Raw genomic sequence first — 57,671 nt, 5'->3', positions numbered from 1 at the left:
GGCGGCGCGGCCCCAGTCGCCGCCCTCCGTCTGGGTCAGCACCTCCATGTTGTCCATCAGCGCGCCCATCCAGGGCGTCATCTTCTCTTCCTCGGTGCCGGGCAGGAAGCCGATGTCCTCGCCCACGGGCACCGTCACCCGGGTCATGATGATCTCGCGGTAGATGTTGCGGTCCAGCACTTGGGCCAGGCCCGCGGCGAGCGCCAGCAGCGTCTTGCCGGTGCCGGCGGTGCCGAGCAGGGTGACGAAGTCGAGCTCCGGATCCATGAGCATGTTGAGCGCAAAGTTCTGCTCGCGGTTGCGCGCCGAGATGCCCCAGACGTTGTGGCGCGGCACCCGGTAGTCGTCCACCAGCTCGATGATGGCCTCGGTCTCGCCGCGGCGCTTGCGCACCATGGCCTCGAAGGCATCGTCCTGCTCCATGTAGAGACATTGGCTCGGGTACCACTCCGCCACGTCCGGGCCCTGGATGCGGTAGTAGGTGCGGCCCTCTTCCTGCCAGGAGTCCACCTCCTTTGCGTGGTGCTCCCAGAAATCGTCGGCGAGCGCCGCCATGCCCGTGTAGAGCAGGTCGACGTCGTCCAGCACGCGGTCGTTGGAATAGTCCTCCGCCGGCAGGCCCAGCACCGCGGCCTTGATGCGCAGGTTGATGTCCTTGGAGACGATGACCACGGTGCGCTCGGCACGGCGCTGCTGCAGGGTCTGTGCCGTGGCCAGGATCTCGTTGTCCGCCGTGGTGCCGGGCAGCACGGTGTCGAAGTGCTGCGACAGGGGCTCGGTCTGGAAGAACAGCCGGCCCGCCGGCGGCTCGGTGACGCCGGAGCCGTATTCGCCGAATGGCTGGATGGGCAGCCCGGCATCGATCTCGTCCTTGTCCGCGTCCTGCATAAGCTGATCCAGGAAGCGGCTCACCTGGCGCACGTTGCGGGCGACCTCCGAGACGCCCTTCTTCGCCGCATCCAGCTCTTCCAGCACGACCATGGGCAGGAAGATGTCGTGCTCTTTGAAGCGGAAGATCGCCGTGGGGTCGTGCATCAGCACGTTGGTGTCCAGGACGAAGAGGCAGGGCTTGTCGTTCTCGCGCTTGATCATGGGCGGCGGCGGCCGCGCCTTGGCTGCGGCGGGGTTACGGGGCGGACGCCTGCTCGGCGTCGGCCCGGGGTGGGAGAGGGGGCCGGGTGTGCTGCCGGTTCGATGTGCGCGCGCTCAGCCGAGGGCGCGGACGGCGTCGAGCACTTCGTCCACGTGGCCCTTGACCTTGACGCCGCGCCACGCCTGGCGCAGCACGCCGGTCTCGTCGATGAGGAAGGTGCTGCGCTCGACGCCGAGGGATTCCTTGCCGTACATCTTTTTCAGCTTGATGACGTCGAATGCCTTGCACAGGGCCTCTTCCTTGTCCGAGAGCAGATCGAAGCCGAAGGACTGCTTCGCCTTGAAGTTCTCCTGCGCCTTGATGCCGTCGCGCGACGCGCCGACGATGACGGCGTTGTGCCGGCTGAATTCGTCCTGGGCCGCGGTGAAGTCGAGCCCCTCCTGCGTGCAGCCGGGGGTGCTGGCCTTGGGGTAGAAGTAGAGCACCACGCGCTGCCCGCGCAGGTCGCTGAGCTTCAGCGTCTTGTCGCCCGTGGCGGGGAGCTCGATGTCCGGGACGGTCTCGCCGATTGCGACTGTCATGGTTGGGGTTCCTCTTGCTTGGATCGCTCGGGTCGGGCCGTCCAATGTGGGTGCCCTGGGGCCGGAATGCTCGCATGGGCGGCCCGTCGGCGGAAGAAAAAGCCTTGCCAGCCGGTTGCTGCGCGCAACCGGCGCCGCGGCCGGCGGAGTGCGATCCCCGGGGCGTGGACGCGACGGCTGCTCCCCGGCGTCAGGACTTGAGCGGCTCCAGCACCGCGTCGAGATTGAGCCCGTCGCAGTAGTCCATGAACTCTTCGCGCAGGGTTGCGATATGGGTCGAGGCCGGGATGCCGACGGTCATGTGCACCGCGAACATGGGCGTGCCCGTGTGCGCGGCGGCATAGGTGTTGGTGGCCATGTCCTCGATGTTGATCTGCCGCTCAGCGAAGAATCCCGCCAGGTTGTTGACAATCCCCGGATGGTCCATGGCGATGACGTCCACGGCATAAGGCACCTTGTCGGTGCTGCGCTCGCGCTCGCCGGTGCGCTTGCAGGTGATGGTCATGCCCAGAGAGCGCTCCAGCTCGGGCAGGGCGTTCTCGACCTTGGCCAGGGTGTTCCACTTGCCTTCCACCAGCAGGATGGCCGCGAACTCGCCGCCCAGCACGGTCATGCGGCTGTCTTCAATGTTGCAGCCATGCTCGAGGATGGTCCGCGACAGGTCGTTGACCAGGCCCGGATGGTCCTCGCCCAGGGCGGAGATCACGAGGAAGGTCTTATGGGTACTCATGGTTTCCTGAATTCACATCGCGCATCGGCACGGCAATCAACGTCTCGGCGGCAGTGTATAGCATGGCGTTTTGCGTGGCCAAGGGAGGCGCCGGGGTCGCGGGGGGGCCCGCCGCCGTGACGCCAGCGTGACCATGGCCGCCTCTGCGCCGACGCCTTGTCTCGCCGCCGGCGCGCGCGCTAGTATCCGCGGATTATCGACCGACCCACTGGGCACCTATGTTTCTGCGCGGGAGCATCGTTGCGCTCATCACGCCGATGGACGCCGCAGGCGCCGTAGACGACGCCGCTTTGGCGCGTCTGATCGAGTTTCACGTGGCCTCCGGCACCGCGGGCATCGTCGCGGTGGGCACCACGGGCGAGTCGGCGACACTGGACGAGGATGAGCACTGCGCCGTCATTGCGCGCTGCGTGGCGCTCGCCGGCGGCCGGATTCCGGTGATCGCCGGCACGGGCGCCAATGCAACCGCCGAGGCCATCCGGCTCACCCGGTGTGCCGAGCAGGCGGGCGCGGACGCGGCCCTGCTGGTGACGCCCTATTACAACAAGCCGACCCAGGCGGGGCTCATTGCCCACCACCGCGCCGTGGCGGATGCCGTCGCCATGCCGCAGATCCTCTACAACGTGCCGGGCCGCACCGCCTGTGACCTGCTGCCGGAGACCACCGCCGAGCTGGCCCGGGCGGAGAACATCGTCGGCCTCAAGGACGCCACCGGCGACCTCACGCGCGTGCCGCGTCTGCGGGAGCTCTGCGGCCCGGACTTCGCCCTGTACAGCGGCGATGACGGCACGGGCTGCGAGTTCATGCTGCGCGGCGGCGACGGCGTGATCTCCGTCACCAGCAACGTGGCACCGGCGTTGATGCAACAGATGTGCGAGGCGTCCCTGAGCGGCGAGCGCGACACCGCGCTGGCCCTGAATGCCCGCCTGGACGGGCTGCATCGGGCGCTGTTCACGGAGTCGAATCCCATTCCGGTGAAGTGGGCGATGGCGGAGATGGGCCTGGCGCAGCGCGGTATTCGCCTGCCGCTCACCTGGCTCAGCGCCGAGCATCAGCCCGCGGTGCGCGCCGCCATGCAGCAGGTCGGCGCCGTCTGATGATGCGGGCTGCGCGAGGATCTGTGGCTGCCGCTCAGGCTTCCGCCAGCGCTGAGCCCATGGCTGCCCCAACTGCTGCCCCAACTGCTGCCCCAACTGGTGCCGATGTCTCATGTCGGGCGCCGTCCCCCTGTCACCCGGCGCCTTCAAGCCGTATCCCAGTCAGCCGAACGCCACTCAGCCGTGCCCCGGGCAGCGACACCTCGGAAAGCCGCAGCCCCGGACAGCAACGGGCGCTCCGCCGCCGCGCTTCAGCCGCCACGTCCGGGCCGCCGCTTCCCGGCAGCCGAGCGGGTCAACCCAGTATTACAGCAGCCATGACCAAGCCCATCATTCCATCGCTGGCCGTTGCTGCCGTGCTGCTGCTCGGCGGCTGCGGCGGCACCATGGAGCAGGTGCTGCCGGACCGCTCCCTGCAGTACAAGCAGCAGCGCGAGGCATCCGAGAATCTGGAGCTGCCCCCGGACCTTGCCGGCGCCACCTTCGACGACGCGCTGGACATCCCCGGCGTCACCGGCACCGCCACCTACTCCAGCTACGCGGGCGAGCGCGCTGCGCGCACCCGCATCGCCCAAAGCGGTGACGTGCTGCCGGAGGTGGAGGGCGTGTCGCTGCGCCGCTCCGGCGACCGCCGCTGGCTCGACATCGACGCACCGCCCGACGCCGTGTGGTCCGAGGTGGTGGACTTCTGGCGCCAGCAGGGCATCCTGCTGGTGGAGCAGAACCCGGCTACCGGCGTCATGAGGACGGACTGGCTGGAGAACCGCGCCGAGGTCCGCCAGGACTTCATCACCCGACAGGTCCGCAAGGTGCTGGACGGTCTCTACTCCACGTCCACCCGCGACCAGTACCGCGTGCGCATCGACGCCGGGCCGACCCGCGACTCCACCGAGGTCTACCTCAGCCACACCGGCATGGAAGAGCGGCTGGTGCGCAACACTGTCGGCGAGGGCGCGACCACGGTCTGGGAGCCGGCCGGCAACGACCCTGACAAAGAGGCCATCATGCTGCGCCGGCTGATGCTCTATCTGGGTGTGTCGGATCGAGACGCCGGTCGCATGCTCGCAAGCGGCGGCAGCGCCGTGCCCGCGGGTGCGGGTACGGCCGCGGCGGCGGGTGCCGGCGCGCGCCTGGTGGGCAGCGGTGACAACGCCGAGCTGGTGATCCCCGGCGAGTACCGTCAGGCCTGGCGCCGGACGGGTCTGGCGCTGGACCGCAGCGGCTTCGCGGTGGCGGACCGCAACCGCAGCGAGGGTGTCTTCTACGTCCGCTACGACGACCCGGGTCGGGATGCCGGCCGCAGGCGGGGCATCGTCGATCGTATGGCCTTCTGGCGCGGCAACGAGGACAGCGGCGTGGAGCAGTATCAGGTCCGTCTCGATGCCGGCGCGGATGAAACCCGGGTGCGGGTGCTCGACGCCGACGGTCGGCCCACCACCAGCGGCACCGGCGAGCGTATCCTGAGCCTGCTTCAGGACGAGCTGCGCTAGGCGCAGTTAGGCCGCAGATTCCCGGGCGCAAGCCCGATCCAGCAGGCGCACACTGGGGCGGGCAGATGCGCTTCGCGGTGCTCGGCAGCGGCAGCCGGGGCAATGCGACACTCATCGAATGCGATGGCACCAGGGTGCTGCTGGACTGCGGCTTTCCGCTGCGGGAGCTGGAGCAGAGGCTCGCTGCGGTGGATGTCCACCCGAGCGAGCTGAGCGCGGTCGTCGTCACCCACGAGCACGGCGACCACGTGGCCGGTGTGCCGCGACTCGCGGCGCGCTATGGGCTGGAAGTCTGGGCGTCACCCGGCACCTGGAAGGCCGCCTGCAAGGGGGCGGCCAAGCGCGCGGGCGCGGACACGCTGCCGCGTCTGCGGCTCTTTCCGAGCCATGCCCGGCGCCTGCGCATCGGGGCGCTGGCGCTGCGGCCGATTCCGGTGCCGCATGATGCGCGCGAGCCCTGTCAGTTCGTCTTCGAGGGCGATGGGCGCCGCTTCGGCGTGCTGACGGACGCGGGCACCGTGACGCCGCGCATGTGCGATGCCCTGCGCGAATGCGACGCCCTGATGCTGGAGGCCAACCACGACCCGGAGCTGCTGCGGCTTGGCCCCTATCCGCCGAGTCTCCAGCGGCGCGTCGGCGGCGCTTTCGGCCATCTCAGCAATGCCCAGGCGGCGGTCCTCTTGGACCGGGTTCTGCATCCTGGTCTGCGCAGGGTGCTGCTCTCGCACCTGAGCCAACAGAACAATCGGCCCGACCTGGCCTTGGCAGCGGTGCGTGCGGTGTGCAGCGATCTGGAGCCGGGCGTTGCGGATCAGGATCAAGGCAGCGGCTGGATCGATGTCTGAGCACGCATGTTGCCGGCGCGTCGGAACATTCACGCCCGCGGCTCGCCTATAATCCGGCCATCCATCGCCGTAGCCGGTGCGCGCATCGTGCGCTGCGCGTGTACGGCTTGTCGCAGGTTCACGCGGCGCACATGCTGGCCGCCGTCTTGGAGCCGATCCGGCTCACGGGGAATCATGATCGAGTCCATCCGGCCCCTCCGGGAGCAGCCCAAGCTCGCCCATCGCAGCCGACCCTGCTGCGCTGCCGGTTACGGCGCGGCGTCGATACCCGGGGCCTCCGCGGGCAATGTGGCCGGCGCCGGTCCGCGCGGCCGGCATCCGGCGGGCAGCGGCTGGGGGCTGCGCGTGGCTGTGCTCACGCTGCTGCTCAGCCTGTTCGCGGGCAGCGCAGGCGCGCAGCAGCAGGAACCGCTGCTGGGCGAGGCGGAGGGCGCGGAGGCCGCGGCGGAGTTCTATGAGAAGGCCCTCATCGCGCACAACAAGGGCGACGTGCGCTCCGCTTACATCTTCCTCAAGAACTCACTCAGGGAAGACCCCCTGCTGCTGCCGGCGCACCTGCTGCTCGGGCGCATCTACCTGGACATGGGGCAGGGCGAGCAGGCGGAGAAGCAGCTCCTCATCGCAGACGGTCTGGGCGCCCATCGCTCGCTCATCCAGAACTCCCTGGCCCGAGCCTATCTCATGCAGGGCCGGCCCCAGCAGTTGCTGGACGAGCTCTTTCCCGTCGGTACGGCACCGGAAGAGGATGCCGAGCTGCTGGCCCTGCGCGGCGAAGCACACCTCGCGCTGGAGCAGTACTTCGACGCCCAGCGCTCCTTCACCCAGGCCTGGGAGCTGAATCCGCGCTCGGCGGCGGCCATCCTGGGCCGCGTCCACGTCATGCTGCTCCAGGGCGAGCTGGAGAAGGCCATGGCCCTGGCCCGCGAGGCGGTGGCGGTGGCCCCCACGTCGCCCCGCGCCTGGTACCTCAAGGGGGTGCTCGCCGAGAGCATGGGTGACTACAGCGGCGCGCTCTCGGACCTGACCGAGGCGGCGGAGCTGCTGCCCGCGTATCTGCCGGCCCAGACGGGGCGGGTGAACCTGATGCTGCGCCTGGGCCGCCTGAGCGAGGCGGATGCTGTGGCGAGCGAGGTGCAGGAGATCTATCCCAACGACCCCCGCAGCCACTACCTGAAGGCGGTCGTGCAGACCAAGCTCGGCAACGAGCAGGCCGCGGAGGAGGCGCTGCAGGCCGGCTCCAACCTCATCGCCCGCTTCCCGCGCGAGCTGATCGAAGGGCATCGGCCGACGCTGCTGCTGGCGGGCATCATCGCCTTCACGCTCAAGCAGTGGGAGCAGGCCGAGGACTATCTCAGCATTTACCTCGCGGAGGACGGCGGCGCCACCGGCCCGCGGGTGCTCCTGGCGCGCATCGCACTGGAGCAGCGGGGCGAGCCGGAGCGTGCCATTCGCCTGCTGGAGTCGGCGGTGGAGCGTACCCCCGGCAATGTCCCGGCGCTGTCGTTGCTCGCCGAGGCGTACATGAAGACGGGCCAGCACCTGCAAGCGGCCCAACTGCTGCGCACCGCGCAGGAGCAGCGCAAAGGGGACATCATGCTGCGCACCCAGCAGGCGGTGAACGAGTTCGGCCTCGGCCGCCGGGACGACGCCATCGACGAGCTCTCGCAGGTCTTCAACACCCGCCCGGAGCTGAGCAACGCCGGCGCGACCCTCATCGTCATGCTGCTTCAGGAGCGCGACAACGAGGCCGCCCTGGCGGGTGCGCGCAAACTGTTGCTGCGGGTGCCGGACAATCTGTCCTACGTGAATCTGCTGGGTGCCGCCGCCTTCGCCAAGGGGGACATGGACACGGCGCGCTGGGCCTTCGAGCTGGCCCTGGCCATCGACCCGGCCTTTCATCCGGCGCGCACCAACCTCGCTGAGCTGCTGCTGCGTGCGGGCGATGTCGAGCTGGCCCGCGGCCACCTCCAGCGGGTGCTCGACACCGAGCCCGAGGAGGTCAATGCGCTGATGCTGCTGGCGCGCTCCCACGAGGCCGAGGGCGATCTCGGGCAGGCGCTGCGGCTTGCGGAGCGCGCGCTTGCAGCCGACCCGGCCGCGGTGCGCGTGGCCATCTACCAGACGGAGCTGCTGCTGCGCATGCGCGAGCCGGATAAGGCGGTGCGCGTGGCCGAGAGCGTCGAGGTGCGCAGCGACAACCCGGACGATGCCGATCTCTTGGCAACTCTGAGCCGCGCCTACATCGCCAGCGGGCGCCGGGCGACGGCGCAGGTGGTGCTGCGCCGGGGCTCCAGCCTGGCGGGGTACGATGCGCGCCGCCTGCTGAAGGTCGCCCTGCTGCAGCGTGACGCGGGCGACATCGAGGGCGCCCTGTGGTCCTTGCAGAAGGCCACGGAGGGGGAGCCGGATTACCTGCCCGCGCGGCTGCGCTTCGGCGAGCTGCTCATCGAGCACGGGCGCACCGACGAGGCGCTGGAGTTGGCGCGGGTGCTGCGACTGGACTATCCCGAGCGGCCCTATGCCGACCATCTCACCGGACTCGTCTTGAGCGCCCGGGGGGAGCATATCGCCGCCTTCGAGGCCTTCTCGCGGGCGTTGGATCGGACTGCGTCCCCGCTGCTGGCGCTGCGCGCCTATGAGGCCAAGCGCGACGGCGAGGGCATGACCGCCGGGGTGGAGTTTCTCCAGGCCTGGCACGACGCCAACCCAGGCGACGGTGTGGTCACGCAGACGCTTGCGGAAGGTTACTACGCGCTGGGGGATCATCAGCGCGCACTGGCGCTGTTCGAGCAGGCGCTGGCGCAGGCACCGGACAATCCGATGCTGCTGAACAACCTCGCCGTGATCTACAACGAGCTCGGCGACCCGCGGGCGCTGCCCTACGCGCGCCGCGCCCATGAGCTGATGCCCAATGCCGCGGAGACCGGTGATACCCTGGGCTGGGTGCTGGTGAGCCGGGGCGAGTTCGCCGAAGGGCTCAAATACCTGCGCGACGCCCAGACCCGTGCCGCCGGCGACCCAGGCATCAGCTATCACATCGCCGTGGCCCTGAAGGGCCTCGGGCGCACCGACGAGGCCATGGCCCAGCTGACGCGGCTGCTGCAGACCGCCCACGCCGGCTTTGCCGACCGCGACAAGGCCGCCCGGCTGTTGGAGGAGCTGCGCAACGTCCGTGCCGCGCAGAGCGGCTGAGCGCGGCCGTCGGGCCGCGTGAGCATGCCTTTCTCCGGTGGTGGTCTACAACGCCTCTGTGGGTGAGGCCGACCAGCTCGAACCGGCCGTGATCGAGCCGCTCCAAGCATCGGTCGGCGCCGACGGCGGTGGCGCCGGCGAGGCTCAGGGTCGCGCTGGTGCCGACGCGGCCCCAGTAACTTGCCCGGTCTGCGGCGCGGTGTCACGGGTGCGGCCGGGGGGGTGCTCTCGTTCCCAAGCGCGGCTTGGGAATGCGGCCAAAAAGCTCTGCTTCGTGCCTCCCCCTTAAGGAAGCAGAGCTTCCGGACCGGTTCCCAGGCAGAGCTTGGGAACCAGTATGAATGCGGCCAAGAAGCTCTGCTTCGCGTCCCCCTAGGGAAGCAGAGCTTCCGGACCGGTTCCCAGGCAGAGCTTGGGAACCAGTATGACCACTATGGCCAGTGTGACCCGTATGACCAGTATGAGTTTGGCTGGACGTCCCCATCCGGCGTCACCTCCGCCTTTTTGAGGAGGGATTTTCGTAGATAATTCGGCTGTCTGCGATGGTCTGACCCCCCACTGTGCGGATGGCCCTCCCAACGCATCAAGGAAACGAAGTCGAATGCCCAGAAACCCACTGCTGCTGACCGCGCTCGCGATGACAGCCCTGGTTGCCCTGTGGGGCGTCCTCGACACGGCGGGGCTTGCCGCCTTCGCGCAGGAAGGTGTGGCGCAGCAGTTCAGCAGTCGCGCCTGGTTCATCATGCTGGTGGCGAGTCTGATCGTGGTGCTCGTACTCTGGCTCGCCGTCTCGCCCTATGGCGCGATCCGCCTGGGTGCCGACACCGACCGCCCGGAGTTCTCCACCGTCAGCTGGCTCACCATGCTGTTCGCCGCCGGTATGGGCGTGGGGCTGCTGTTCTATGGCGCCGCTGAGCCGCTCACGCACTACAGCCTGATCCGGCAGCAGCTGCCGGAAGGGCCTGCCGCAGGCTACGCCATGGTGGTGACCAACTTCAATTGGGCGCTGCACGCCTGGTGCATCTACGGCATCACCGCGCTCGTGATTGCCTACTATGCCTACCGCAAGGGCCAGCCCGGCATCATCGGCACGCCCATTCGCTATAGCTTCCACCGCGGCGGCTGGGTGCGGCCGGTGGCCTGGATCGCAGACCTGCTGGCCATCTACGCCATCGCCATCGGGCTCGCCGGCTCGCTCGCCATCGGTGTGTTCCAGGTGCAGGGCGGCATCGCCAGCCTGCTCGGGCTGGAAGGCGGCGGCGATGCCCTGAAGCTCGCGGTGTTCGCGGTGCTCTGTATCGCCTTTCTGCTGCCGCTCACCATGGATCTGTCCCGCGGCATGGCGGTGTTGTCCAACATCGCCATGGCCATCGCCGTCGTGCTGATGATCTTCATCCTGTTGGTGGGGCCGACGCATGCACTGATGGACGGTATCGTCGACGCGGTGGGCGGCTATCTGTCGAGCCTGGTGCGGCAGAGCTTCGCGACCTTCCCGTTTTTCGGTGAGGCCTTCGCGGACTGGTTCCACGCCTGGACGCTCAACTACATGGTCTGGTGGATCGCCTGGGCGCCCTTTGTCGGCGTGTTCGTCGCGCGCATCTCCCGCGGACGGACCATCCGGGAGTTCGTGCTCGGCGTGGTCTTCGTGCCGAGTCTGTTCTCGCTGTTCTGGTTCGGCGTGTTCGGCGGCCTCGGCTTCTACGCGGCGGCGAGCACCGACCTGCCAGTGGTGGACACTGCACTGAACGAGCCGGAGAACACCACCTTCTTCGTGCTGAGCGCGCTGCCGCTGGGCTCGCTCACCGGCGTATTCACCGTCGCCGCGGCCTTCCTGTTCCTGGTGACCAGCGTCGTGAGCGCGGCCTTCGTGCTGGCCATGTTCTCCACCGGCGGCAACGAGAACCCGCCGGTGCGCATCAAGCTCATCTGGGGCGTGATCCTGGCGGCGCTCGGACTCGCGATGATGCTGACCGGGGACACCGGCGTCGTGCGCAGCATCATCGCGCTCGGTGCCATCCCCTTCGTGTTCATCCTGCCGCTGCTGGCGGTGGCCTTCCTGAAGACCCTGCAAAGGGAGGAGGGCCGATGATCGTCGGCAGCCTCATCGACACGGTGCTCAACGTCGTCGTGTTCGCGTTCATCGGCGCACTCATCTGGCTCTATCTGCGCGACGAGGGGGCGGGCTGACCCTCAGCCGCGTCGGCACCGGTCCTGGCATCGTTTTCCTCGTTGTTCCAACTTGCGAGTGACTGCTGCAGATGGGGCATCCGCAGTGGCACGCACCCGGCTTGGCACGCTTGCAGGCCCGGACTGCCTCCCTGTGTCAGGTTGGTTGTCTGGCGAGTGCGCCCGGTCCTGGGTGCGGGGAGGCGCTGGCCTGTCAGCCTGATTCCGCTCAGGCCGGCTCGTCATCGGGATCATCGGCCTGTTTGCGCTGACGCCGCCGCTCGCGGAAGGACTGCCGGCCCTTGTAGGCGGCGATTTGCTGGATGATCAGGGCGTAGGGAAACGCGTCGAGCGTGCCGAAGCGGTCCACCGCCGCGTGCAGCAGGCCGTCGACGTCCTCGATCGGACTCGATGCGTCCACGGGCTCATCACCGGCAAGGGCCGCGCGCACGCCGCGCAGGCCGCCCACCTGGACGCGCATGGCCTTGGCATGCGGCAGCGCCGAGTGCCCGTCGGTGGTCCTGAGCGCAAAGCGCGCCTGGAGGCGCACATGCTCCAGAAACGCGAGGCAGCGCGCCTGGGCGTCGTCGGTGGCGCAGCGCACCCCCTCGCGCTCGGCGATGCAGAAGCGCTTGGCCCGGGCGCAGTCGCAGTTGCCCGTGAGGATGGACTTCTCGTACGGGCAGCGGCGCTCGTTGACGGCGTTGTAGGTGTCGCGGAAGGCGTCTTGGTCCAAGGTTCCCGGTCCCGGTCGGCTCGTGCGTGACTGCTGCGTCGATGTTACGAAATTGGGCACATGCCTGCTCGATTCACGTCTGCGGACTCCCTGCCGGCTCCGTTCGCCGCCTGTCCCTTTCTCTGTCCGTGCTCAGCAGTTTATGCCCAAGGCCTGAGATCGTGACAGGAGGCCCTCGGAGCCAGGTGAAACCGGGGCGTCAGCGGAAGCTCAGGCGCCGTCGCGGCCGGTTCGGGCGGGCCGCGTCCGGACCCTTGCCGCTGCAGCCGGCAGCGTCGAGCCCTGCCCGTTCTGCCTCGATCGGGGCCTGTATCCCGATGATCATGCGGCTTTTCTCCGGGCCGTGATCTGGGAGGCGTCGTTCTTCCAGGTGTCCATCCGCTGGTCTTCGCCCGCACGATGCCCGCGACGCCACCGCGCGCCGGAGCGCCCTGATGCGCCCCACAGCAAGGAACGAATTGCCGCATCTCAGCGCTGGTTCCGCACAGCGTCCGCTGATGCCAACGTAAGGCACTGCCGTGCTTTTGTTCAGTGAAGCACTCATGGGTGGGATGGTGATCGGGCTGGTGCTTCACCTGTGGTGAGTACACACGCCATTAGCGCCGCCAGCGGGATCTGCGGCGCGCTGCCAAAGGTCATTCCGCTCAATAAGTTACTGAATAATGAATTGATTGACTGCGCTTTCGGATTTTTTGCGCCATGCCTGCAAGGTTCAGAGAGATTCGGGATTGCATACAGAGTGTATCCAAGTTCGACTTATCGACCGACCAGCGAACACCTGACGGGATGAACGGGCCGGACGGGTCTGTTCAAAGGTCTATATTTTGAATGGTTTTTGAAGTTCTGTACCTCGCTTCGGGCAAGGGGGGCCGTGTCCGTTGACCGCAGCCGATCCATTCGGATCGGATCAGTTGCGCGGGTGTCCAGGACGCCGGGTTTCAACCTGCCGGGCGTCGACACAATGGCCATCGTGCGGCTGCGATGCGCCCGGCCCTTTCCGGAAGGAGGAAGTCAATGAGAAAAGCACCCCTGGTCGCGGTCGGCGTCGTTGCATTGTGCATGGCCGGCCCGCTCGCCGCTCATCACGCCGCGGAGGGTGTCGTCAGCGACGAGATTTACGACGCGATTTCGGTGAATCTGGAAGGAACGCCGCATCTTGAGATGGACATGACCACCGTCGGCACCAGCCGGGACGCAATGAACGTGATCACCGTGACCCTCCCGGAGACGGAGGTCGATGAGGTTCTGATGAGTGTTGCGGATGCCCTCGCAGGTCAGGGCGATATGGTGGAATCGTCGCTCGACGTGGAAATCACCGCAGCGGATGATTTTGGTCTCGTCACCGTGACCATCATGGAAGAGCTCGGCGCGGGCGAGAGCCAGCCGCAGCCCGCGATGCCATAGGGAAAGGTCGATGCATCGGCGTTTCCCGTGCGGGGCGGGAGCCCCCGCCATTTTCAGCGACGCAAGTCGCTGAGAATGCCGTCAGCCGAGGACGATGTCGAAGTGCGCCGCAAGCAGGCCCGGGGCGTCCGCCGCCGGGTGAAAGGGCACGGTCACCGCCGCGCGCTCCGCCGGCGGCAGACGGCGCCGCAGAAAGTCGCCCGGGTTCTCCGGCGCACCCTCGACATAGACCTGGGTCACGAACTGCCGGCCATCGGCCGCGGTCACGGCGATATGGATGTGCGGCGCACGGCCGGGGTAAGGCACGGGCTTGATGGTGCGGAAGCGATAGCCGCCGTCGCTGTCCGTGCGCGTGCGGCCGTAGCCCTGGAAGCCCGGGTCCCGCGGGGCGCCGCCCCGGTCCCCCGTGTGCAGGTAGCGCCCGTTGGCATCGCACTGCCAGATCTCCACCAAAGCGCCCTCGAGCGGCGCGCCCTCCGTGGTCAGCACCCGGCCGGCGAGGTCGGTGATCTCACCGCGCGCAACCCCGTCGGCAGCATTGCCTTTCGGCATGCGTCTGGTGAGGTCGTTATCGCGGTCCAGGGGCAGACGGTCCGGATAGAAGGGGCCGCGGCTCTGGACGGGCGTCGGCGTGCGGGCCGCAGGCAGGCCCAGGGCCGGCGCCAGGCCGGTTGTCAGTCCCGCTGCGGCGAACAGTAGTTGTCTGCGCCGGGGCTGTCGGGGCTCGTGGGGCATGATGGCTCTCCGCTGGGCTGTGCCGGTGTCAGGAGCGGCCGGCGCTGTAGTCCTGTGCCTGCAGGGCGGCGGCATAGGCCGTGTCCACGAGCTCGTGCATGAGCCGCAGCGACGTGGCCGGCGGCGCCTCGATCATCCGCGCCCGCACGGCCATGGCCATGGCGAGCGCCTGCAGGATGTCGCCGTCGCTGACCGCACTGCCGGCTGCTGCCGCGCCGCCGGCCACCGTGTCGTTGATACTCGCCAGTGTGTGCGTGAGCATCGCGGCGACCTGGTCCCGGGAGGTGGTCTCGGGATGCAGCGGAAAGCGCATGTCGAAGGCGCGACCGCCGCTGGTGACGGCCGTGTAGTCGAGGTGGGGCATGCCGGACTCCGCGTTGCATGGTGTCTTGACAGGAGGTGGGCGCACGCGGTGCGGATTCCAGGCCAGAAATGCAGAGATCTTCGTCGTGGGCGTCGTCGTCGGGGCGGGCATTGAGTGCGCCGGCTCTGTCGTCGCGCTTGTGAGTTGCCGGCTGCGCGGGCCGGGGCCGGGATCGCGGGTTAGAATCCGCTGACAAGCCTGAGCCGGAGAGTCCTGAGATGCCCATCATGCGTACCCTGAGCCGCGCCTCGGCGCCCCTGCCTTGGCTCGGGACCTTGTTCTTGACGGCGGTGATGATGGTCGGTGATGTGCGGGCGGCGTCCGTCACGGCCATCGACTACCTGGGGTCTGTCACCCTGCCCGAGACCGCGGGCGGCGCAACCGGTATCGGCGGGCTGTCGGACCTGGCCTACGACCCCGCCACCGGGCAATGGGTGCTGCTCTCGGACGAGGGCCGCGCCTTCGGCTTGCGCGTCGATCTGGCTGACGGTGCCTTGGACGCCGGCGATGCGTCGGTCACCGCGGAGCTTCCGCTCGCGCTCTCCGGCTCCGCTGATGACCCGGAGGGCATCCACATCGGCGCCGACGGCAGCTGGTGGGTGAGCACCGAGGGCAATGGCAACGCCAACGATGCCAACGGCGGCGGTTATGAGCCCTTTGTCGGCCGCCTGGACCCCGCCACCGGCAGCATCGCCGGGGAACTGCCGCTGCCCGCCCCCTTCGCGCCCATCGCACCCGACGGCATTCGCCACAATCGCGGCTTCGAGGGCGTGGCGGTCGCGCCGGACGGCAGCGCCTTGTTCACCGGCGCCGAAGAGGGTCTGAGTCAGGACGAGCTCACCGGCGGCAGCAGCGCGCTGACGCGGCTCATCGAATACGACCTCGGCACGGGCACCGAGGTTGGACAATACGCCTATGTGCTGGATGACATCGGCACCCAGAACGGTCTGGTGGCCATGCTGGCGACGGGGCCGCAGACGCTGCTCGCGCTGGAACGGGCCCCCACGCTTTTCGGGGGATTCATTCCGGGCTTCAGCGTGCGGCTCTTCGCGGTGGACCTGAGCGGGGCCACCAATGTAACCGGGGTTGACGCCATCGCCGCGGATTTCGAGAGCGGGCTGGTCACGGCCGCCACCAAGGACTTGGTGCTGGACCTGTCCACCGAGGGGCTGATCTTCGACAACCTGGAGGGTCTGGCCTTCGGGCCCTGGCATGGCCTGAGCCGTCCCCTCCTGATGATCGCAGATGACGGCGATCCGCTGTCGCTCAACACGCTGGTGGCTTTCAATGTCAGCTTCGACCAGGCGTTTCCGGCACCCGCCGCCGCGCCGGCGACGCTGCCCCTGCTGCTGAACGGGCTGCTGGGCGGGCTGCTGCTGCTTGCGCGGCGGCGTTGCTCAGGCCGTGGCGGTCGCCAGGCGGACCTGTCTTTGGCGGCAGGCGGGGATGCCGGCTGACGACCTTGCGCTCAAGCCGGAGGCATCAACCGGAGCATGCGGTTGCCGCCGCGCTGGAATTCATAGTCCACGGGGTCGATGCGGTGCTGCCGGCCGGCGGCGTCCGCGGTTGCGCAGACCAACTCCAGGTGCGGTGACGGCCGTGCTTGCAGGTCCACCAGCGGGAAGATGCGCACCTCCCGCGCCACACGCATCAGCTCGGCCGCCGCGCGGCGGTGGGCGTTCGCATCCAGATGGTCGGAGTAGCTGAAGAGCAGGTGCGACACCAGCGCGAGATCAAACGCCCCGTCGCTGAAGGGGAGATCGGGTAAGCGTGCGGCCCGATACCTGGGCGAGGCCCCGGGGCCCGGGTAGTCCAGGAGAAAGCGCGCCATGCTGTCGAGGCGTGCAGCGACCAACTCATCGACGCCGTCGAAGTGCGTCCAGACGAAGCGCTCGCGGTGCGCGTGCAGTCCGGCCTCGATCTCTGGTCGCACCGCGGCGATGCGGCGCTCGATGTCCTCCGCGGCTAAGGCATAGATGGGGTCCACGGACACCACGTCGGCGCCCCGGGCGGTGGCCTCTGCATTGAAAGACGCGGGGCCGTCGGCGCAGCCCAGTATCCGGCCGCTCAAGTCCGCCCCGGTGAGGGCGAACATGGCCCTGTACTCCCCGAAGGAACGGCCCCAGGGCACGATGTCACGCAGCTGCATGTGCTCTCCCGCCCAAGGCATAGACGGGCTCCACCCGGGCCACCCGGACCCGATAGTCCTTGTACCAGCGCCGGCGTCCGAGCCGTTGTGCCGCGGGATGATGTACGTGGCGTTTCCAGTTCAGAATGGATTCCTCGTCCCGCCGGTAGGACACTGTGATGCCGACGGTCTCCCGGGCACTCTCGACACCGAGGAAACCGGGCTGTCGTTCTGCGAGGTCCAGCATGGCGTCGGCCATGCGGGCATAGCCGTCCGCGTCCTGGTCGCTGCGGATGGAGCTGAAGATCACCGCGTAGTAGGGCGGTGCAGGTGTGGCTGCGAGCTGCGGCATGGTCCTGCGGGGCTCAGCCGAACTGCGCCGACTTCAGCAGATGTGGTACGCGGCGACCATCTCCCGGATGGGGAGGGCACCGCGGGGGCCTCTCCTGCGTTATGGTAACTGTCACCGATTTTGTTGTGGTGACTGTCGCCGGCGCTTCAGGTCTTCAACAGAGACTGCCGGTTGTGAGTTGGGCGCATGCTGTTATCGATTCCCACCTGGATCATCCACCTGCTGACGGTGAGCGAGTGGCTGGCGGCGCTGCTGCTGATCCGCCGCTATGGGATCCGCATCGGTCGGCCGGGGCTGCGGCTGTTCGCGGCTGCGATGCTGCCGCACCTCGTCGGGGGGCTCTTGATCCTGGCATTCCACGCGAGCGGTGACCGGTTGCATGGGCTGCTGGACAGCGCGCGGTTGTTCACCTTTCTCGGCAGCCTGTCCTTGCTGGCGGCGACATCGTGGCTGCTGCTGCGCGGTCGTGCTGCGGCCGTCTGGGTGGTGGCGGGGCTGCTGGCGGCGGGTGTCGCCTGGGGGGCGGGCCGGCTGCTCGGGGCGACGCCAGCGGCGGCGCTGCTGCCGGCGGCGAATCTGGCCTATCTGGCCTTCCTGGTGCTTCTGGTGGTGCTTCAGCGCCGGGAGCCGGTGCTCTTCTCGCCGGTGACCGTGGCGGGGTTCTGGTTCCTGCTGGTGTTCGTTGCCGGCGCCGTCGCGGCGACCGGCTTCGCCACGGGACGGCTCGGGCTGCCGAGCCTGTCGCATGCGGATGCGCTGCACGGTGCGAGCGAAGCCCTGCTGACCCTGACCAACCTGCTGATCGTGCTGGGGGTCCACCTGCGACTGCGAGCGCTGGACGCGACTGGGCCGGAGCGCGACCCGCGGGCCGCGCCCGGTTGACGCTCTGCCGCCGTGGCAGTGGGGTCTCAGTGGGCGCTGGGCAGCTCCAGCTCCTGCCAGAGCTTCAGCGTCGCCTCGGCCTGGTTCATGGTGTAGAAGTGGATGCCGGGCGCGCCGCCCTCCAGCAGGCGGCGGCAGAGGTCCAGCACCACCTCGTGGCCGAAGGCGCGGATGGACTCCTTGTCGTCGCCGTAGGCCTCCAGGCGCTTTCTGATGTAGCGCGGGATCTCCGCACCACAGGCGTCCGAGAAGCGCGCCAGCTGGGTGAAGTTGGTGATGGGCATGACGCCGGCGACGATGGGAATGTCGATGCCCGCCTCGTCGCAGAGCTCCACGAACTCGAAGTAGGCATCCGGGTTGAAGAAGTACTGGGTGATGGCGGCATCGGCGCCGGCGTCCACCTTGCGCTTGAAGTTCTCGAGATCCGCCATGGCGTTGGGCGCCTGGGGATGGAACTCCGGATAGGCGGCCACTTCGAGCTTGAAGCGATCGCCGTACTCCGCGCGCAGGAAGGCCACCAGCTCGTTGGCATAGCGGAAGGCGCTGCGCCCGGTGCTGCCCATGCCCGAGGGCATGTCGCCGCGCAGCGCCACGATGCGCTTGATGCCGCGGTCGATGTAGTGGCCGACGATGTCGCGGATCTCGGCCTCATCCGAGCCGATGCAGGCGAGATGCGGGGCGGTGTCAATGCCCTGTGCACAGAGCCAGTCCACGGTCTGGAAGGTGCGCTCGCGGGTGGACCCGCCGGCGCCGTAGGTGCAGGAGAAATACTCGGGGCCGACGGCATTGAGCCTGGCCACGGTGCCCTTGAGCTTCTCCATGCCCTCCGGCGTCTTCGGCGGAAACAGCTCGAAGCTGAAGGTGCGGGTGTCTTGGGTGTTCATGACGAATACCTGTGCTGCGTGCTCGATGAGGTGGGCGCATAGACGAAGGCCGGCATCGGACGCTGGACCCGACGCCGGCCTTCGCTTCGGACTGCTGGGGCCTGGAACCGAGTGCCCAGCCCCCAGCCCCTCATCAGTACCGGTAGTGATCTGTCTTGAACGGCCCCTCGACGGTGACGCCGATGTACTCCGCCTGGTCCGGGCGCAGCTTGGTGAGCTTGGCGCCGATCTTCTCCAGGTGCAGCCGGGCGACTTCTTCGTCCAGGTGCTTCGGCAGCACATAGACGCCGATGGGGTACTCCGCAGGCTTGGTGAAGATCTCGATCTGCGCCAGCACCTGGTTGGTGAAGGAGTTGGACATGACGAAGCTCGGATGGCCCGTGGCGCAGCCCAGGTTCACCAGCCGGCCGCGGGCGAGCAGGGTGATGCGATGGCCGTCCGGGAAGACGATCTGATCCACCTGCGGCTTGATCTCGATCCAATCATACTTGGACAGCTTGTCCACCTGGATCTCGTTGTCGAAGTGGCCGATGTTGCAGACGATGGCCTGGTCCTTCATGGCCAGCATGTGCTCTTCGGTGATGATGTCCTTGTTGCCGGTGGCGGTCACGAAGATGTCCGCCTGGCCGACGACGTCGTTCAGGTCCACCACGCGGTAGCCCTCCATCGCCGCCTGCAGCGCGCAGATGGGGTCGATCTCCGTCACCCAGACGTTGGCGCCCAAGCCCCGCAGCGAGGCGGCGGAGCCCTTGCCCACGTCGCCGTAGCCGCAGACCACTGCCACCTTGCCGGCGATCATCACGTCGGTGGCGCGCTTGATGGCGTCCACCAGGGACTCGCGGCAGCCGTAGAGGTTGTCGAACTTGGACTTGGTGACCGAGTCGTTGACGTTCATGGCCGGGAACAGCAGGGTGCCGGCCTTGTGCATCTCGTAGAGGCGGTGCACGCCGGTGGTGGTCTCCTCGGTGACGCCCTTGATGCCCTCGGCGGTGCGGTGCCAGTGGCGGTTGTCGCGCTCGAAGGTGCGGTTCAGCACGCCGAGCACTGCCGTCCATTCTTCGTTGTCATCGGCGGTGGCCTGGGGCACGGAGCCCGCCTTCTCGTACTCGACGCCCTTGTGCACCAGCAGCGTCGCGTCGCCGCCGTCGTCCAGGATCATGTTCGGGCCGCCGCCGTCGGGCCAGTTCAGCACCTGCTCGGTGCACCACCAGTACTCTTCCAGCGTCTCGCCCTTCCAGGCGTAGACCGGGATGCCGCGGGCGGCGATGGCCGCGGCGGCGTGGTCCTGGGTACTGAAGATGTTGCAGGAGGCCCAGCGCACCTCGGCGCCGAGCTCCACCAGGGTCTCGATGAGCACCGCGGTCTGGATGGTCATGTGCAGGCTGCCGGTGACGCGCGCGCCCTTGAGCGGCTTGCTCGGGCCGTACTTCTCGCGGATGGCCATCAGGCCCGGCATCTCGGTCTCGGCGATGTCCATCTCCTTGCGGCCGAAGTCGGCCAGGGAGATGTCGGCAACCTTGTAGTCGTTGAACTCACTCATGGTATTCAGCTCCTGAGTATCTTGAGTGAGCGCCGTTGGAACAGGCGGACCCCCGACCGAGCCTGGCAGGGCGACAGGCCCTGTTGCAGCGCTCCTCGGAACGGGGTTGGGAATGTGCTGGGTGCGGTCGGCTCGACCTCCTGCGCCAAACAGTGACGGGCAGCGAAGGCGCTACCGTGGCGGTGCCCCGTGTTGTGTCCGGCAGTGGTGAATGGCGGCCGCTTCTGCGGCGGGGGTGCGCCGAACCAGGCGCGCATGGCAGCGGCGGCCTCGGCGGGGCGGTGGCGGTTGATGTGTGCCCGGTGCCCGGCAGGATTGCAACGCCGTGCTGGTGTTGTCCGCGCATTGTAACGCCACGGGGTGGGGGATTGTCCAGCCGGGACGGGCGGTGGTTTCTCGGCATGCCGGGCTGAAGAGCAGGCAGGTGCGCCCGCTGGACCCGGCCTGCGCGCCGTCCCCGGCGCCGCGGTCAGGCGAGGCAGCACCCAGCGCGTCCGTCAGCGGCGTCAGCTCGCGGACCAGCACCCCGCGGCCGTGCTTCAGGCCCTTGTGGCAGCTCGCGCGCAGGTGGTCCGGGCGCCAGCCGTCCAGAAAGCCCATGGCATCCGCCGCCAGCTTGATGGCGAGCTGCGTCTTCAGCCCGTCACGGGCCATGGCGTCCACGCGCTGCACCAAGGGGGCCGCGGGGCTCGGCTGCGGTCCGAACACCGCCTTCATCTGCGCGTAGGACAGGCCCAGGGTGCGGGTGCTCATCGCCGCGCGGAAGCTGCGAAACAGCCGGCCCCAGGTCTCCGGGTCCACCATGGCATCGAGGTCGCGCTCCAGGCCCACCGCAAAGCGCTCGTACAGCGCCGAGAGCTCCGCCGCGTGGGGTGCCAGCAGCTCCGCGTAGTCGTGCACCTCCACCCAGCCGGCGATGCCGGGCAGCCGGGTCATGGCGGTGAGCGCATCACGGTAGGCCGCCATCTCCGGCGGCGGGTTGCCCATGGCGGTGTTGTAGAACACCCGACCAGCGCCCCTGGCACCTGCGCCGGGCGGCGCTCGGCGACCTGCTCTGCGTGCTCGGCGACACCCGGCCCGGCGTCGGCCTGTGGGCCGACGGCCTGCCGGACATCGCCTGGGTGGAGGTGCCGGCGGGGACGGTTGCCTGGGGCGAGGAGGACGCCGAGGGCCGGATGGCCGGGCCGGATCGCGTCGGTGGCGGCGTTCCGCATGGCGCGCTATCCCATCACCAATGCGCAGTACCAGCCGTTTGCCGAGCTCGAGGGCGCTGAATACGGCGACGACGCTTACTGGCGCGACATCCCCGGCCCATTTGCTGCCGATCCATCTCAGCACCCCCAGGACAACCGTCCCAAGACGGTAGTCACTTGGGCGGAGGCCATGGCCTATTGTCGTTGGCTCACCGCGCGGCTGCGGGCGCTGCCGGCAGACGACCCGCGGCGCCTGGGTGCGGATGAGACGCTGACGCTGCTGACGGAGGACCAGTGGCTGCTCGCCGCCCACGGCCCCGGCGACACCCTGGAGGCGCTGGCCGCACGCGGTTATCCCTGGGGCGGCGCCTGGGAGCCCGGCATCGCCAACTGCAACGAGCAGGGCACGGATGGGCGACAGGCCGTTCCGGCGGACCCGAAGGGCTCGAACTTGGTCCAGACCACGGCCGTCGGGCTCTACCCCCGTGGCGCCGCCCGGCCTGCCAACGATGCGGGCGAGCCGGGCATCCTCGACGCCTACGGCAACGTCTGGGCGTGGTGCCTGAACAAGGCGCAGGCGCCCGATGACTGCACGCCGGACGCCGAGTCTCAGCGGGCGTTTCGCGGCGGGGGCTTCGGTTTTGCCGGGGGCTTGTCGCGTGCCGCCCTGCGCTTCAGGCTCTTCCCGTTCGTCAGGAGCAGCGTCAACGGGTTGCGTGTGTGCGTTGCGCCGCCCCCATGGACCGCTGATCACTGATCCGCTGTTCACTGTTGGCCGCGGTCTGGTCACTGTCGGTGTCCGGCAGGGGGATCTCTGCCAGGGATGGCCGCCGCCTTCTGCGGCAGTCCCTAACCGGCATTGCCCTGGTGTGCGTGACGCCAGGCTGCGAGCGCGCGGCCCGGGCGGAGCCTAGTCGGCAAACAGGCTCGTGATCGGCAGCGTCATCCGTACCCCGGCGAGGTCGATGTCGAGGCTGCCGCCGGTCAGCGACTGCGGTTGCCGGTAGTGGCCCTGGGAGCGATCCGGGTCGCGGTAGTCGTGCAGCGTGCGGTGGCGCAGGTCCACGACCCAATAGCGGCGGATGCCGGCGTGGGCGTACTTCGCGAGCTTTACCCCTTGGTCGAGTGCCAGGCTCGAATCGGCCACCTCGATGACCAGCAGCACATCATCGCCGGTGGGGTTGGCGCTGCGGTAGAAGTCCTCCCGCTGTTGCAGCACCGACAGGTCCGGATACAGCTCGGTGCCGTCGTCGAGCACCACCGGCCCCTGGACGCGGACGATGGCCCGTCCCGCCAAGGCTGCCGCAAATCGCATGGTCAGGCTGTCGGTGGTGCCCTGGTGGGGCGGACCGATGGGCGTCATGTCCCGCATCTCCCCGTCGATGAGCTCCACCCGGTCGCCGTCGTCGAAGCAGCCGGCCTCGATCATGCGGTGGAACTGCGCCACGCTGAAGCGGTGGATTCGGCTGTGCAGGTCGTGGGCGAGCACGATGCGATCTCCTCCGGGCTGGTATCTCCGCGGTAGACTAGCAGACCCGAGGGTTGCCACGCTCGGCAGGGCCGTCCGAACGAGATACGCACCCCGCTTGTGGCGCACTGGCGCCCGGTTTGTCGCGAGTGGGCATTCAGGCAGCGCGCCGCCGAGGGCGCAGCGCCGTGGGCGGCGGATCGATCAGCTCGGCCGCGTCTTGACCGCCGCCGCCACCTGCTGCGCCCGCGCCCGCGCCTTGTCGACATCGGCGCCGCGCGCCAGCGCGACGCCCATGCGCCGGCGTGTGAATGCCTCGGGCTTGCCGAACAGGCGCAGGTCCGACTCGGGCACGGCCAGCGCCTCGGCCACCCCGTCGTAGCCGATGCCCACGGCGTCCATGCCGCCATAGATGACGGCGCTGGCGGCGACGGCGTCGCGGCGGGTGTCCACCGGCATGCCGAGGATGGCGCGGGCGTGCAGATCGAACTCGCTCTGGCGTTGGGAGGCCATGGTGACCATGCCGGTGTCATGGGGGCGGGGGCTGACTTCGCTGAACCAGACCCGGTCGCCGCGCACGAAGAGCTCGACGCCGAAGAGGCCGCGCCCGCCAAGGGCGTCGGTGATACGCCGGGCGATGTCCTGGGCCCTGGCCAGGGCGGGGTCGGTCATCGGCTGCGGCTGCCAGCTCTCCACATAGTCGCCGCTCACCTGCCGGTGGCCCACCGGGTCGCAGAACTGGGTGCTGATCTCGCCGCCTAGCGGGCCGCTGCGCACCGTGAGCAGCGTGATCTCGAAGTCGAAATCCACCACGCCCTCGATGATCACCCGCCCCTGGTTCACGCGCCCGCCGGCCATGGCGTAGTCCCAGGCGGCCCGCAGCGCGGCGGCCTCGTCCACCCGCGACTGGCCCTTGCCGGACGATGACATGACGGGCTTGATGATGCATGGGAAGCCGATGGCGGCCGCCTCCCGCTCAAGCGTGTCGAAATCATCGGCGAAGGCGTAGGGGGATGTGGGCAGGCCCAGCGCCTCGGCGGCGAGCCGGCGGATGCCCTCGCGGTTCATGGTCAGCTGCGTCGCCCGGGCCGTGGGAATGACCTCGCACAGTCCAGCCTGCTCCACCTCGGCAAGGACGTCTGTGGCAATGGCCTCGATCTCCGGGACGATCATCGCCGGTCGCTCCGTGTCGATCAGCGCCCGCAGCGCGGCGGGATCGGCCATGTCGATGACCCGGGCGTGATGTGCCACCTGGTGTCCGGGTGCATCCGCGTAGCGGTCCACCGCGATCACCTCGATGCCGAGGCGCTGCAGGGCGATGATGACTTCCTTGCCGAGCTCGCCGGCGCCGAGCAGCATGACGCGGGTGGCGTTGGGGGAGAGTGGGGTGCCGATTCTCATGCAACGGATTCCGGGCTGTCGGTCCGGCGCCGGGGACTGCGGCGGGCAGGATCGCGGAGGCCTCCCATGCAGCCCGATGCGCGCCGCCGGCGGGCCAGGGTTCGCAGGAGCAGCCCCGCGCGCAACGCCGCAGAGCGCCTGTCCAACCGGGCGCCTATGTTGCGCTCCGGCGCCGGTATGCCTGGCCCAGTACTCCGAGCCCGAGCAGCAGCAGTGGAATGGTCGCCGGGCTCGGGATGCCGGCGCCGTCGGCGGTGGCATAGACCTCCAGCGTGTAAATACTGGCGGCGCTCGCCCAGCCGTCGGGACTGGAGAAGAAAGCGTGATCGTCGCCGATGGTCCAGGCATAAGGCGCCGGAGAGCGCTCGTCCGCAGAGACGGCTCGCTGCCAGAGGAGGCCGTTGATCCCGCCCAGGCTTTCGAGGACAAGCCAGTAGGTCGTGTCCGCGAGCAGGCTGAGGACGCCGGACTGCGGCAGGAAGTCGCGCGGCGTCTGGGCGAAACCGGACAGTGTCACCTGACTCAGCGTGCCGTTGGCTACGACGCTGCCCGGCACGCCGCCCGCATCGCTGAAGATGCGGCCCGTGACCGTGAGATCAGCGCCGATATTGAGCTCCCCGAGCACGGCAACGACGCGGTCGAGCCTGTAGTCAGCGCTGTCCGTGGTGAATGACATCGCCGATTGGGCGTTGCCGGCGCCGTTGGTGTCGGCAAAGCTGGTGTTTTCGACAACCAAGCCGGCACTCGCCGGCGCGCTGAGGGCGGTGAGGGCGCCCAGTGCCAATAGCGGTCTCATGCTGTTTCGCTCCCGCGGGATTTGTGCGTGGATTGGACCGGTGTACGACAGTGCAGGCGCAGGCCGCGCCGCAGCCCTGTTCGTTGGACCGGCTTCGGTGCTTATGCTTGTGGGTGATGGCGCTGCGGCCGGGCGCAGGAGTTGCACGGCCGCAGCGCGTCGGCTTCTGCGCAGCGGTGCAGAAGCCTGCCGGGAAGCGCCGGCGCTCGGTTTACAGACCGGCGGCGTCGCGCAGCTGCTCGGCCTTGTCCGTGGCCTCCCAGGTGAATTCCGGCAGCTCGCGGCCAAAGTGGCCGTAAGCGGCGGTGCTGCGGTAGATGGGCTTCACCAGGTTCAGCATCTGGATCAGGCCGTAGGGGCGCAGATCGAAGAATTCGCGCACCAGCATGGCGATGCGGGTCTCGTCCACCTTGGCGGTGCCGAAGGTCTCGACGCTGATGGAAGTGGGCTCGGCCACGCCGATGGCGTAGGAGACCTGGATCTCACAGCGGTCGGCGAGGCCGGCGGCGACGATGTTCTTGGCCACGTAGCGCCCGGCATAGGCCGCCGAGCGGTCCACCTTGGACGGGTCCTTGCCGGAGAAGGCGCCACCGCCGTGGCGGGCCATGCCGCCATAGGTGTCGACGATGATCTTGCGCCCGGTGAGGCCGCAGTCGCCCACCGGGCCGCCGATGATGAACTGCCCCGTGGGGTTGATGTGGATCTTGGTGTCGCTGTGGATCCACTCCTTGGGGATCACGGGCATGATGATGGTCTCCATCACCGCCTCGTGGATCTGCTGCTGGGTCACGTCCGGGTCGTGCTGGGTTGAGAGCACGAGGGCGTCCACACCGACGACTTCGCCGTCGCGATAGCGCATGGTGACCTGGCTTTTGGCGTCCGGGCGCAGCCAGGGCAGGGTCTTGTTCTTGCGTACCTCGGCCTGGCGCTCCACCAGCCGATGCGCGAAGGTGATGGGGGCGGGCATCAGCACGTCGGTTTCGTTCGTGGCGTAGCCGAACATCAGGCCCTGGTCGCCGGCGCCCTGCTCTTCGGGACTCTTGCGGTCCACGCCCTGGGCGATGTCCGAGGACTGCTTGCCCACCAGCGACATCACCGCACAGGTGTGGCCGTCGAAGCCGACCTCGGAGCGGTCGTAGCCGATGTCGTTGACCACCCGGCGGGCGAGGCTGTCGAAATCCACGTAGTGGTCGGTGGTGATCTCGCCGGCGACGATGACCGCGCCGGTCTTGATCATGGTCTCGCAGGCGACGCGCGCGGCACCGGGGTTGGGATCGTTGGCGAGGATGTCGTCGAGGACGGCGTCGGAGATCTGGTCCGCGACCTTGTCCGGATGGCCTTCGGAGACGGATTCTGACGTGAAGAGCAGTTCGTTTGACATAGCGATATGAGGGCGCCCCCAGGCGCTCTTTGTTGCTGTTGGTGGGAGTGAGAAGACGCGGTGCCGCGTGGGAGTGCGGCGGTCGAGAGCGGCTCATGTTAACCGAGCCCGACGGCGATGAACAGGTGCCCGGAGGCATTGACGGGCTTCCCACCGCCTGTTGTTCGGTTACCATGGTCCGCCTTTTCCGAACCGAATCTGCGCTCTAGGAGGCCACCATGGTGTCTCTCGAAACCCCTGTCTGCGACTTCGGCCAGCCCGCACCGGACTTCTCCCTGCCCGGCGTCGACGGCAAGACCTGGACCCGCGACATGTGCAGGGGCCCGAACGGGCTGCTGGTCATGTTCATCTGCAACCATTGCCCGTACGTGCAGGCGGTGCGCGAGCGCATTGTGCGCGACGCCCGGGCGCTTGCCGAGCTCGGCATCGGCGCCGTGGCCATCATGTCCAACGACCCTGCCGACTATCCGGAGGACTCCTTCGAGAATATGCAGAAGGTGGCCGCCGAGTACGACTTTCCCTTTCCCTATCTGCTCGACGAGACGCAGGCGGTCGCCAAGACCTTCGGCGCCGTCTGCACGCCGGACTTCTTCGGCTATAACGCGGACCTGGGCCTGCAGTACCGCGGGCGGCTGGATGCGAGCCGCAAGGAGACGGCGCCGCCGGACGTGCGCCGGGACCTGTTCCTGGGGATGCAGCAGGTGGCCGAGACGGGGCAGGGTCCGGCGGAGCAGATCCCGAGCATCGGCTGCTCCATCAAGTGGCGCGAGGGCTGACGCCTGACGCCCCGGGCGGGCCGGGGAAGGGCCCGTTCGGGTGCCGGGCGGGGGGTTCCGGCGGTTCGACTTGCTTGTAGTCGAGTGAAATCCTTAATATTAGAAAGTTATGAAGGGCGTGACGCCGCCGGCGCCGCCGTCTTCTGGCTAAACCGCGCATTTTGCGCAAGAATACGCGGTTCATTCCCCATGCCGTGTCGTGCCGATTTGCGAGCGCACGCGGTGGCGAGTGTCCGTTTGGCGAAAGCGTCCGGCCGGCCGCAGGCTGCACGGCTCCTGCGAGGCCGGATTTGGTTTTCAGCGCAGCCGCGAGGTCCGTTGCAGCCCACCACGAGGTCCCCGCCGGCCGCGGCTCCCATCCCGTGATCCGGGCACAGGTGCCGGCCGCAGCCGCCGCAGCGGGTGATGAAGCTTCCTGCCAGATCGCATCGACAACCCGACCGAGGAGAGATCCTTATGTCCTCACGCAAAGAACTCGCGAACGCCATCCGCGCGCTCAGCATGGACGCCGTGCAGAAGGCCAAGTCCGGGCATCCGGGCGCCCCCATGGGCATGGCCGACATCGCCGAAGTGCTTTGGAACGATTTCATGCAGCACAACCCGGCGAATCCGGACTGGGCGGACCGCGACCGCTTCGTGCTCTCCAACGGGCACGGCTCGATGCTGATCTACTCGCTGCTGCACCTGACCGGCTACGACCTGCCGCTGGAGGAGCTCAAGCAGTTCCGCCAGCTCCACTCCAAGACCCCGGGTCACCCCGAGTACGGCTACGCGCCGGGGGTCGAGACCACCACCGGCCCGCTGGGGCAGGGCATCAGCAATGGTGTGGGCATGGCGCTGGCAGAAAAGGTCCTCGCCGCGCAGTTCAACAAGCCGGGGCATGAGATCGTCGATCACTACACCTATGTCTTCCTCGGCGACGGCTGCCTGATGGAGGGCATCTCCCACGAGTCCTGCTCGCTGGCGGGTGCGCTCGGCCTCGGCAAGCTCATCGCCTTCTACGACGACAACAACATCTCCATCGACGGCGAGGTGCGCGGTCACGGCGATGTGCCGGCCTGGTTCCTGGACGACACGCCCAAGCGCTTCCAGGCCTACAACTGGCACGTCATTCCGGAGGTGGACGGGCATGATCCGGAGGCCGTCAAGGCCGCCATCGAGGAGGCCCGCGCCGTCACCGACAAGCCGTCGCTCATCTGCTGCCAGACCATCATCGGCTACGGCTCGCCGAACAAGCAGGGCAAGGAGGAGTGCCACGGCGCACCGCTCGGCGATGACGAGATCGTCCTCACCCGCGAGGCGCTGGGCTGGAATCACCCGCCCTTCGAAGTGCCGGACGACATCTATCAGGCCTGGGACGCCCGCGAGCGCGGCGCCGTCGCCGAGCAGACCTGGAACGAGAAATTCGCCGCCTACAAGGCCGAGTACCCGGTGGAGGCCGCCGAATTCCAGCGCCGCATGGCGGGCGAGCTGCCCGAGGACTTCGAGGCCAAGGCGCGGGAATTCATCAAGTCTGTCGACGAGAAGGCCGAGAAGATCGCCACCCGCAAGGCATCCCAGAACGCGCTGAACGGCTTCGGCCCGATGCTGCCGGAGCTGCTCGGCGGCTCGGCGGACCTGGCCGGCTCCAACCTGACGCTGTGGTCCGGTGCCAAGGGTGTCAAGCCCAAGGACGCGTCCGGCAACTACGTCTACTACGGCGTGCGCGAGTTCGGCATGTCCGCCGTCATGAACGGTGTCGCGCTGCATGGCGGCTTCAAGCCCTACGGCGCCACCTTCCTGATGTTCATGGAATACGCCCGCAATGCGGTGCGCATGGCGGCGCTCATGAAGATCAACCCGATCTTTGTCTACACCCACGACTCCATCGGCCTCGGTGAGGACGGCCCCACCCACCAGCCGGTGGAGCAGGTCTCGATCCTGCGGCTGACGCCGCGCATGTCCACCTGGCGCCCCTGTGACGCCGTGGAGAGTGCGGTTGCCTGGAAGCTCGCGCTGCAGCGCAGCGGCGGTCCGACGGCCCTGATCTTCTCCCGCCAGGGCGCGCCGCACATGGCCCGCACCGACGAGCAGATCCGCGACATCGAGCGCGGTGCCTACGTGCTGAAGGAATGCGAAGGCCTGCCCGAGGCCATCATCATCGGCACCGGCACCGAGGTGTCGCTCGCCATGGAGGCGGCCGAGAAGCTCACCGGGGAAGGGCACAAGATCCGTGTCGTCTCCATGCCGAGCATGGACGCCTTCGATGCCCAGGACCCCGCCTACAAGGCCATGGTGCTGCCGGAGACGGTGCCGGCGCGCGTCGCCGTGGAAGCGGGCGTGTCGAATCTCTGGCCCAAGTACGTCGGCATGCACGGCAAGGTGGTGGGTGTGGACACCTTCGGCGAGTCCGCGCCGGCCGGCGATGTCTACAAGGCCCTGGGTGTCACGGCCGATGCCGTGGCGGACGCCGTGAAGAGCCTTCTTTGAGTGTCGCGTCGCGAGTAACGCGGTGCGGAGAAGGACGCTCCTTCCTCGTCACCAGCCATGCGTTACTCGCCGCTTCCGGCGCTCGCTTCCGAGAGCAGCTGCTTTCCAACCTTTGTCCGATCAGGAGTAAACGACCATGACCCTGAAAGTTGGTATCAACGGCTTCGGCCGCATCGGCCGCATGGCCTTCCGTGCGATCAGCAAGGAGTTCCCGAACATCGAGGTGGTCGGCATCAACGACCTGCTGGACCCCGACTATCTGGCCTATATGCTGAAGTACGACTCGGTGCATGGCCGCTTCCAGGGTGATGTCGCCGTCGACGGCGACAGCATGATCGTCAACGGCAAGTCCATCCGCCTCACCGCCGAGATGGACCCCGCCAACCTGAAGTGGGACGCGATCGGCGCCGATCTGGTCATCGAGTGCACCGGCTTCTTCCTCACCGAGGAGACCTGCCAGAAGCACATCGCCGCCGGCGCCAAGAAGGTCGTCCAGTCGGCGCCCTCCAAGGACGCCACCCCCATGTTCGTCTACGGCGTCAACCACGGCGTCTACGACGGCCAGGCCATCATCTCCGCGGCCTCCTGCACCACCAACTGTCTGGCGCCGGTCACCAAGGTGCTGAACGACAACTGGGGCGTGAAGCGCGGTCTGATGACCACCGTGCATGCCGCCACCGCCACCCAGAAGACCGTGGACGGCCCGTCCAAGAAGGACTGGCGCGGCGGCCGCGGCATCCTCGAGAACATCATTCCGTCCTCCACCGGCGCCGCCAAGGCCGTCGGCAAGGTGCTGCCGGAGCTGAACGGCAAGCTCACCGGCATGGCCTTCCGCGTGCCCACCTCCGACGTCTCGGTGGTGGACCTCACCTGCGAGCTGGACAAGGACGCCACCTACGACGACATCTGCGCGGCCATGAAGGCGGCCTCCGAGTCCGGCGACCTCGCCGGCGTGCTGGCCTACACCGAGGACAAGGTGGTCTCCACCGACTTCCGCGGTGCCACCACCCCGTCCGTCTTCGACGCCGGCGCCGGCATCATGCTGGACGCCACCTTCGTCAAGGTCGTCGCCTGGTACGACAACGAGTACGGCTACACCTGCAACATGCTGCGTATGGTGGAGCACGTGGCTAAGTGAGGGCTGAGGTCTGAGGACTGAGGGCTGGGGGCCGAGGAGCGGCCTTCGCTGACCGTGCCTCGGTCCTCAGCGCTTGCCGGAGTGATGCGGAAAGCGGGAAAACGCTTTCCAGATTGCTCTTGACATTCGACACCACTGCATGAGGCTCCCGTATATGTCCTTCATCAAGCTCACCGACCTGGATCTCGCCGGCAAGCGCGTGCTGATCCGCTCTGACCTGAACGTCCCGGTCAAGGACGGCAAGGTCACGTCCGATGCGCGCATCACCGCGTCCATGCCCACCTTCGAGCACTGCCTCAAGGCGGGTGCCAAGGTGATGGTCATGTCCCATCTGGGCCGCCCGGAGGAGGGCGTCTACTCCGAGGAGAACTCCCTGGCGCCGGTGGCCGCCGACCTCGGCGCCAAGATGGGCCGCGAGGTGCGCCTGGTGAAGGACTATCTCGACACCGCCCCGGAGGTCGCCGACGGCGAGCTGGTGCTGCTGGAGAACGTGCGCTTCAACAAGGGCGAGAAGAAGGACAACGAAGAGCTTGCCAAGCAGTACGCCGCGCTCTGCGATGTGTACGTGATGGACGCCTTCGGCACCGCCCACCGCGCCCAGGCCTCCACCCACGGTGCCGGCAAGTTCGCGCCCACCGCCTGCGCCGGTCTGCTGCTGGCCGAGGAGCTGGACGCGCTGCACAAGGCGCTCGCCGACCCCAAGCGGCCCATGGTCGCCATCGTCGGCGGCTCCAAGGTCTCCACCAAGCTCACGGTGCTGGAGGCGCTGTCCACGAAGGTGGACCAGCTCGTGGTGGGCGGCGGTATCGCCAACACCTTCATCAAGGCCGCCGGCCACAACGTCGGTAAGTCCCTGTATGAAGCAGATCTGGTGGACACCGCAAAGGGCTTGATGGACAAGGCCGAGGCCGCGGGTGCCACCATCCCCATCGCCACCGATGTGGTGGTCGGGCAGAAGTTCGACGAGAACGAGCCGGCGGTGCAGAAGAAGGTGGAAGAAGTCGCCGACGACGACATGATCTTCGACATCGGCCCGGACAGCGCCAATGCGCTTGCCGATATCATCAACAAGGCCGGCACCGTGGTCTGGAACGGCCCGGTGGGCGTGTTCGAGTTCGACCAGTTCGGCGAGGGCACCAAGACCGTCTCCATGGCCATCGCCGACACCGACGCCTTTACGCTGGCCGGTGGCGGCGACACCATCGCCGCCATTCAGAAGTACGACATCTACGACAAGGTGTCCTACATCTCCACCGCGGGCGGTGCTTTCCTGGAGTTCCTGGAGGGCAAGACTTTGCCGGCGGTGGCGATGTTGGAGGAGAGGGCGAAAGACTAGTCTCGGGCTTCGAGGAGCGAGTGCCGAGGGAAGACCCACCCGTACTCGCGCCTCTTCCTCGGTACTCGATACTCGATACTGTCCCTAACATGCCCCGCAGAACCAAAATCGTCGCAACGCTTGGCCCAGCCACCGACCCACCCGGTGTGCTGGAAGACATGGTGGCCGCCGGTCTCAACGTGGCCCGGCTCAACATGTCCCACGACACCCACGAGCGCCAGCGCAAGCGGGTGGAGCGGGTGCGCACCGTGGCCAAGGCCATGAAGCACCCCTTGGGCGTGCTGGTGGACCTGCAGGGGCCGAAGATCCGCATCGGTCGCTTCGAGGGCGACAGCATCGCGCTGAGCGCGGGCGATGCGTTCTGCATCGATCTGGACTGCCCGCTGGATTCGGGCAACCAGGAGCGCGTCGGCTGTACCTACGCCCACCTGGCTGACGACCTGATGCCCGGCGACCAGCTCCTGCTGGACGACGGCGCCATCGAGCTTGAAGTCACGGAGATCTACGGCCGCAGCATTCGCTGCAAGGTTCTCCTCGGCGGCAAGCTCTCGAACAACAAAGGCATCAACAAGCGCGGCGGCGGCCTGTCGGCGCCGGCACTCACCGACAAGGACAAGGCGGACATCGCCTTCGCCGCCGAGGCGGAGGCCGACTACCTCGCCGTCTCCTTCGTACGCAGCCCGGACGATGTGCACCTGGCGCGCCAGCTCTTCACCCAGGCCGGCGGCAAGGGCGGAGTGGTCGCCAAGATCGAGCGGGCCGAGGCCCTGGAGCACGCCAGCGAGATCATCAAGGCGTCCGACGTCATCATGGTGGCCCGCGGCGACCTGGGCGTGGAGATCGGCGACGCCGAGCTGCCTGCTGTACAGAAGCGGCTCATCAGCGAGGCCCGGGACATGGACTGTGTCGTCATCACCGCGACGCAGATGATGCAGTCCATGATCGACAATCCCATCCCCACCCGGGCCGAAGTCTTCGACGTCGCCAATGCGGTGCTGGACGGCACCGATGCCGTCATGCTGTCCGCCGAGAGCTCGGTCGGCAAGTACCCGGCCAAGGTGGTGGCGGCGATGGACCGCATCTGCGCCGAGTCCGAGAACTACCGCCGCAAGTCCCGCCACCGGCTGGACACCCGCTTCAAGCGTGTGGACGAGGCCATCGCCATGTCCGCCATGTACGCGGCCAATCACCTGGGCGTGAAGGCCGTCGCCGCGCTGACCGAGTCCGGCAGCACGGTCAAGTGGATGTCGCGGCTCAACACGGGCATCCCCATCTACGCCCTGACCCGGCTCGTGTATACCCGCAGAAAAGTCACGCTTTACCGCGGCGTCTACCCGATAAACTTCGACGTGGCCAGCAAGAACATCCACGAGGTCAACCGCGAGGTCATCGAAGAGCTGCTGCGACAGGGCACCGTCGTCGACGGCGACCTGGTGATCATCACCAAGGGCGACCGCGGCGGCGTTGAGGGACAGACCAACATCATGAAGATCATGCGCGTCGGCGAGCACAAGCTGCTCGCCGGCGACTGAGGCGGGCCCCGCCCCACTTCCACCTGCGACACTCACTCAGCGACACAGGAGAGCCCCAATGGCCTTGATTTCACTCCGCCAGCTGCTGGATCACGCCGCCGAGCATCAGTACGGCGTGCCCGCGTTCAACGTCAACAACCTGGAGCAGATGCGCGCCATCATGGAGGCCGCCGACGAAACCGACTCCCCGGTCATCTGCCAGGCCTCCGCCGGCGCCCGCAAGTACGCCGGTGCCCCCTTCCTGCGTCACCTGATCCTCGCCGCCATCGAGGAGTGGCCGCATATCCCGGTCGTCATGCATCAGGACCACGGTGCCTCCCCGGCCGTCTGCCAGCGCTCCATCCAGCTCGGCTTCAGCTCCGTGATGATGGACGGCTCCCTCGGCGAGGACATGAAGACGCCCATGGACTACGAGTACAACGCCCGCGTCACCCGCCAGGTGGTGGACATGGCGCACGCCTGCGGCGTGTCCGTGGAGGGCGAGCTCGGCTGCCTCGGGTCGCTTGAGTCCGGCATGGCCGGTGAAGAGGACGGCTCCGGCGCCGAGGGCAAGCTCTCCCACGACCAGCTCCTGACCGACCCCGAAGAGGCCGCCAGGTTCGTCGCCGACACCCACGTGGACGCGCTCGCCATCGCCATCGGCACCAGCCACGGCGCCTACAAGTTCACCCGGCCGCCGACGGGCGACATCCTCGCCATCCAGCGCATCCGCGAGATCCACGCCCGCATCCCGGACACGCACCTGGTGATGCACGGCTCCTCCAGCGTGCCGCAGGACTGGCTCAAGATCATCGACGAGTTCGGCGGCAACATGGGCGAGACCTACGGCGTCCCGGTGGAGGAGATCGCCGAGGGCATCAAGAACGGTGTGCGCAAGGTCAACATCGACACCGACCTGCGCATGGCCTCCACCGGCGCCATCCGTCGGCACCTCGCCGAGAACCCGAAGAACTTCGACCCGCGCAAGTACCTCGCCGCCTCCACCAAGGCCATGAAGGACATCTGCAAGGCGCGCTACGAGGCCTTCGGCACCGCCGGCAACGCCAGCAAGATCAAGGTCATGTCGCTGGAAGACATGACTGATCGCTACGCCAAGGGCGAGCTCGATCCGAAGGTCAACTGATCGCGTTTTCCGCCGACGCGGAACCGTCATGTCGGTCTGAGAGGGGCGCTTCGGCGCCCCTTTCCGTTGAATACGCTGGCGGCGGGATAGGCCCGTCAGTGTCTTCAGTCACGCCGCCTGCGACCCGATTCAACCGGCGCTGCCCGGGTGTCGGTGGAGTGACCAGGCGGCACGCAGGTGGCGATAGCGATCCATCAGGAAGGGCGGCATCCTGAGCGGAGACCGACGAATCCGCTCGGACCTTTTCAGGAGTTGGCAAACCTGTCTTCTCAGCGACGGCGGCAATGATGTCTGTCCAGCGATATGCCGCCAAAGCGGGGCGACGTGCGGTGGAATCCACTTCAGCCGACGCAGGCGTTCATCAAGGCGGTCGGCAGGGAAGGTCGGCAGACCATGCGTCACACCGGATTCCAGGCACTCCAACTGCAGCAGGGTCCGCAGGCATTTCTCGCAGACACCGCAGTTCATGGCATTGTCGCCATCGGTCTGGTGGACCCAGCAAACGCGCAAATGCTGCAAGGCGATCGGATCAGCGAGAATTGTCCGCAGCTTCTCCCAGCGCGGTACTCCTCCGGCGTAAACGTCCAGCCGCAAGCGGCGCGACGAGTACGTCGGAATGAGATCCGGATGCGAGCCGTGCGGCTGCATGGAGACACTGCCCGAAATGATGGCCGCTCCCAGGCTCATACTCAGGGCATGTGCCGTCGCCGCGAGCGCGCCACCGTGAGCCTCCCACCAACCGATCCGGCGAAATAGGGGATGCTCGCGAAGATTGGTTGCGATGATGACCAGATCCAGCCCCGCCGCGGCAGCGGCCGATTGCAGCAAGCGACGATCCTGCTCTCGGCGTGTGGTATCGCTCAACGTCGTGTCTGCGCCCTCTATGAAGATCAGCTTGTCGATCCGCGGGCGGCATGCTGAAAGCGAATGAAAGGCGTCCACGCCGCCGGAAAAGAAGAGTCCGGTGTGGGCCTCGGTACCGACATCGGCATGTGGGGGTGCCTGGACTTCCGGCGCCAAGATACCGCCGCTGCTGAAGCCCCACCAGTCTGCCGCGCGGGCACGCAGCGCCCGGCTGTTGCGCAGCCATGTCTCGCAGACCGGAACCGGACTGGTGAGGTACCGACGCATTGCCATGGTCGGCAGCAGAAAGGCGCTGAGAAAAGGCTCCGGCCCGGCGTAGAGTGGCATTTCCGCGCGAAAGAAGACGTGGTGCCCGCCGATGGCGCAGCTGAGTTGCCACTCGCCGCTGGCCAATTGCTGGAGTGTCGGTACGGACATGACGATAGTCCGCGCTCTGGGGTGGCTGCAATTCATTGCCGCTCCTCTGCCTTGAGCCCCGTGGTGCGCAGGCCCAGACGTTGCGCCCAAATCGAAGCCAGGAACTGTTGCTCGCCAGGCTTCAGACACCAGCGAAAGGTGGCCAGGCTCAGCAAGCCCAGGCAGAGGACGCAGCCCGGCAGGACCGGCCATCCCGCCCAGGCCCAGAGCCCATAGCCGCCGACAGCGGCCGTCGCGGCGAGAAAGGCGTTGCGCGTCTGTACGCCGAAGGCAGCGGTGCCAGTTATGAGCAGCGGAATGAATCGGGCCAGGGTGCCGGAGAGATGTCCTGTCGCGGCCGCCAGGAAGACGCCGGCAGGACCGAGCCAAGGAATCAGCACTTGCGCGCTCAGCGCCAGCACCAGCACAGCCAAGCAGCCTGATACAGCAGCGTAGGTGTAGCGGCGGCCGGCAAATAACCAAGTCCCGCTGCTGAAGTACAGGGTGAGGGGCGCCAGCATCAGCATGGGGAGCCAAAGCAATTCCCCGGCGAGCGCATATTGCGTGCCCATGACCAGCGGAACCAAGGACGGCCCGACGGCGGCGGCACCAATGACACAAGCTGCCGTTGCAATGAGTGTCGAGCGAATCACCGTTGCGATAAAGTCGATGTCGCGCCCGTCGCCGCGACCCTGTGAGCGCACGAGTGCCGGCATCGCTACTTGCGCGAGCGCGCCCGGCAACATGGCGACCGGGATCAGGGCCTGCATTGCGAGCGCAACATTACCCACTGCTTGTCGATCACCCAATAGATTGCGGGCGAAAACCAGCGGATAGTGATACAAGCCTTGTGCGCACAGTTGGGTGATGAGCAGTGGGGCCGCGGATATCAGCAGCATCCACACCGCAGAGAAATCCCGGCGTAGCGGGTGACGTGCGACCCGTTTTCGCACCAGCCGGATGCCGGACGCGGCCTCCAGCAGCCAGCATGTTGCACCGATCGCCGCGACCGCCAGCGCATCGCCACCGGCAAGCAGCACCAGGGCAACGATACTCAGCTCCAGGCTGCGGAATATCGTCTCCTGACGCAGCGTGTAGCTGGGCCGCTCATAGGCAAGGAAGACGTGCTCGCTCCAGCGCACGATGCCGCGGCCCATCATGGCGAGGGCGCATACGATAACGAGCATTCGAATGAGCGCGTCCGGCTCGAAGGCGATGCCGACTCCCGCGGCGGTTATCCCGGCCAGCACCGCCCCAACTGCCGTCAGAGACAGTGTTTGGCTCAGCACTCGTGGCGATGCGGCCTTATCGCTGCTCAGCTCGGCGATCAGGTAAGGGCCGAGCCCGAACGTGACGAGCGGCAGGAAGCTGAGCGTCCAGGCGATGGCGACGCTCAGCGATCCATACGCCTCCGCGCCGAGCATGCGCGCTGCAATGACGAGGTAAATGGCACGGCAGGCGAGGGTGACGAAGCGAGCCAGGCCGATCTGACCCGCATTCCAGACAATCTTGCGGACGCCGGTCCGCGGATTCCTCAGGCTGTTCAATGGTCAGGGGCGTCGGAGGTGCTCGGCACAGTAAGCCGGTAACAGCCACCTGCCGAGGCCGATGTCGGAGGCTTTCTGGAAGCCATCGCTACCCCAGATCTCGTTGGCTTCGACGATCACGGGGCCATCGTCGGTGACCGCAATATCCATGGCCAAGCTCGGGAAGTCGTCCAGCAGTCGATGCAGTCGTCGGGCCAGCGCCAAGCTCTCACGCCAGTGCGGCACGGTGAGCCCCGCGAAGCGCTCGCCTGTCCCGGGCACCGCCGTAAGGCTTGCGGGGAGGCAGCTATGGGCCTTGGTGGCGCCGCGACCGAGTCGGCCCGAGGCCATGTCCACGTGCACGGCGATGCTGCCCGCTGCGAAATTGTCTGCGATGGCACCCGGGGCGGCAATCTTCAAAAAGGCCGCGCATGGCTGGATGTCGCCGTTCAGGCGCATGGTGGCGATGCGCACGGTATGCACTGCGTGCTCACCGAATCGCGCCAGGACGCGGTGATTGCGGAGCCGGGGCTGGAAAATCACGGGCTCGTTCGAGTATTGCAGGTACTGACACACCTCGACCCAGGACTTCAGCTTCTTTCGCGTCGAGCCGGACGTGATCGACCAGCCTTGGCCGTGCCGCACGGTTAGGATGCCGGCGCCGATACCGCACAAACCTTGTTGCGGCTTGAAGAATGTCTCCCCGCATCGGCGCAAGCAGCCTTCAGCGGCTTCCTGCACATCGAACCCGGCTCCGTTGGGATGCCATGTCGTCAAGACTTCGGGGGTGGCGATGGCGTGCTCCAAGCAGAAAGAGAAGAACCGTCCCTTGTTCGATACGATGTCCCGAACGGCCGGGTCAATGGCCTGCGCAAGGCAGGCATGGAGGTTGCAGAGCTGGCGCGGGGTCACGAACTCGCCTGCCCGCGCATACCGGGCACTGTCGTGAAGACCGAGAAGATAGTAGGCGTCGGGGTCCATGCGGAGAAAGATTACCAGCGCCGCCCGTTCCCAGCGTTGTTGCAGACCGCTTTTGCCGGTGGAGCTGCGCACCCAGCGAACATCCCTGAATGCTGGAAATAACGCGCGCACGAAGGCCCTCGGCCGAAAGATAACCGAGCCAACGGTCTTCTTTAGGCCGCGCTTCTCCGCACGGCTGGCCACGCGACGCAGTCGTTGCATGAGTGCCGGGTCCGTAAGTCCGAAGCCCGGTATGCTCAGTCCCCACCGCGGCAGCGTGCGTTGGCTTATGACCTGCATGTATTACTCCAGGATCAGGCTGTCGTCGGCGAGCGCCATTGGCTTATGCCAACACCTGAAATAGGCAGCGTTCTTACCGTAACTGTTGTCGTGCAAGCGCGAAGGGACGCCGAGTAGAACGGCGAAGATGTGTCCATGCAGGCGGGATGTCTCTATGCGATCAGCAGCCAGAAAGCGTGCGGCAGACCGCTGGACTAACTGCCAAGTGAACGCTTTCCACACGCGTGCGGTGACGGAGGTGGGTCCAAGTGTGCCCGCCGTGATAATGAGTGCCTGAAGCAGTCGTAACGCGATGTAATGCACGCCGAGGATTTGCTTCCAATCACCTTCCCAGGTACAACAGCCCCGTGTAGGCAGATGCTCGGCAGGGCGCTCCTTGTCACGGCGGAACAAACACAGCTGCCCGCCCGGACCGCTCCGAGTGTACTGCCGGGTGATCGGGTAGAGCATCACTGCCATGTCGGGCGCCAGGTAGGTGCGGCAGCCGGGAAAGTACTGCTCGGCCAGGGCCAGGCTGCGGTGCTCGCGCAGCACCAGGTGCAGGTCGTCGTGGGCGCTGAGCCGACGACGTGACTCGGCGATGGCCTGCGCGCTTTGATAGTGCACCGTCTGCGGCAGGAAGACGATCCGATTGCCCGGGTAGCGCGCAACGACGGCCTCCCGGAAGCGCTGGTGCCGGTAGAGGTCACCGAAGTTACCCCCGCCCTGGCACAGGATGGCCACGTCGGCGGCCAGGCGCGGGAAGCGAAAATCGATGATCGAGGCCCTCCCCACCACTTGGTGACCGCTTTTGCTGAGCCAGGCTTCCGTGCCGTGATACAGCAACAGGTCGCCCACATTCGAGGAGACGGGGTAGTCGAGATAGAACACCCGCGCGCCGGGCGGCACCAGGCCGTCCAGCACCGCTGTGAGTCGGACTTGCTGGGCGGACCAGAAGGCGGCGAGCCGGACGTCCCCGGACACGGATGGTGCAGGTGCCTGCACGGGGCAGTTCGCGCCTAGCGGGCCTGATGCAGGTGGCCGTGCCCCTGCATCCTGCCGGCGAGATAGCCGGCGCCGTAGAACGGCAGCACGACCGGCAGTGCCAGGTAATCGGTCAGCGCCAGCGCACGCGACGGGCTGGGCGCGCCGCGCAGCAGCGCGCGGCTCAGGCCTGCGTAGAACATCCGGCGCAGGATCCACCGGTAGCTGATCCGCTCCGGCAGAATCTGATGGTGGACCACGGCGCGGCCTTCGTAGAGGATTCTGAGCCCGCGTGCGAGCGCCCTGCGCGCGAGGTCCGACTCCTCCCCGCCGAGCAGGCTGCCCGGGCGTCGCCCCAGGCGCTCGTCGAAACGCGCCTCATCCCCCAGTCTGCCGCGATGCAGGCCGAAGCCTGCGCCGACGACCCGATGAAACGGCCGCGCGGTGCTGCCGAGATCGAAGATCGAGTACTGGTCCTGCACCACGGCTGCCGCGGCGAGCAGCAGGGGCTGCCGGTGCCAGGTGGGCAGGATGCGGGCACCGACGAGCCCGACGGTGTCGCCGGCGAGGGCCGCGTGCAGCGTGTGCGCCCAGCCGGGGGATGCGACGGCGTCGGCATCCAGGAACAGAATACTGTCTGCACGTGCGCTTGCCACCGCGCGATTTCTGGCGTAGGAGAGAGAGCGCTTCGGGATCTGCTGATACCGGACGTCGCATCGCGGTTGCTGTACCGCTGCGCAGTGGTCGGCGAGTGCGGGGGTGGGCGTCTGATCCAGAAGCAGAACCTCGGCCAAGACCCCTTCCTGTGTGGTGAGCGAGTCCAGTGCCTGCGAAACGAGCCAGTCCGGCTCGCAACAGCGCGTCAACGCAATGGTGACATCCGGGCTGCCGAAGCCAGCGGCAGCGCCGAAATCGGCGCGCTGTTGAACACAGAAGGAGTGCACGGGGCGCTCAGCGGCGGACCAATCAATGGGCACCAGTGTCAGTGCCGGGCGGGTGCTCTGGGATCAGGCGAACGCCGCTGCATACGGCGCGTAAGTCCTGAGACAGTGCAGGGCGGTCAAGACACCAGGGGGCGGTGGGTCGGTCCGGGCTTGCCGGGTGCGGTCCCTTGCACCCGGCAGGCACGGCGCGGCGCCGTGTCGTCAGACCTTCATCTGCCGGCGGCGTGCGAAGCCGAGACCGATCAGACCGGCACTGACCAACGCCAAGGCACCGGGGACAGGTACCTGCTTGACCTCCAGAACGAAACCGACGTTGTCTTCGCCTTCGGCGCTGATGAAGAGACCGTCGGGATCGCAGCTTTCGAGGGCATCGGTGTCACAGAAACCGATCACTTCGATCGTATACTTCTGCGTGCCCAGGGTGAAGTCGATGCTGTCGGCGCCGAAAAATTGGAAGCTGTCCGCGCACTCGCCGTTGATGACTTCAGTCGGACAATCGTCGCCGGTCAGAGAGTTCAGCGTCTCGTTGAAAACCAGTTCGAAGACTTCAGAGAAATCCTCAGTGTAGAAACCGTCGCTGATAGAAAAGTCATATTCGACGTTGACAGTGCCGATGAAACCGTTGTCCAGACCGGTATCGGGATCGGGGTCGGGGTCACCGGTGATCGGCTCGTTGAAGTGCGTCAGCGTGCCCAGCACAAAGGCTTCACCGAGCGTGTTTGGGTCGATCACGATCTGGTTTATTTGAGGCGTGTCTTGCTCGGCCCCGGGGGCTTCCACGGTGCCGATGGTCTTCCCGAAGACATTGATCGACGCCGCGCTTTGACCATCGAACGGACCGCCTTCCCCTGTCGGATTGCCCCAGCTGACACTGGTGCAGAGCGGATCGCCGGTAGAAGCGCCGGGGTCCCCGCAACCCCAGTAGAGAAACGGATCGTCTTCGGGTGCGTCAGGGAACCCACTGTGTGTGGTCTGAACGAACCCTCCAAAAGCGGTCAGGATCAACGCGTGGGCACTCGTGGACGCTGCCGCGGTCACCACCGCGATAGCCAGTAGCACTGATTTCATTGCTTGCTCCATTGCCTGTTGGAAGCGGACTTGACGGAAGCTGTTCGGCTTCGGGGCGGGCGCAATCGAGCGCATGCCCCCCGTTTGGTCTTCCGAAGTTGGACAGCGCCATGCGTTCGCAGTGGCGGTCCCGCGTGACGGAGTCAGCAACAGCCATGCCGATACTGATGGGACGGGCGCAAGGCGTCACCGATGGCGCAATCCAGGCGATGGAAGGTGGTGAAGCGCGGGGTCGAGCTGGTCGTTGCCGTGCCGGGCTGCAATGCAGATCAAGGAGTTGTAAGCATGCAGTTACAGAGCACAGGACTATTACTCAAATGGCAATGGGAGACAGCCTGATTAAGGAGTCCATGGGCTTTTGAGTAAGGCATCGGCCGTCGTCGTAACTGGAGATATAGCGGCGCGACAACAGACAGTTATGTCGCAGACACCAAGCGCCAACTCCATTCGGCACTGTAAAGTCAGCCAAACAGTCTGCTGAGCCTGTTCCAAGTGGTACTGAGCAGGTTCGGGGTATTACCCAGAGCTTGCTGGCGGTTTCTGGGTGGGGCGGAGCTGTGCGCCGCAGCGTGGTGCCGGGGGGCGCGGCGTAGAGGTGCGGGCGAGGTCACCGCAGAGCCTGATGACATTGTTGCTCGCTGGGCACGTGAAGGGCCGAGCTTGAGCACGAGCCCCGCAACCGCCCCGGCACGATGCCGTGGCCTCGGCAGGCAGCCCCTGGATCAGGCAGGGCAGGAAGGCGTGGACATGCACGCGGCCGTCCCTGCACCCGGCGGCGGATCGGAGCTTCCGGCAGTGCCGGTGGACCAAGGTCGTGCCGCCGAAGGCAGTGCGCGCAGCTCGGTATCAGCCTCAAGCGCCGGCCCGATTGCTATGCTGTGATCAGGCTTCGATCCGATGGGCGCTCGGCGACGCCAGCGGTTTGCGCACGGCTTGGCGAGCGCGGGCGCCTGCGGGAAAGACTTGGGAGACAGCGCATGTCTGAGCATCCGGGCCTGTCCAATGAGCCCGTCTCCAGCGGCGAGCCGCAGGTCATCGACAACGTCTGGATCACGCTATCAGACGGCTGCTCGCTGGCGGCCAAGCTGTGGCTGCCGCCGGATGCCGAGACCAATCCGGTGCCGGCGGTGCTGGAGTACATTCCCTACCGCAAGCGGGATCACAAGGCCGTTCGCGACGCCGAGGTCCACGGCTTCTTCGCCCGCCACGGCTATGCCGGCGTGCGCGTGGATCTGCGCGGCAGCGGTGATTCGGAGGGCGTGCTGCGGGACGAGTATCTGGAGCAGGAGCTCCAGGACGGCCTGGAGGTGCTGCGCTGGATCGCCGCGCAGCCCTGGTGCAGCGGCAAGGTGGGGCTGTTCGGGCTGTCCTGGGGCGGCTTCAACGGGCTTCAGATCGCCGCCCTTCAGCCGCCGGAGCTGGGCGCCGTCATCTCCGTCTGCTCCTCGGACGACCGCTATGCCGACGACGTGCACTACATGGGCGGGTGCCTGCTGACGGATAACCTGTCCTGGGCCTCCACCATGTTCGGCTTCAATTCCTGCCCACCGGACCCGGACGTGGTGGGCCCGCGCTGGCGGGAGATGTGGCTGGAGCGCCTGGAGGGCAGCGGGCTCTGGATCAAGCACTGGCTTGAGCACCAGCGCCGCACCGCGTTCTGGAAGCACGCCTCGGTGTGCGAGGACTACGGCGCCATCGAAGTGCCCGTGATGGCCGTGAGCGGCTGGGCGGACGGCTACTCCAACACCGTGTTCCGGCTGTTGGAGCACCTGTCGGTGCCCCGGCGCGGGCTGGTGGGGCCCTGGGGACACAAGTATCCGCACATGGGCGGGCCCGGCCCGGCCATCGATTTCCTGGGTGAATGCGTGCGCTGGTGGGACCAGTGGCTCAAGGGTATCGACCGCGGCGTCGAGCAGGATCCGATGCTGCGCGCCTGGATGCTGGACCGCCGCGACCCCTTCTCGCCCGAAACCACCGGCCGCTGGGTGGCGGAGTCCACCTGGCCCAGCCCCGAGGTGTCGCAGCAGACCTACCGGCTCGCCCGCGCGGCCCTGGTGCCGGATGACGACGGCGCCAGCCCCGCCGGCGCGGCGCTCAGCATCAAGAGCCCCTTAAGCGTCGGGCTGTTCGCCGGCAAGTGGTGCTCCTATGCCGAGACCACAGACCTGCCGTCGGACCAGCGCCTGGAGGACGGCGGCGCGCTGGTGTTCGACACCGAGCCCCTGGCGGAGGACCTGTCCATCCTGGGCGCCCCGGAGGTGGAGCTGGAGCTGGCCGCCGACCAGCCGGTGGCTATGGTGGCCGTGCGCCTGTCCGACATGGGCCCGGACGACCGCGCCACGCGCGTCACCTTCGGCGTGCTGAACCTCACCCATCGCGACGGCCACGAGAGCCCCGAGCCGCTCACGCCCGGGCACCGGTATCGGGTGCGGGTGCAGCTGAACGACATCGGCCAGCGCTTCTTCGCTGGGCATCGCATCCGGCTCGCCGTCTCCAGCTCCTACTTCCCGCTGGCCTGGCCGCCGCCTGCGCCGGTGCGCCTGACGCTCTACACCGCAGGCTGCCGGCTGTTCCTGCCGGTGCGCGAGCCACGCCCGGGTGACGCCGAGCTGCGCGACCTGGGCCAGCCGCGCACGGCGCCGGCGCCCGCGCACACCCTGCTGGTGCCGGCGGAGCGCCACTGGACCGTCCGCCACAACCTGGCCACCAACGAGGTGGCCCTGGACGTGGTCAACAACGACGCCCGAGTGCGCCTGGACGACATCGGCCTGGCGTTCGGGCGCAACGTCGAGGAGTGCTGGAGCTACAGCAACGAGCGCTACGACAGCGTGCGCGGCGAGGTGGTGCACGAGCGCCGCTTCGAGCGCACCGGCGTTGCGGGCGCCGACGATTGGTCCGTGCGCAGCGTCACCCGCACCGTGCTCACGTCCACGCCCACGCATTTCCTGATCCGCGCGACGCTGGATGCCTACGAGGGCGATGTGCGGGTATTTGCGAAGAGCTGGGACGAAGCCATCCCGCGCGATCTGATGTGACCGCCAGGGTGGGCGAGCCCAGGGCCGCGTCGCCGCCCGCCGCAAAATGCAGCCACCGCAGGGAGGACCGATGCAACCGGGAGCCCAACATGCCAAAACGCAACGTCTTCATCGTCGGCCTCGACCCCTTCAACCTGGAGAAGCTGAAGCGGGTACCCACGGCCCGGGAGTGCGAATTCCATGCCGCACTCGACGTGAGCGATATCCGCCACGTATCGAGCTACGATGTCCCCGCACTCATCGACAAGGCCGTGCGCACCATGGAGGGCTTCGAGGGCCGCATCGATGCTGTGGCGTCCTACTGGGACTTCCCGGGGAGCTTGTTCGTGCCCATCCTTGCGGAGCGCTTCGGCCTGCCGGGGCCGGCGCTGACGCCGATGCTCAAGTGCGAGCACAAATACTGGAGCCGCCTGGAACAGCAGAAGGCCGTGTCGCAGCACATCCCCGCGTTCCGCGCCTTCGACCCTATGGACGACGATGCCTACGGCAGGCTCCAGCTGATGCCGCCGTTCTGGATCAAGCCCATCAAGTCCTTCCGGTCGTACCTGGCCTTCCAGATCAGCGACGCATACCACTTCCGCAGCGTCATGGACATCTGCCGCCGGGGGCAGTCGCGCATCGTGGAGCCCTTCCGCGATCTGCTGCGGATGTTCGACCTGCCGGCGGAAATCGTGGAGATGCCCGAGACCTTTGTCGCCGAGACCCCCATCGGCGGTGCCCAGTGCACGCTGGAGGGCTATGTGCACGCGGGCAATGTCGTCGTCTACGGCGTCATCGACAGCGTCCGCAACCCGGGCGGTTCATCGTTCAACCGTTATCAGTATCCGTCGTCGCTGCCGCTGGAGATCCAGCACCGGATGATCGACGTCGCCCGGCTCGCGGTGGGGGCCATCGGCCTCGACGACAGCCCCTTCAACGTGGAGCTGTACTACGACCAGAGCGCAGACCATATCTGGCTGTTGGAGATCAACCCGCGCATCTCCCAGGCACACACGGACATGTTCGAGAAGGTGGCGGGCATCTCCCACCACGCGGTCATGCTGGACCTGGCCCTGGGTCGCAAGCCGGCGCCGCTGGAGCGGGCCGGTCATTTCAATGTCGCCGGGCATTTCATGGTGCGCACACCGGATGCCGGCCGCGTCACCCGGGTGCCGGATGCGGCGGCCATCGCTGCCGTCACCGAGCGCCAGCCGGGCACCGTCGTCCGCATCGCCGTTGAGCCGGGCCAGCACCTGAAGGAGCTCCAGGGCCAGGATCAGTACAGCTTCGAGCTCGCCCAGGTCTTCATCGGTGCAAGCGACCAGGTGGAGCTGGTGGAGAAGTACCACGAGGTGCTCGCTGGGCTCGACTTCGCCATCGAGCGCGACCGGCAGACGCCCAGCATTCACTGAGCCCGAACGGGCGCGCGGCGCTGGCGCAGCCCTGCGGCAACAGCTGGGCCGTCGCCCTGGGTACGCCCACTTCAGTCGGCACCCCGGGGCAGGCGGACTTCAGCCCGCCACCGCGGCACGCTCGCCCGCCCGCGCCTTCATCAGGCCGGCGCGGAAGCGGTCGAAGCCGCCGCTCACCGCCGGCGCGGGGGCCGCCGTCAGCAGGCTTGCGGCGACGATGGCAAGGGTCGCGAAGAGCACGCCCGGGACGATCTCGTAGAGCTCGAAGATGCCGAAGGGGCCGCCTGAGAGCTGCTTGTAGACCACCACGGTGACACCGCCGACGATGACGCCCGCGAGCGCCCCGGCCCAGTTCATGCGCCGCCAGTACAGGCTCAGCACCAGCACCGGGCCGAAGGCCGCACCGAAGCCCGCCCAGGCGTAGCCCACCAGGCCGAGCACGGTGCTCTCGGGGTCGAAGGCCAGCAGCAGCGCAATCAGCGCCAGTACCACCACGGCGAGGCGGCCGACCGCCACGATCTCCCACTGCGCCGCCTGCGGGCGCAGCAGCTTGCGGTAGAAGTCCTCCGCCAGCGCCGACGACGACACCAGCAGCTGCGAGTCCGCGGTGGACATGATGGCGGCGAGGATGGCCGCCAGCAGGACGCCCGCGATGACGGGATGGAACAGCGCGTTCACCAGCACCATGAAAATGGTCTCGGCGTCGCCCAGCTCGCCGCCGGCGTTGGTCTGGATCCAGGCCGCACCGGCGAGTCCCACCAGCACCGCGCCGCCCATGCTGAGGGCGGTCCAGCTGACGGCGATGCGCCGGGCCATGGGCACGTCCGCGGTGGAGCGGATGCCGGCGAAGCGGGCCAGGATGTGCGGCTGGCCGAAATAGCCGAGCCCCCAGGCCGCCAGCGACACAATGGCAATGACGCTCAGCGCCTCGCCGGTGTTGTCCCGCCACAGGGTCAGCAGCTCCGGGTTGTGGTTGGTCAGTGTGCTCACCAGCGGCCCGACGCCGCCGTCGGCACTGATGGCCATCACCGGCACGATGAGCAGCGCCGCCGCCATCAGCAGCCCCTGGACCAGGTCGGTCCAGGACACCGCCAGAAAGCCGCCGAAGAGGGTGTACGACACCACGAACAGGGTGCCGACGACGACGGCGAGCTCGTAGTCGAAGCCGAACACCGTCTCGAACAGCTTGCCCGCCGCCACCAGCCCGGAGCTGGTGTAGAACAGGAAGAACAGCAGCACGAAGAAGGCGGCCACCGCCTGCAGGATGTGCCTGGGATCGCCGAAGCGGTTGGCGAAGAACTCCGGGATGGTGAGCGCGTCGTCGGCGGCGTAGGTGTAGGCCCGCAGCCTACGGGCCACCAGCAGCCAGTTGAGCCAGGTGCCGAGCAGCAGCCCGCCGGCGAGCCACAGCGACTCCAGCCCGGACAGGAACGCGAAGCCCGGCAGCCCGAGCAGCAGCCAGCCGCTCATGTCCGAGGCCCCCGCGGACAGGGCCGCGGGCCAGGGGCCGAGTGTGCGCCCGCCCAGGAAATAGCCCGACGAGCTCTTGGTGCTGCGGTAGGCCCAGATGCCGATGCCGAGCATCAGGGCCAGATAAACGAGGAAGGTGGCGATAACCGCGTTGTTGTCGAAATCGGGCATGGCTTTGGTCCTGCTGTACGTCAGTCCTGCTGTACGTCCGGTTCGCTGCCGTGGCCGCTCCGGCGCCGGGCTCGGCAGCGTGCGCCGCAACCTAGCATGCCTGCCCGGGCACTGCATCTCATGACCGCTGCCCGCGCGCACTGCGACGGCTGCGGGTGCCGACCCGAGCGCTGCACCCGTGCCCAGGCGCCGGGTGCCGACGAGCACGCACGGATACCCGCGGGACGGTGGTCAGGGTTACCATGCGGTCATCCCGGCGCCGGGCGCCGACGCGGCCGAAGCCGCGTCTGTTGATCCCGGCAATATCGGCGCAAATTCCTGCACTTATGCCGACAACCAGCGCCAAGGCCTTCCGGCAGCAGATCCTGAAGCCCGCCGAGGGGGTCTTCCTGTTCCACGCGCGCGCCATCGAGCGCCTCATCGAGGAAGAGCTCGGCGCCGCAGGGCGCGGCGTGCCCATCCCGGACCTGCCGTACTACCTGATGGAGCGGGAGGCCTTCCTGTACGGCCTGGAGACCGAGAACGCCGAGGCCCTGTCCGTCATCGAGGGGCTGCGCCTGCCCAGCTGGGTGGTGCTGCTGCCGAGCCCCACCACCCAGGCGGCGGGCGAGGGCGCCTTCGCCCGGCTGCGCCACGACTACTGGGCGCGCAGCTTCGAGGCCGAGGTGGCCCGCGCCTGGCAGAACGCCCGCGAGGACAACGACGACACCGAGCGCTTCGGCGCCGATGCCCTGCGTGCCCTCATCGGCGACCACGCCTTCGCCGAAGTGCGCGAGGTGCTGGACCGCGACGGGCTGACGCTGCCCATCTGGGACGATGACCTGCTCACGCGCACCTTCGCCGCCATGGTGGTGCGGCTGCGCTACTTCGCGCCGGGTGCCCGCGGCTTCTGCTTCCCCGCCATCGAGGTCTGGCCGGCGGTGGACGCCTGGCTCGCCGCCAGTGGACTGGACCTGCCCGAGCCGGGTCCGGACGGCCGCCTGCCGCTGCTGCTGGTGAAGAGCCGCCCGGGCGGCGGCGACCTGCCCGCGGCGCCGCCGCTGCTGCCCACGGGGCTGCCCTTCGGCGCGTCGGACCCCGACCGGCCCATGGCGGTGGCCGACGCCGCCCAGGTGTGGCCTGCCGACGCGGCGCCGGGCACCGAGCCCTGCGAGCGCAGCGACGGCCCCGGCAGCACCCGCCCCGGGTCGGACGAGGCATTGCCGCCGTCGCTGGAGGCGCACTATCTGACGGCGCTTCAGCGCGGCTCGCGGGTGCGCCGGCGCCGGGGCTGGCTTGCCCGGCTGCGCGACGATCTCGGCAACGGCCTGCGCCGGCTCGCGGCACGGCTGCTGTTCCTGCCCGGGCTCGACGACATCGGCTTCGCGCCGGCGCCGGGTCTCGCCATGCGCTGGCACAGCCTCGGGCTCGCGCTGTTCGAGTACGCCGTCGGCTGCGCCCAGCGCGCGGAGTTCGAAGGCCACTTCGCCGTGGAGCTGCGCTTTCTCGCCGATGCGCGCCGGCTCGCCCAGCGCATGAGCCGCCCCGCGCGCTGCGCCCCGGCGGCCGTGGACCTGGCCATCGCCGAGCGCGAGCAGGGCGCCGAAGAGCACCTCGCCGACCTGCTCGCCGCCAAGTGGAAGCTCGACCTGGCCACCGCCGCCGAGCTCAGGCGGCTCATCGGGCGCCTCGCCGCGGAGGACCGCCGCCGCTTCGGCTCCGCACCCGCACGCACCCTGCTCGCCTGCCTGGAGCAGGTGCTGTCCGAGAGCCGCAGCGATTACTACCGCCTGCGCTTCGTCCGCTGGCTGTTCAGCCTGGGGCGGCGGCGGCTGATGGAGCCGCTGCCCTTCCAGTCACTGCTCAAGGCGCTGCGGGCCATGGAGACGGCCCGCGCCCGGCTGGAGGAGATGCCCTGGCCCATCACGGACCTGGAGCGGTTCGCCCGCGTGCTGGACAGGCTGACCTTTCGGGTCAGTGCGCGCCTGGATGAGCAGATCATGCCGCGCGTCAAGCAGGCCATGTGCAAGGCGGACTTCGTGCCCCGGGACCATCGCGAGAACGTCGCCGCGCAGAAGATGCAGCTGGAGCTGCTGGACGTGATCAAGCAGCGCCGGCATCTCAAGTTCACCGACGTGCGCGACATCGTCGCCCGCAATATTCTGCGCCTGCCGGACCCGACCCTGTCCGAGTTCTTCCGCGGCGACCGCCTGGCGCGCTTCGACCGCACCGCCGCCGATGCCCTGCCCGGTGTGTACCGCCCCGGGGAGATCTACATCAAGGGCCTGCAGCAGCTGAGCGCGCCGCTGTTCGGCACCGGGCCCGGGCGCATCGTCTCCCGCTACCTGCTGGTGCCCTTCGGTGCCGCCTACCTGATCCTGAAGAGCATCGACCTGCTGCTGGAGCTGCTGCCGCATCACGACAAGGGCTTCCAGCTCGCCACCTTCACGGACGTGATGCTGCTGGGCGGGCTGGTGAACATCGTCATGCACACCGGCATCGGCCGGCACATCGCGCTGTCGCTGTGGCACGGGCTGGTGGCGACCCTGCGCTTCATCTTCTACGACGGTCTGAGCCGCCTCATGCGCTGGCGGCCCATGGCGGAGCTGCTCAGCACGGGCCTCGTGCGCGGGGTCGGGCGCAACATCGTGCAGCCGCTGTTGATCGGCACCCTGCCGCTGGCGCCCATCATTTTTCTGGCCGTGTTCGTGGAGGAGGTGCCCATCGAGCCCGGGCTGTGGCTGGCCGGTCTCGCCTTCGCGCTCGGCACCCTGGCCCGCAACACGCCGGCGGGCCGGCGCTTCCTGGATAACCTCAGCACCCGCTTCGGGCTCTACATGCGGCGGCTGAACCAGGCGCTGTTCATCGGCCTGATCCAATCGCTGCTGACCTTCTTCAAGGAGGTCACCCGCGGTTTCTCGCAGCTGCTGCACCGCGTGGACGAGGCACTCATCCACCACCTGGGCGAGCGCCTGCCGAGCCTGGCCCTGAAGGCCCTGTTGGCGCCCCTGTGGCGCTTCGCCGAGGCCCTGATGCAGTTCTACGTGACCGTGCTGGTGGAGCCGCAGGTGAACCCGGTGAAGCACTTCCCCATTGTCAGCATCGGCCACAAGCTGCTGCTGCCGTTCCTGCCGGCCATCACCGCCGCCTTCCTGGAGATGAGCGATGCCGTGCTGCCCAAGGTCATCGCCTATCCGCTGGTGACCCTGACCATCGTGCTGCTGCCGGGGCTGTTCGGCTTTTTCGTCTGGGAGCTGAAAGAGAACTGGAAGCTCTACCAGGCCAACCACCGCGCGGGCCTCGCGGACGCGAGCCAGGCGGACGAGGCCCCACCCGCGGTGGACGGCGCCGAGCCGCTGCCGGTGGAGCCCGCCGCCGTCGGCCACCACGGCGAGAGCGTGCGGGCGCTCATGTCCCGCGGCTTCCATTCCGGCGCCCTGCCCAAGGGCTTCGACCGGCTGCGCAAGGTCATCCGCGAGGAGATGCGCGACCAGCAGCCCTATCCGCAGCGACTGCGCCGGGTGCAGCGCCACCTGGAGGACGTGGAGCACGCATTCTGCGTGTTTTTCGAGCGCGAGTTCACCTTCGCGCTGCGCGAGCGCTGCCGGGACCCGAACTGCACCCTCAAGCGGGTGGAGACCGGCACGCCGCGCTTCGCCACCAACCTGGTGGAGCTCACCGTGAACATCTTTCCGGGTGCCCGCCGCGACGGCGCCGCCGGGCTTTCCGAGCAGCTGACGGAGCAGCAGCGGGGCGAGCCGCTGACCCTCTGCATCCGGCTCTTCTACCGCGCCCCGCGCATCCGCGTGGAGACCGAGCTTACGGGCCACACCGAGCGCATCGGCCCCTACTGCTGGTCGCTCATCGCCGCGGACCTGCGGCTCTTCGCCGGCCGCGCCGGCGCCGATCTCAAAACGCTCGACCTGGGCCTGCCGGCGGCGCCCGCCACCCCCGGCCAGCTGCGCGCCGTGGCCTGACGCGGAGCACTGCTGTGCCGCCGGCTCAGGTGCCCCGTGCCGGTGCACCGCCCGGAACGTCGCGAGGTCGCCCCCGGATACGCCGCCGTCAGTCAGCACCCTGGGGCAGGGGGACCGGTGCGTCCAGCAGCTCTCGAAACGCCTCGACCTGTGCGCCCAGCTCCGGCCGCGCGCCGGTGAGCGCGCGCAGGTCGCGCGCCAGCACCGCCAGGGCGCGGCGGTGCTCCGGGGATGCGGCGGCCTGGCGCACCAGTTCCCCGGCGCCGCTGGGGTCGCCGGCCAGGAAGCGGGTCAGCGCGACGGTGAGCAGGGCGTAGGCGCGCTTGCTGGCCGGGGTGTCCATGGTCACCTCCTTCGCGCCGGTGCCGAAGGTCCACTGGGCGGCGTTCTCGCCGGATTCGAGCGCGCCGGGCCGGCGCAGGCCCCGCGCCAGCTGCCTGTGGTGCCAGGCGGCGCGCTCCAGATCGCCGGCGCGGCGCGCGGCCTTGCCGGCGTCCAGGCGGGCCAGCAGCGGGCGGGGCGGCGTGGCCAGCAGCCGCTCGTAGGCCGCCAGCGCCGCCTGGTGCTCGCCCAGGTCCAGCAGCACGCCTGCAAGGTTGGTGAGATACCGGCGATTGCCCGGTGCCCCGTCCAGCGCCTGCTCGTAGTGCTGTCGCGCCGCCTCCAGCTGGCCGTCGCGGTGCGCCAGCACGCCCAGCCCGAACCGGGCCTCGGGCAGGTCCGGGTCCAGCTCTGTGTCGTAGATGATGGGCGAATGGTTGGGGGACTTGACAACCGTTACCGACAAGGCGCCCAAGGCTTCGTCCACGCGTCAGCAAGCAATCGGCACCAATTGATATCCACGGACCTTGGCGTCCGGCGCCAGCACCGGGATAACAAGGCGCAGATTGGTGTGATGGTCCGGGACGTAGGCGGGCATTGTGGTAGCTTGAGGGATGGAACCCCGAGATTACGATACAAAAAAACCTGCCATATCAGCGTTTCGGGTCACTGGCAGTCGCGGGCTACCAGGGCACCGAGATTTGCTCCCAGCGGCCGCCCTCAAGGACTTACCACTGGTCGTCGTCCTCCTTGAGCACCTGCCAGTCCAGCTCCGCCGGGTACTTGTCCTCAACCTGGACCCAGGTAAGGTCTTCCGAGATCGCAACGGGTGCCACGTTGGGGCGGTCTTGGTTGTAGACGTAACGCTGCATCGGGGGACCCCCAGTTGTGGGCAGTGGCCCAGGAACCAGCACTGCTGAGCGGGCGCCCACAATCACCCCGACGCTTGACCACCACCCTGCCGAGCGGCATCATCCGCCGACGAGCGGTTGCGCTGCTTCCGTTCTGAAGACAACAATGCCTTTATCAGGGTATGTCAAGGTGGATGTAATTGAGATTGCCCAGTTTCAAGAAGAATTCGTAATCTTCTTTGGCGGAACGCCTAAAAGAATCAACGCATATACTCTTGCGTCAACGTTGGTATCCATCGCCGATGCGGTAAAGTCGGCCAACGCGGCTGTTAACCCCGGTTACGATGTTGAAGTTGTCGTTGAAGCTCTCGGTGAAGGTAGCTTTAAGGCAAAGATTCGAACCCTATATACCGAAGCCCGAAACCTCTTCTCTAAAGACAACCTTAAAGCTGTCGCGCTATCGGTGATTGCTTCTTATGTATATCAACACACCTTGGCGCCAGATGCCCCGGTCAACGTTATAGTTAACGAGCAGGAAGTTATAATTGAGCAAGGCGACACAAAAGTAATTGTTCCTAGAGAGGTACACGAAGCCGTTAAGGCGGCGGAAAAGATAGACAGTTTCAAGCGCAGCATCGGCAAGGCATTCGACGCAGTAGAGAAAGATAAGTATGTAGAAAGCTTGGCATTTACTCCAAGCATGGATGATCTCTGGCCACTCATCTCTATCCCGCGGGCTAGGTTCGCCTTAATTTCTAACCCACCCGAGATTGAAGATAATCAAAGATCTGTCATCGAACTAGCCGACTTGCACATTTTGAGGGCCATTCTAGAGCGTGGAACAAGAAAGTGGGAGTTTGTTTGGCGAGGCGTGAAGATTTCCGCGCCTGTTTTGGACCAAGCTTTCTACAACGACTTTTTCGCCCATAAGATCAAAATCGCACCGGGCGACTCAATCAGTGCAAAGCTGAGAATTTATCAGGTCCGAGATGAAGACACTGGAATCTTTACCAATTGCAAATACGAAGTCATAGAAGTTATCAGCCATATCTCGCGCATGACGCAAGAGGCAATTGACGTCTAATCCTCGCGTGACTAAACGCAAGTGCACCTAACCCTTATCCTCCTCGTCCTCCTAGCGCTACTGCCAGCGCTCGCGACTGCTGAGACCCCGACCAGCCGCGCCGACCACGTGCGCGATGGCGATACCATAGTCGTGTCTCGCGTCGCCATTAGGCTTCAGGGCCTTGCGGCACCCGAGCTTGGCGAGCAATGGGGCAGGACCTCACGCGATGCCATGCAGCGCATCGTTGCGGGCAACCGGCTGAACTGCACCCTGACCGGTGAGCGCCCGTACGACCGCGAGGTTGGCGTCTGTCGCCTGGACGACGGACGCGACATCGCCGCTATCTTGGTTGGCCGGGGCCTCGGCCGGGGTTGCCCCCGCTACAGCGGCGGACGCTACGCCACCGACGAGACCGACCGCTCGCGCACCCTGCCGTTCCCGGACTACTGTCGCCGGCGGTAGACGCTCTGCCGTCGGCCGGACCCGCGCACTGCAAGGGTGCGATATACTCACCTGATCCAGTCCACCACGGTTGGCGGCGGGGAACCTACTGCATCAACTGTGTATCTGACCCCCGACGATGCACCATACCGACGTGACTGACACAAGAACACCCGCGCAACGACGACGGATTATGCAATCCGTCAAACGAAAAGATACAGGGCCTGAACTCACCGTCAGGCGGCTACTACACCGAATGGGCTATCGATTTTGTTTGCACCGGAGAGATTTGCCCGGAAAACCAGATATAGTTCTTCCCCGTTGGAAAACCGTGATACTGGTTCACGGATGTTTCTGGCACGGCCACGATTGCAGGTACGGCCGCCCCCCAAGATCGCGCACCGAATACTGGGTGAACAAGATCGAAACTAACAGAAAGCGCGACGCGAGAGTAGCTGTTGCGTTGACCCAGTTAGGCTGGCGAGTCGCCACCATCTGGCAATGCGAAACTACCGATACCGCCCATGTTGCGCGAGTGTTGCGCGCCTATCTTGGCGATCAATAGACTTTCGGAAACCGGAGTACCTGAGGCGTGCGTCCTATCGGTGTTGACCTCTTTGCGGGAGCGGGTGGTTTGTCACTCGGTTTTGAACAAGCTGGCTTCGACGTCGTCGGTGCTGTTGACATAGACCCAATCCACTGTGCTGTGCATAGCTACAACTTTCCCACGACTATCGCGATTCCGCGTTCTGTGGAAACCCTCACGGGCCAATCGCTGCGAGAGTTGACTGGCATCGGCTCGCGCGAAATTGACTGCGTGTTCGGCGGCGCGCCTTGCCAAGGATTCTCTCTCATCGGACATCGCCTACTAAACGATCCACGCAACAAGCTCGTACTCCATTTTGTTCGACTTGTGTATGAGCTGAAGCCAAGAAGAATTGTTTTTGAGAACGTAAAAGGGTTAACGGTAGGAAGACATAAAGCTTTCTTGCGCGAGCTAGTAACTGCTTTTGAGGAAGCTGGGTACGAGCTCCGCTTACCATGGCGGGTTCTAAACGCAGCTCATTACGGAACCCCACAGTTCCGCGAGCGACTATTCCTATTAGGCACCCGCAAGGGAGAACCTTTGCCGAAGTATCCCGCAGCAACGACTAGCATAGCGGAACGCATCGGTGAGCGCTCGTTTCTACCAAACTGCCCGACATGTGCGGACGCGTTACAAGATTTACCTGACGCGGACCTGTATCAAACTCTGCTCACTTCTGATGCTGTAAGGACAATTCGTTTTGGGACGCCTTCCCAATATGCAGCACAGTTGCGCTGCATCACGGGCGACGCTTGGCATTATGGCGTTAAGAGAGACTGGAATCGCGAGCTACTGACAGCGAGCGCAAGAACTGAGCATACCCGTATTTCCCGCCAGCGCTTCCGCGAGACTAAGCCAGGTACTGTAGAGCCAATAAGCCGCTTTTACAAGTTGGATGCAGAGGGAGTCTCAAACACACTCCGAGCTGGGACAGACGGTGCACGGGGCGCGTTCACCAGTCCTCGGCCAATCCACTATAACTACAGCCGTTGCATTACCGTAAGGGAAATGGCCAGGCTACATGGTTTTCCAGATTGGTTCAGGTTTCACGTTACCAAATGGCACGGAGCTCGACAGATCGGCAACGCAGTTCCGCCCCCGCTGGCACGGGCGATCGCTAACTCCGTGATAAGCACGCTCGGCGTGGATGTTACAACAAACGGGCAGGCTATCCAGCTTGGTGAATCGGAACTGTTGCGCTTGGATGCGTCAAGCGCGGCTGCACGCTTCGGCGTAGAGCGACTTCCGAATAGACGCGATCAAAAAAGCGGCGCGCGGAAACGCAAACAAGAAGATATCGAACGCGAACGCATAGGTACAAAGGTGTCCCATGGCGGCATACGATGAGATTATTGAACACATTTTCTTCAATAATTGGGATTCTAAGAGTACGAGTTTTGAATTCGACCGAGACGAAATCCCTGAGGCTGCAGAGCATCTGGGCGTAAAGTCTCCACGGAATATTGGGGATGTCATCTATACGTTTCGTTATCGCAAGCCGTTGCCCTCCAGTATCTTGGACACGCAGCCTGACGGGTTATCGTGGCTTATACTTGGGGCGGGCGATGCACGCTATCGCTTTCAATTAAGCAGACTTAGTCAAATACTTCCTGCGCGCGGGCTAATGGTACGTAAAATACCGGACGCTACGCCGGAGATAATTTCGCAGTACGCCTTGAGCGACGAACAGGCTTTGCTCGCCAAGATCCGGTATAATCGTCTTATTGACGTCTTCTTGGGAATTGCGGCCTATAGTCTTCAAAATCATTTGCGCACGAACATTCCCAACTATGGCCAGATCGAGATCGATGAACTTTACATAGGTGTTGATTCAAAGGGCGCCCAATATATTGTCCCAGTGCAGGCGAAAGGAGGCAGAGACTTCCTTGGTGTTATTCAAACAATCCAAGACACTGTCTTTTGCCAGACACAGCAGAGATACCGCAACTGCATCGCGCGACCCGTTAGCGCACAGTTCATGGACGATAACGTTATAGCTTTGTTTGAGTTATGTTTTGACGGCAACGAAGTCTCCATTGTTCAAGAACTGCACTATACACTCGCGGAGGCATCGACAATCACTGCGGAAGACTTGGCTCGTTATCAAAGCTCCCGCAGTTAGTGAACCACCGCGATCTCGCTAGAGGGCTAAGCAACGGGTCGGGCTCAAGCAACAGGGGGCGACCACGTGGCCTTATACGTTCAGCCTATGGTCTTCCTAGCTGCGGCCACCCGTTGCGGTGCGCACTCAACTACAGACGGCCCCGCCTAGTGCACCAGCTCGCCCAGGCTTGCGGCCAGCTCAGCGGCAAGGCTACGCAGGGTTAGCACCCGCCCACCGTCGCACAGGTCGCGCCCGGTGGTTGTCAAGGTAGTTGTCGCTTCAACCCATTCGCTGAATTTCTATTCGATCATGGCGGCGACACTCCTCCGAGGGCTGCGCGATCCTGGATGCGCGGGTAACGGAGCGGGCTGCCAGACGGTCGGCCGCTCGCTTCGCACTCCGCCCAGTCTCCCTGCGCCGTCTGGC

47 protein-coding genes and 1 riboswitch (1 of these 48 running past the window's edge) are annotated in these 57,671 nt (G+C 66.8%); of the genes, 23 read left to right on the top strand and 24 right to left on the bottom strand.

The window, feature by feature from the left end; genetic code table 11:
• From QZ607_RS13080 to QZ607_RS13070, 3 genes are all read right to left on the bottom strand, one after another.
• Positions 1-1,092, bottom strand: the 5' portion of a protein-coding gene (locus tag QZ607_RS13080) for a PhoH family protein (RefSeq protein ID WP_295883304.1). It extends 327 nt beyond the left edge of the window; the window shows 1,092 of its 1,419 coding nt (coding positions 1-1,092); its start codon is at positions 1,090-1,092; the stop codon falls past the left edge of the window.
• 114 nt (positions 1,093-1,206) lie between these two features.
• Positions 1,207-1,674, bottom strand: coding sequence for a peroxiredoxin (locus QZ607_RS13075; RefSeq protein WP_295883301.1), 468 nt, complete (start codon positions 1,672-1,674; stop codon positions 1,207-1,209).
• Positions 1,675-1,864: 190 nt separating this feature from the next.
• A complete protein-coding gene (locus QZ607_RS13070) occupies positions 1,865-2,404 on the bottom strand; it encodes a glycine cleavage system protein R (protein ID WP_295883298.1) in 540 nt (179 codons plus the stop codon).
• Positions 2,405-2,622: 218 nt separating this feature from the next.
• On the opposite strand from QZ607_RS13070, the gene dapA reads away from it, so the two are divergent.
• From dapA to QZ607_RS13045, 5 genes are all read left to right on the top strand, one after another.
• Positions 2,623-3,501: a 4-hydroxy-tetrahydrodipicolinate synthase gene (gene dapA / locus QZ607_RS13065; RefSeq protein WP_295883295.1), complete on the top strand. Its 879-nt coding sequence runs from the start codon at positions 2,623-2,625 to the stop codon at positions 3,499-3,501.
• 317 nt (positions 3,502-3,818) lie between these two features.
• Positions 3,819-4,991, top strand: a complete 1,173-nt coding sequence (gene bamC / locus QZ607_RS13060) for an outer membrane protein assembly factor BamC (RefSeq protein WP_295883292.1) — start codon at positions 3,819-3,821, stop codon at positions 4,989-4,991.
• A 65-nt stretch (positions 4,992-5,056) separates the two neighbouring features.
• Positions 5,057-5,836, top strand: a complete 780-nt coding sequence (locus tag QZ607_RS13055; RefSeq protein ID WP_295883289.1) for an MBL fold metallo-hydrolase — start codon at positions 5,057-5,059, stop codon at positions 5,834-5,836.
• A 174-nt stretch (positions 5,837-6,010) separates the two neighbouring features.
• Positions 6,011-9,028, top strand: a complete 3,018-nt coding sequence (gene prsT / locus QZ607_RS13050) for an XrtA/PEP-CTERM system TPR-repeat protein PrsT (RefSeq protein ID WP_295883287.1) — start codon at positions 6,011-6,013, stop codon at positions 9,026-9,028.
• Positions 9,029-9,629: 601 nt separating this feature from the next.
• Positions 9,630-11,117, top strand: a complete 1,488-nt coding sequence (locus QZ607_RS13045) for a BCCT family transporter (RefSeq protein ID WP_295883284.1) — start codon at positions 9,630-9,632, stop codon at positions 11,115-11,117.
• A 306-nt stretch (positions 11,118-11,423) separates the two neighbouring features.
• On the opposite strand, the gene QZ607_RS13040 is transcribed toward QZ607_RS13045, so the two are convergent.
• Positions 11,424-11,930, bottom strand: coding sequence for a hypothetical protein (locus tag QZ607_RS13040; RefSeq protein WP_295883281.1), 507 nt, complete (start codon positions 11,928-11,930; stop codon positions 11,424-11,426).
• 1,014 nt (positions 11,931-12,944) lie between these two features.
• Between QZ607_RS13040 and QZ607_RS13035 the strand changes: the two genes are divergently transcribed.
• On the top strand, positions 12,945-13,334 hold the full coding sequence (locus tag QZ607_RS13035) for a hypothetical protein (RefSeq protein WP_295883279.1): 390 nt from the start codon (positions 12,945-12,947) through the stop codon (positions 13,332-13,334).
• An 81-nt stretch (positions 13,335-13,415) separates the two neighbouring features.
• Here QZ607_RS13035 and QZ607_RS13030 read toward each other — a convergent pair whose 3' ends face one another.
• Together QZ607_RS13030 and QZ607_RS13025 are read right to left on the bottom strand one after the other, a co-directional pair.
• Positions 13,416-14,069, bottom strand: a complete 654-nt coding sequence (locus QZ607_RS13030) for a protocatechuate 3,4-dioxygenase (protein ID WP_295883276.1) — start codon at positions 14,067-14,069, stop codon at positions 13,416-13,418.
• A gap of 28 nt (positions 14,070-14,097) precedes the next feature.
• Complete coding sequence (locus QZ607_RS13025) at positions 14,098-14,433, bottom strand: hypothetical protein (protein ID WP_295883273.1); 336 nt, start codon at positions 14,431-14,433, stop codon at positions 14,098-14,100.
• 218 nt (positions 14,434-14,651) lie between these two features.
• On the opposite strand from QZ607_RS13025, the gene QZ607_RS13020 reads away from it, so the two are divergent.
• Positions 14,652-15,890: an esterase-like activity of phytase family protein gene (locus QZ607_RS13020; protein ID WP_295883269.1), complete on the top strand. Its 1,239-nt coding sequence runs from the start codon at positions 14,652-14,654 to the stop codon at positions 15,888-15,890.
• Positions 15,891-15,901: 11 nt separating this feature from the next.
• Here the strand turns inward: QZ607_RS13020 and QZ607_RS13015 are convergent, their stop codons facing one another.
• Complete coding sequence (locus QZ607_RS13015; RefSeq protein ID WP_295883266.1) at positions 15,902-16,582, bottom strand: class I SAM-dependent methyltransferase; 681 nt, start codon at positions 16,580-16,582, stop codon at positions 15,902-15,904.
• Positions 16,569-16,913: an antibiotic biosynthesis monooxygenase gene (locus QZ607_RS13010; RefSeq protein ID WP_295883262.1), complete on the bottom strand. Its 345-nt coding sequence runs from the start codon at positions 16,911-16,913 to the stop codon at positions 16,569-16,571. Before QZ607_RS13010 ends, QZ607_RS13015 begins: the two co-directional genes overlap by 14 nt.
• 186 nt (positions 16,914-17,099) lie before the next feature.
• Between QZ607_RS13010 and QZ607_RS13005 the strand changes: the two genes are divergently transcribed.
• Positions 17,100-17,795, top strand: a complete 696-nt coding sequence (locus QZ607_RS13005; protein WP_295883259.1) for a DUF2499 domain-containing protein — start codon at positions 17,100-17,102, stop codon at positions 17,793-17,795.
• A 26-nt stretch (positions 17,796-17,821) separates the two neighbouring features.
• Here QZ607_RS13005 and metF read toward each other — a convergent pair whose 3' ends face one another.
• The 3 genes from metF to QZ607_RS12990 all read right to left on the bottom strand — a co-directional run bounded on the left by metF (position 17,822) and on the right by QZ607_RS12990 (position 21,224).
• Positions 17,822-18,679: a methylenetetrahydrofolate reductase [NAD(P)H] gene (metF, locus tag QZ607_RS13000; protein WP_295883256.1), complete on the bottom strand. Its 858-nt coding sequence runs from the start codon at positions 18,677-18,679 to the stop codon at positions 17,822-17,824.
• 133 nt (positions 18,680-18,812) lie between these two features.
• Positions 18,813-20,219 (bottom strand): adenosylhomocysteinase, encoded by a 1,407-nt coding sequence (gene ahcY, locus QZ607_RS12995; protein WP_295883255.1) that lies wholly within the window; start codon positions 20,217-20,219, stop codon positions 18,813-18,815.
• A gap of 20 nt (positions 20,220-20,239) precedes the next feature.
• A riboswitch (S-adenosyl-L-homocysteine riboswitch) is annotated at positions 20,240-20,322 on the bottom strand.
• Positions 20,323-20,390: 68 nt separating this feature from the next.
• Positions 20,391-21,224, bottom strand: a complete 834-nt coding sequence (locus tag QZ607_RS12990; RefSeq protein ID WP_295883378.1) for a hypothetical protein — start codon at positions 21,222-21,224, stop codon at positions 20,391-20,393.
• On the opposite strand from QZ607_RS12990, the gene QZ607_RS12985 reads away from it, so the two are divergent.
• Positions 21,114-22,169, top strand: a complete 1,056-nt coding sequence (locus QZ607_RS12985) for an SUMF1/EgtB/PvdO family nonheme iron enzyme (protein WP_295883252.1) — start codon at positions 21,114-21,116, stop codon at positions 22,167-22,169. The two genes, QZ607_RS12990 and QZ607_RS12985, sit on opposite strands and share 111 nt — an antisense overlap.
• A 153-nt stretch (positions 22,170-22,322) precedes the next feature.
• Here QZ607_RS12985 and QZ607_RS12980 read toward each other — a convergent pair whose 3' ends face one another.
• From QZ607_RS12980 to metK, 4 genes are all read right to left on the bottom strand, one after another.
• Positions 22,323-22,901, bottom strand: coding sequence for a Uma2 family endonuclease (locus QZ607_RS12980; protein ID WP_295883248.1), 579 nt, complete (start codon positions 22,899-22,901; stop codon positions 22,323-22,325).
• 183 nt (positions 22,902-23,084) lie between these two features.
• Positions 23,085-24,281 carry a formate-dependent phosphoribosylglycinamide formyltransferase gene (gene purT, locus QZ607_RS12975; protein ID WP_295883244.1) on the bottom strand — a complete coding sequence of 399 codons (1,197 nt, stop codon included), beginning with the start codon at positions 24,279-24,281 and terminating at the stop codon, positions 23,085-23,087.
• A gap of 154 nt (positions 24,282-24,435) precedes the next feature.
• Positions 24,436-25,065 carry a choice-of-anchor R domain-containing protein gene (locus tag QZ607_RS12970; RefSeq protein ID WP_295883241.1) on the bottom strand — a complete coding sequence of 210 codons (630 nt, stop codon included), beginning with the start codon at positions 25,063-25,065 and terminating at the stop codon, positions 24,436-24,438.
• A 223-nt stretch (positions 25,066-25,288) separates the two neighbouring features.
• Complete coding sequence (gene metK, locus QZ607_RS12965) at positions 25,289-26,458, bottom strand: methionine adenosyltransferase (protein ID WP_295883238.1); 1,170 nt, start codon at positions 26,456-26,458, stop codon at positions 25,289-25,291.
• Positions 26,459-26,676: 218 nt separating this feature from the next.
• Here metK and QZ607_RS12960 point away from each other — a divergent pair, with 218 nt between their 5' ends.
• The 6 genes from QZ607_RS12960 (at position 26,677) to fba (ending at position 34,832) form a co-directional block, all read left to right on the top strand.
• Positions 26,677-27,234: a thioredoxin family protein gene (locus tag QZ607_RS12960; protein WP_295883236.1), complete on the top strand. Its 558-nt coding sequence runs from the start codon at positions 26,677-26,679 to the stop codon at positions 27,232-27,234.
• A 456-nt stretch (positions 27,235-27,690) separates the two neighbouring features.
• Entirely contained in the window at positions 27,691-29,703 is a 2,013-nt protein-coding gene (gene tkt / locus QZ607_RS12955; protein WP_295883234.1) for a transketolase, read from the top strand.
• Between the two features lie 136 nt (positions 29,704-29,839).
• Entirely contained in the window at positions 29,840-30,841 is a 1,002-nt protein-coding gene (gene gap / locus QZ607_RS12950) for a type I glyceraldehyde-3-phosphate dehydrogenase (protein WP_295883232.1), read from the top strand.
• A gap of 154 nt (positions 30,842-30,995) precedes the next feature.
• Positions 30,996-32,177: a phosphoglycerate kinase gene (locus QZ607_RS12945; RefSeq protein ID WP_295883229.1), complete on the top strand. Its 1,182-nt coding sequence runs from the start codon at positions 30,996-30,998 to the stop codon at positions 32,175-32,177.
• A gap of 89 nt (positions 32,178-32,266) precedes the next feature.
• Complete coding sequence (pyk, locus tag QZ607_RS12940; protein ID WP_295883226.1) at positions 32,267-33,709, top strand: pyruvate kinase; 1,443 nt, start codon at positions 32,267-32,269, stop codon at positions 33,707-33,709.
• A 58-nt stretch (positions 33,710-33,767) separates the two neighbouring features.
• Positions 33,768-34,832 carry a class II fructose-bisphosphate aldolase gene (gene fba / locus QZ607_RS12935; RefSeq protein ID WP_295883223.1) on the top strand — a complete coding sequence of 355 codons (1,065 nt, stop codon included), beginning with the start codon at positions 33,768-33,770 and terminating at the stop codon, positions 34,830-34,832.
• A 129-nt stretch (positions 34,833-34,961) separates the two neighbouring features.
• Here fba and QZ607_RS12930 read toward each other — a convergent pair whose 3' ends face one another.
• The 6 genes from QZ607_RS12930 to QZ607_RS12905 form a co-directional block, all read right to left on the bottom strand.
• Complete coding sequence (locus QZ607_RS12930; RefSeq protein WP_295883221.1) at positions 34,962-36,113, bottom strand: hypothetical protein; 1,152 nt, start codon at positions 36,111-36,113, stop codon at positions 34,962-34,964.
• 32 nt (positions 36,114-36,145) lie between these two features.
• Complete coding sequence (locus tag QZ607_RS12925; RefSeq protein WP_295883219.1) at positions 36,146-37,639, bottom strand: oligosaccharide flippase family protein; 1,494 nt, start codon at positions 37,637-37,639, stop codon at positions 36,146-36,148.
• Between the two features lie 3 nt (positions 37,640-37,642).
• On the bottom strand, positions 37,643-38,800 hold the full coding sequence (locus tag QZ607_RS12920; protein WP_295883216.1) for a sugar-transfer associated ATP-grasp domain-containing protein: 1,158 nt from the start codon (positions 38,798-38,800) through the stop codon (positions 37,643-37,645).
• A gap of 81 nt (positions 38,801-38,881) precedes the next feature.
• Positions 38,882-39,841: a polysaccharide pyruvyl transferase family protein gene (locus QZ607_RS12915; RefSeq protein WP_295883214.1), complete on the bottom strand. Its 960-nt coding sequence runs from the start codon at positions 39,839-39,841 to the stop codon at positions 38,882-38,884.
• A gap of 35 nt (positions 39,842-39,876) precedes the next feature.
• Positions 39,877-40,785 carry a glycosyltransferase gene (locus tag QZ607_RS12910; protein ID WP_295883211.1) on the bottom strand — a complete coding sequence of 303 codons (909 nt, stop codon included), beginning with the start codon at positions 40,783-40,785 and terminating at the stop codon, positions 39,877-39,879.
• Between the two features lie 201 nt (positions 40,786-40,986).
• Complete coding sequence (locus QZ607_RS12905) at positions 40,987-41,853, bottom strand: THxN family PEP-CTERM protein (RefSeq protein ID WP_295883208.1); 867 nt, start codon at positions 41,851-41,853, stop codon at positions 40,987-40,989.
• A 977-nt stretch (positions 41,854-42,830) separates the two neighbouring features.
• Between QZ607_RS12905 and QZ607_RS12900 the strand changes: the two genes are divergently transcribed.
• Together QZ607_RS12900 and QZ607_RS12895 are read left to right on the top strand one after the other, a co-directional pair.
• A complete protein-coding gene (locus QZ607_RS12900) occupies positions 42,831-44,888 on the top strand; it encodes a CocE/NonD family hydrolase (protein WP_295883206.1) in 2,058 nt (685 codons plus the stop codon).
• 89 nt (positions 44,889-44,977) lie between these two features.
• Positions 44,978-46,279 (top strand): ATP-grasp domain-containing protein, encoded by a 1,302-nt coding sequence (locus QZ607_RS12895; protein ID WP_295883203.1) that lies wholly within the window; start codon positions 44,978-44,980, stop codon positions 46,277-46,279.
• Positions 46,280-46,378: 99 nt separating this feature from the next.
• Here QZ607_RS12895 and putP read toward each other — a convergent pair whose 3' ends face one another.
• A complete protein-coding gene (putP, locus tag QZ607_RS12890) occupies positions 46,379-47,920 on the bottom strand; it encodes a sodium/proline symporter PutP (protein WP_295883201.1) in 1,542 nt (513 codons plus the stop codon).
• A 326-nt stretch (positions 47,921-48,246) separates the two neighbouring features.
• Here putP and QZ607_RS12885 point away from each other — a divergent pair, with 326 nt between their 5' ends.
• The gene (locus tag QZ607_RS12885; protein ID WP_295883198.1) at positions 48,247-51,876 is read left to right on the top strand and encodes a sulfite exporter TauE/SafE family protein; all 3,630 of its coding nucleotides are present in this window, start codon (positions 48,247-48,249) and stop codon (positions 51,874-51,876) included.
• Positions 51,877-51,964: 88 nt separating this feature from the next.
• On the opposite strand, the gene QZ607_RS12880 is transcribed toward QZ607_RS12885, so the two are convergent.
• Positions 51,965-52,684, bottom strand: a complete 720-nt coding sequence (locus tag QZ607_RS12880; RefSeq protein ID WP_295883196.1) for a tetratricopeptide repeat protein — start codon at positions 52,682-52,684, stop codon at positions 51,965-51,967.
• Between the two features lie 241 nt (positions 52,685-52,925).
• Positions 52,926-53,069: a hypothetical protein gene (locus tag QZ607_RS12875; protein WP_295883193.1), complete on the bottom strand. Its 144-nt coding sequence runs from the start codon at positions 53,067-53,069 to the stop codon at positions 52,926-52,928.
• Positions 53,070-53,085: 16 nt separating this feature from the next.
• Between QZ607_RS12875 and QZ607_RS12870 the strand changes: the two genes are divergently transcribed.
• The 5 genes from QZ607_RS12870 (at position 53,086) to QZ607_RS12855 (ending at position 57,263) form a co-directional block, all read left to right on the top strand.
• Entirely contained in the window at positions 53,086-54,132 is a 1,047-nt protein-coding gene (locus QZ607_RS12870; protein WP_295883189.1) for a hypothetical protein, read from the top strand.
• 21 nt (positions 54,133-54,153) lie between these two features.
• Positions 54,154-54,576, top strand: coding sequence for a thermonuclease family protein (locus QZ607_RS25860; protein ID WP_367268187.1), 423 nt, complete (start codon positions 54,154-54,156; stop codon positions 54,574-54,576).
• 118 nt (positions 54,577-54,694) lie between these two features.
• A complete protein-coding gene (locus QZ607_RS25855; protein WP_367268186.1) occupies positions 54,695-55,120 on the top strand; it encodes a very short patch repair endonuclease in 426 nt (141 codons plus the stop codon).
• Positions 55,121-55,147: 27 nt separating this feature from the next.
• Positions 55,148-56,488 carry a DNA cytosine methyltransferase gene (locus QZ607_RS12860; RefSeq protein WP_295883185.1) on the top strand — a complete coding sequence of 447 codons (1,341 nt, stop codon included), beginning with the start codon at positions 55,148-55,150 and terminating at the stop codon, positions 56,486-56,488.
• A complete protein-coding gene (locus QZ607_RS12855; RefSeq protein ID WP_295883183.1) occupies positions 56,472-57,263 on the top strand; it encodes a hypothetical protein in 792 nt (263 codons plus the stop codon). Before QZ607_RS12860 ends, QZ607_RS12855 begins: the two co-directional genes overlap by 17 nt.
• Positions 57,264-57,671: the final 408 nt, after the last annotated feature.

This window comes from uncultured Thiohalocapsa sp. (genome assembly GCF_913063425.1).
GTDB lineage: Bacteria > Pseudomonadota > Gammaproteobacteria > Chromatiales > Chromatiaceae > Thiohalocapsa.
This window is presented reverse-complemented; position numbering and strand designations above follow the sequence as displayed.

Coding starts and splice junctions, on each gene's coding strand:
- QZ607_RS13025 (WP_295883273.1), bottom strand. CDS start 14,433: ATGCCCCACCTCGACTACACGGCCGTCACCAGCGGCGGTCGCGCCTTC.
- QZ607_RS12855 (WP_295883183.1), top strand. CDS start 56,472: ATGGCGGCATACGATGAGATTATTGAACACATTTTCTTCAATAATTGG.
- fba (WP_295883223.1), top strand. CDS start 33,768: ATGGCCTTGATTTCACTCCGCCAGCTGCTGGATCACGCCGCCGAGCAT.
- QZ607_RS12905 (WP_295883208.1), bottom strand. CDS start 41,853: ATGAAATCAGTGCTACTGGCTATCGCGGTGGTGACCGCGGCAGCGTCC.
- tkt (WP_295883234.1), top strand. CDS start 27,691: ATGTCCTCACGCAAAGAACTCGCGAACGCCATCCGCGCGCTCAGCATG.
- prsT (WP_295883287.1), top strand. CDS start 6,011: ATGATCGAGTCCATCCGGCCCCTCCGGGAGCAGCCCAAGCTCGCCCAT.
- bamC (WP_295883292.1), top strand. CDS start 3,819: ATGACCAAGCCCATCATTCCATCGCTGGCCGTTGCTGCCGTGCTGCTG.
- QZ607_RS13055 (WP_295883289.1), top strand. CDS start 5,057: ATGCGCTTCGCGGTGCTCGGCAGCGGCAGCCGGGGCAATGCGACACTC.
- putP (WP_295883201.1), bottom strand. CDS start 47,920: ATGCCCGATTTCGACAACAACGCGGTTATCGCCACCTTCCTCGTTTAT.
- QZ607_RS12875 (WP_295883193.1), bottom strand. CDS start 53,069: ATGCAGCGTTACGTCTACAACCAAGACCGCCCCAACGTGGCACCCGTT.
- QZ607_RS13035 (WP_295883279.1), top strand. CDS start 12,945: ATGAGAAAAGCACCCCTGGTCGCGGTCGGCGTCGTTGCATTGTGCATG.
- QZ607_RS12885 (WP_295883198.1), top strand. CDS start 48,247: ATGCCGACAACCAGCGCCAAGGCCTTCCGGCAGCAGATCCTGAAGCCC.
- gap (WP_295883232.1), top strand. CDS start 29,840: ATGACCCTGAAAGTTGGTATCAACGGCTTCGGCCGCATCGGCCGCATG.
- QZ607_RS13020 (WP_295883269.1), top strand. CDS start 14,652: ATGCCCATCATGCGTACCCTGAGCCGCGCCTCGGCGCCCCTGCCTTGG.
- QZ607_RS13030 (WP_295883276.1), bottom strand. CDS start 14,069: ATGCCCCACGAGCCCCGACAGCCCCGGCGCAGACAACTACTGTTCGCC.
- QZ607_RS13005 (WP_295883259.1), top strand. CDS start 17,100: ATGCTGTTATCGATTCCCACCTGGATCATCCACCTGCTGACGGTGAGC.
- QZ607_RS13045 (WP_295883284.1), top strand. CDS start 9,630: ATGCCCAGAAACCCACTGCTGCTGACCGCGCTCGCGATGACAGCCCTG.
- QZ607_RS12920 (WP_295883216.1), bottom strand. CDS start 38,800: ATGCAACGACTGCGTCGCGTGGCCAGCCGTGCGGAGAAGCGCGGCCTA.
- ahcY (WP_295883255.1), bottom strand. CDS start 20,219: ATGAGTGAGTTCAACGACTACAAGGTTGCCGACATCTCCCTGGCCGAC.
- purT (WP_295883244.1), bottom strand. CDS start 24,281: ATGAGAATCGGCACCCCACTCTCCCCCAACGCCACCCGCGTCATGCTG.
- metK (WP_295883238.1), bottom strand. CDS start 26,458: ATGTCAAACGAACTGCTCTTCACGTCAGAATCCGTCTCCGAAGGCCAT.
- dapA (WP_295883295.1), top strand. CDS start 2,623: ATGTTTCTGCGCGGGAGCATCGTTGCGCTCATCACGCCGATGGACGCC.
- pyk (WP_295883226.1), top strand. CDS start 32,267: ATGCCCCGCAGAACCAAAATCGTCGCAACGCTTGGCCCAGCCACCGAC.
- QZ607_RS25855 (WP_367268186.1), top strand. CDS start 54,695: ATGCACCATACCGACGTGACTGACACAAGAACACCCGCGCAACGACGA.
- QZ607_RS12960 (WP_295883236.1), top strand. CDS start 26,677: ATGGTGTCTCTCGAAACCCCTGTCTGCGACTTCGGCCAGCCCGCACCG.
- QZ607_RS12895 (WP_295883203.1), top strand. CDS start 44,978: ATGCCAAAACGCAACGTCTTCATCGTCGGCCTCGACCCCTTCAACCTG.
- QZ607_RS13070 (WP_295883298.1), bottom strand. CDS start 2,404: ATGAGTACCCATAAGACCTTCCTCGTGATCTCCGCCCTGGGCGAGGAC.
- QZ607_RS13015 (WP_295883266.1), bottom strand. CDS start 16,582: ATGCAGCTGCGTGACATCGTGCCCTGGGGCCGTTCCTTCGGGGAGTAC.
- metF (WP_295883256.1), bottom strand. CDS start 18,679: ATGAACACCCAAGACACCCGCACCTTCAGCTTCGAGCTGTTTCCGCCG.
- QZ607_RS12930 (WP_295883221.1), bottom strand. CDS start 36,113: ATGTCCGTACCGACACTCCAGCAATTGGCCAGCGGCGAGTGGCAACTC.
- QZ607_RS12900 (WP_295883206.1), top strand. CDS start 42,831: ATGTCTGAGCATCCGGGCCTGTCCAATGAGCCCGTCTCCAGCGGCGAG.
- QZ607_RS13010 (WP_295883262.1), bottom strand. CDS start 16,913: ATGCCGCAGCTCGCAGCCACACCTGCACCGCCCTACTACGCGGTGATC.
- QZ607_RS13075 (WP_295883301.1), bottom strand. CDS start 1,674: ATGACAGTCGCAATCGGCGAGACCGTCCCGGACATCGAGCTCCCCGCC.
- QZ607_RS12945 (WP_295883229.1), top strand. CDS start 30,996: ATGTCCTTCATCAAGCTCACCGACCTGGATCTCGCCGGCAAGCGCGTG.